Genomic DNA, 55,778 nt, shown 5'->3' on the forward strand with positions numbered 1-55,778 from the left:
GATCCCCGCCGCGTCGTCATACGGGTCCAGCACCCCGATCAGCGCCGCGCCCTTGGGGATCAGCGCCAGCTCATCCAGCTCGCCCTCGCCCGCGCGCAGCGGCCGCCGCACCTTCAAGACCACATCGGCCCCGGCCAGCGCACTCGCCGCATCCGGCGCCACCTCCGCCCCCGCCAACCGGTACGCCTCGTCCGGCACCGCGCTGCCGAGGCCGGCCCCGGCCTCCACCACCACCGCCGCCCCCAGACCCACCAGCTTCCTCACGCTGTCCGCCGTCGCCGCCACCCGGCGCTCACCCTCCCACCGCTCCCGCAACACCACTATCCGCATGGACAAGAACTCCCCCACGCGGCCCGCGGGGCGGCGCCGCATCGCGTTCGAGACGCCGCGGCGGCCGGTCGGGCCGCCACGGTTCTTCCCCTCAGATGGAAATCAGGCGTGGATCACCGCAGCCGCCGGCTCCTGCGGCACGGGCGTGGCCTGCTGCAGGAAATGCCGGATCAGGTCGCGGGCGCTGATCACGCCGACGAGGGTGTGATCCTCCATCACCGGCAGGTGCCGGATGTGGTTCTCGTCCATCAGCCGCAGCACCGTCTCGATGCCGTCGCGCGGCTCGCAGCTGATCACGGTGCGGCCGATGAAGGCCGAGACCGGCATGGTCAGCGCCGCCGCGCCATGGGTGGCGAGCGCCCGGGCGACGTCGCGCTCGGAGAACACCCCGACCACGACATTGCCCTCGGTGCGGCACACCTCCTTGACGAGAAGCGCACCGACATTCTCCCGCGTCATCAGCGCGACGGCGGTGGCCACCGTCTCGCCGACGCGGATCATGACGATGCGCGTGTCCTTCTGGCGGAGAATGTCTTCGGCTCTCATGGCTGGGTTCCTCCTCTGGAAAAGCGGCTCTTTCCGGCCGTTCGGGAATGGCTGTCAGGCCGGCACCAGGACCGGCGCGCGCTTCGCTTCGGCCGCCGCGGGCCGGCTGTAGAGACCGGCGATCTCGGCCCGTTGCTGCACCAGGGCCAGGACGGTGTCGACCGTCGGGGTCGGCACCCCGACCATGCGGCCGAGCTCCTGGATCACCGTGACCAGCGGGTCGATCTCCATCGGCCGGCCGCGCTCCAGGTCCTGCAGCATCGAGGTGCGGTGGGCGCCGACGGCGCCGGCGCCGTCCAGCCGCCGCTCGATGTCGACCCGGAAATGGACGCCGAGCCGGTTGCCGATCGCCTGCGCCTCGGCCATCATCCGCCGGGCCACGTCACGGGTGGAGGGGTCGCCGGTGATGACGTCGAGCGTCGCATGGGTCAGGGCGCTGATCGGGTTGAGGCAGAGATTGCCCCACAGCTTCAGCCAGATCTCGTCGCGGATGTTGTCGCGGACCGGCGCCTTCAGCCCCGCCGCCTCCATCGCCTCGCTCAATGCGGTGACGCGGGCTGACCGGCTGCCGTCCGGCTCGCCCAGCGGGAACTTGTCGCCGTAGTGATGCTCGACCACGCCGGGCGCCACCACCTCGGTGGCCGGATAGATGATGCAGCCAATGCCGCGCTCCGGCCCCAGCCGCTTCCACTGCAGCCCGCCGGGATCGACCGTCTCGATGGTCCGCCCCTCGAGCGCGCCGCCATGGCGGTGGAAATACCAGTAGGGCAGCCCGTTCACCGCGGTGACGACCGCCGTCTCCGGCCCCAGCAGCGGCTGCATCGCCTCCACCACCCCCGGCACCGAATGGGCCTTGAGGCAGATCACGACGTAGTCCTGCGGCCCCAGCTCGGCCGGGTTGTCGGTGCAGCGGATGCGGGCAGTGCGGACCTCGTCGTCGATCCGGAGCGTGAGCCCGTTCTGGCGCATCGCCTCGAGATGCAGGCCGCGGGCGACGAGGCTGACATCGCCCCCCGCCCGGTGGAGCTGGACGCCGAGATAGCCGCCGATGGCCCCGGCGCCGTAGATGCAGAGTTTCATGGCCGCGCCTTCCTCCCGTTGAATGGAGTCAAGGCCGCTGAGCAGCCGACGCGATCATGGTGGTATACAAAATACCTTATGTCAATCGATCCAAGGGAGGAAAGCTGCGCTGGACTCTCGTCCACGGTATACTTGTGACCGGCGGCGCCCGGGGTTATAGCCGAGGGGAACGCCGGCCGCAGGCGACAGATAGGGCCTTCGATGAGCTACCCGCAGATCGACGTGAAACCGCTCGACACCGAAACGAGCTTCCGGATCAAGGCCTACAAGGCTCTGAAGCAGGCCATCACCGAGATGGACATCTACGGCCATCCCGGCGAGATCAAGCTGGAGGAGCGGCAGCTGAGCGAGATGCTGGGCGTCAGCCGCACCCCGATCCGCGAGGCGATGACGCTGCTGGAGCAGGAGGGCTTCGTCCGCTCCGTCCCCCGCCGCGGCATCTTCGTGATCCGCAAGAGCAAGGCCGAGGTCCTGGAGATGATCACGGTCTGGGCGGCGCTGGAGAGCATGGCGGCGCGCCTGGCCACCCAGGTCGCGACCGACGCCCAGATCCGCAAGCTGCACGACTATGTCGACGTGTTCCGCGATCGCGACCCGGAGGAGCATGTCAGCGAGTACTCCGAGGCGAACATCGCCTTCCACAAGCAGATCATCCGGATCAGCGGCTGCCAGTTGATCGTCGACATCACCGACAATCTGTTCATCCACATGCGCGGCATCCGGCGGGTGACGATCGGCCAGGACCACCGGGCCCAGCGTTCGGTGGTCGACCACCAGAAGATCGTCGCCGCGCTGGAGGCCCGCGACGCCGATCTGGCGGAGAAACTGGTGCGCGAGCACACGCTGGGACTGGCCGAGCATGTGCGCAAGCACGGGGATTTTCTGGACTAAGTCAGTCCCCCGGCCCGGCGGTGTATGTGCCTTCCATCGGGACGGCGAGGAACCGCCGGTTGATCTCGGCCAGCGTCGCCTCGGGGTCGAGATCGCCGAACAGCTCCGGGTGGATCCATTTCGCCATCGCCTCCACCGCGACGACATGCGTGGGCGAATGGAAGAAGTTGAGCCACAGCGCATGAGCGCGCCCGGCGGCGATGGCCGGCAGGCTGCCGATGCCGGGCTCGCCGCGGATCGCGGCCAGCTGCTCGCGCACCGCCGCCCGCGGCACGCCCGGCCCGATCGAAAAATTCCCCGGGCCGGGGAGCTGCGGGCCGCCGGCGGCGATGTAGACCTCCGGATTCTGCGACAGCACGTATTCGAGCCCGAGCTGCCCGGTCGGGCCGGGCACGACCAACCTGGCGATGTTGTCGCCGCCGGCGAAGTCGATCAGCGTGCCCGGGCCGCTCGCGCCGGACGACCAGCAGCAATCCCAGCCGCCCGCGCGGGCGTGCAGCAGCACCTTCGGCCGGGCGCCGGGATGCGCGGCCAGCGTCCTGGCGATCCGGCCCATATGCTCCTGGTAGAAGCGGATGAAGGCCTCAGCCCGCTCCTCCCGCCCCACTGCCCGGCCGAGCGCCCGCAGGCTGGGCACCGTGTTGCGCAGCGGATCATTGAAGAAGTCGATATGGAGGACCGGTATGCCCGCCGCGCCGAGCTGCCGCTCCAGCTCCTCCGCAGGGCCGAACCAGAGCGGCAGGACGACGAGGTCCGGGCTCAGGCCGAGGACCTGTTCGATGGAGAAGCTGTCCGCGGTGGTGCCGCCCACCAGCGGCAGCCGGTCGATCGCCGGGAAGCGCGCCCGGTAGGCGGCGGCGGTGCCCGGGTCGAAGCGCACCAGGTTCTCGGCCCAGCCCACGACCAGCGACGCCGGCTCCGGGTCCAGCAGGGCCAGCACGGTGATCAGCCCGCCATCGCCCAGTACGACCCGCCGGGCCGGCTGCGGCAGTTCGACCTCATGGCCGGCAGCGTCGGTCAGTACGATCGGATCGGCCGCCGCCGGAGCCGCGAGCAGCCCGAGGCCCAGGAGGGCGAGCCGGCACGCCGCCCCGAGGCGGCGCAGCGTCACCACCGGAGCTTCAGCCCGGCGGTGATCGTGCGCCGGGTGCCGTAGAAGCAGGAGTGGTCGGCCCAGCAGGAGGCGACGTATTCGCGGTCGAACAGGTTGGCGACGTTGATCGAGACCTGCGTCCCCTCCAGCTCCGGCCGCAGCATGCCGAGATCGTAGCGGAGGCCGAGGTCGAACAGGGTCACGTCCGGCACCTTCAGCGTGTTCTCGGCATTGCCGTAGGACGAGCCGATGTAGCGGACGCCGGCGCCGAGCGCGAGGCCGTCCAGGGGCCCTTCGGTGAAGCTGTAATCGGCCCAGAGCGAGGCCAGCCGGTCGGGCACGCCGAAGGGCCGCTTGTCCTCGTAATCCGTGCTCTCGGTGTTGACGATGTCGAGCACCGTGAGGGAGCCGAGCAGGCTCAGATTGTCGGTCACCCTGGCATGGGCCTCGAGCTCGACCCCGCGCGACCGGATCTCGCCGGTCTGGATGCTGGCATAGGGGTGCGTCGGATCCGGGTCGGCGGTCTTGACGTTGGTCTGGGTGAGGCGGTAGAGCAGCGAGCCGTCCTCGGTCAGCGGGCCGCCGAAATCGAGCCCGGCCTGGAGGCGGTCGTAGCTGCCGTATTCCAGGTCGATCTCGTGCAGCGGCTCCGCCGTCGGCCGCTTGCTCCAGAGATTGACGACGCCGCCCGGGTTCACGCTGCCGTAGAGGATCGAGGACGGGCCGCGCAGGATCTCGACGCGCTCCAGCATGTAGGGGTCGACCGAGGGCGCGATGTAATAGACGCCGCGCGGCAGCCTGAGCCCGTCCATCAGCCCGACGAAATTGGCGTCGGCCCCGCCGGGCGAGCCGAAGCCGCGGATGTTCGGATAGTCGTAGCGGCCGGGGCGGGTCTCCGGCGCCACGCCGGCGGAGTAGCGCAGCGCCTGCGAGACCGACTGGACCTTCTGGTCGTCCATCTGCCGGCGGGTGACGACCGACACGGATTGCGGCGTCTCGATCAGCGGCGTGCCGGTCTTGGTCGCGGTGCGGGACTCCTCCGCGACATAGCCGTCGGTCGGGCCGAAGAAGCCGCCGCCCTGCACGACGATCGGGTCCAGCACCAGGCCGCCGCCGGCCGCTGCGTCGGCCGCGGGCGCCGGCGCGGGACGCTGGATCGAGACGGTGTTGGCGGCGGTCAGGCGCCAGGTCGCACCGGTCCCGGCCAGCAGCCGGGCCAGCGCCTCGGCGGCCGGCATGCTGCCGCGCACGCCGGGTGAGGTCAGCCCCTGCAGATCCGCCGAGGCGTAGGCCAGTTGCATCCCCGACTGGTCGGCGAACTGGCGCAGCGCCGTCGCCAGCGGCTGGCGGGGGATGTCGAAGCTCCACGCCGCCGCGGACGAGGCGGCCTGCGCCCAGGCCGGCTGCGCCGCGGCCAGGATCAAGGGGGAGCTTCCGATCAGCGCAGTCGCCGCCAGCAAGGATCGCAGCTTCCGATGCGACCGCCCCCGCGGCATCGCCTGCCGCCCCCGGACTTCAGACATTCTTCCCCCGCCCCGCTTGCAATTCAGAACCATACGCATCCGCAGCCCCTGCGGGGGCCGGTCGGCCGATCGCGGCCTGTCACTGGAGAGACGCGCGAGGCGGTCCCTTGCCTATAGAGGGCGCCGGAATTTTTCAGCCGATGACAATGACTACGCCTGGGATGCGCCGGAGCGGCAGCCCCTGGGTGTCGGCCAGCGCCGACAGCGCGGCCTGGGCCTCGCCGATGGAGAAGACGCCGCCGACGGGCTCCCCGGCGCGGCTGCGGTCGGCCAGGACGATCCGCTCCGGCACATAGCGGCCCAACTCGGCCACCGCCTCGCCGAAGGGCTTGCCGTCGAACACGATGCGGCCCGCCCGCCAGGCCAGGGCCGTGCCCAGATCGACCGGGGCGGCGCGGCCCGGCGCCGATCCCTCCCGGTACCGGGCCTGCTGGCCCGCAACCAGATCGACCGCGCCGGCCGGCGGGAACGGCGCCTCCGCGGCGGCCGGTCCGAAGACCCCGGCCCGCCCCTTCGCCAGAGTCACGGTGACGTCCTCCCCGATGGCCCGGACGGCGAAGGCCGCGCCACCGGTCTCGGTGTTGCCGCCCAGCGCCGCCACGCGGAACGGCGCCGCCGCGTCACGCCCGGCCTCGAACAGGGCCTCGCCCTGCAGCAGGGTGACGAGGCGCAGCCCCGGACGGAAGCCGAGCGCAATGGCGCTGTCGGTGTTCAGCAGGACGGTGGAGCCGTCCGGCAGGGAAACTCTCGCCTGCTCGCCGACGCCGGTCCGGTGGTCGGCCCGCCACAGCAGCGCCAGGCGCGGCGCGGCGACGATCCCCGCCGCGCCGGCGGCCAGCGCCGCGCCGCCGGCGAGAACGGCCCGGCGGCCGATCCCCTTCCGTCCCGGCCGCGGCGCGGCGAGCGGCGGCGCCTCCGGGGACAGGGCCTGCAGCTGCCGCCAGAACGCCCGTTCGCGGGCGAAGGCGCGCTCATGCTCGGGCGACGCGGCCCGCCACGCCCGGAACGCGGCGAGATCCTCCTCGGTCGCCGTGCCGGAGGCGAGCCGGACCACCCAGTCGCGCGCATCCTTGGCGATGCGGCCGTCGGTTTCCTGGGCGTTGCGGTCGGTTTCCATCGGCTCGCGGCGGCAGGCGGGACGGGGACGCTTCTTCGCCCCTTCTACTCCCTAGACGTGTCAAAGGGGGATTTGCCTCAACGGAACGGCGGCGGCTTCAGCCGGCCAGGCTGTCCCGCAGGTCCGACAGCCGTTCGAGGACGCGGCGGATATGGTAGTAGACGGTCGTCTCGGAGACGCCGAGCTCGCGCGCGATCTCGCGATGGGTCTTGCCCTCGAAGCGGTTCATCAGGAAGACGCGCCGGCTCTGCTCCGGGATCTCCGCCAGGGCCCGCTCCAGCGCCGCCACCGCCTCCCGGCCCATGGCGATCCGCTCCGGCGACAGGTCATCGGCGCTGTCCCACAGCAGCTCGTGCACCTCCTGGTCGATCGCGGCCCGCCGCCGTTCCTTGCGCAGATGGTCGGTCGCGGCGTTGCGGACCGTGCGGCGCACATAGGCCTGCGGGTTCTCCACCGCCCCGTCGGCGCCGAGCTCGGCCAGCTTGATCCAGGCGTCCTGCAGGATGTCGGCGGTGCGCGCGCGGCAGCGGACCCGGCCCTGCAGCCCGGCCTCCATCCGGGGCGCCTCGGCCCCGAACGCGTCCAGAATCCGCGTGAGAGACAGCTTCTTCACGACACCCCGCAGCGGCACGCATGAATGTTCCCGCCCCTGCTGCCATAGCGAAATCGGGCCTGGGACGACATTGCGAAGCGGCGAGAATGGCGCGACAGGCATGCATTCTCCGCGAATGTGTCGATAATGCAACACATTCTCATTTGCGCCGATTTCTACTGTCATTGCGAGGAGGCGAAGCCGACGAAGCAATCCATGCTTCCGCTCTTGCGGCCCTGGATTGCTTCGCTGCGCTCGCAATGACGTTGAGGCGTGCGAACAGCAGCATCGGCCACTCCGTCTCCACCCCGGCCTCACTGCCAGGGGAAGGAAGCTTTACCGTCTGGTAAAATTTTTTGGTCGGGATGTCGATTTCCGGCCGGCCCGTTCGTCTTCAGCATGAGAGCCGGCATTCCGGAGCGGGATGGGCCCCTCCGTGAAGGCGAGCCGGCACAGTGGTGAAGAGGCTTCTGATGTCGCAGCCACGGACGGACAGTGCCTACAAGTGGGTCATCATCGGTGTCGGCGCGCTCATGACCTGCGTCGGCATCGGCGCGATGTTCTCGCTGGCGATCTTCCTGCAGCCGATGTCGACCGACACCGGCTGGAGCCGCGCCGGGATCTCCAGCGCCATGACCCTCAACTTCCTGGTCATGGGGGCGGCCGGCTTCGGCTGGGGCACGCTCAGCGACCGGCTCGGCGCCCGGATCGTGGTGCTCTGCGGCGCGGCGCTGCTGGGCCTGGCGCTGGTCCTGGCGAGCCAGACGACCAGCCTCGCCTGGTTCCAGCTGATCTACGGCACGCTGGTCGGGCTGGCGGCCGGGGCCTTCTTCGCGCCGATGGTGGCGGCCGCGACCGCCTGGTTCGACACCAATCGCGGCCTGGCGGTCTCGCTGGTGTCGGCGGGCATCGGCGTGGCGCCGATGACCGTCTCGCCCTTCGCCGCCTGGCTGGTCGCGGCCTATGACTGGCGGACGGCGATGGCGGTGATCGGCGTCGCCTCCTGGGTGCTGCTGCTTCCGGCCGGGCTGCTGGTGCGCCGGCCGCCGGCCGCGGCCGGCCATGGCACCGAAGCCCCGGTGCCTGCCGGCGAGATCGGCAACCTGTCCGCCCGCGCCGCCTTCCGCACACCGCAATTCGCGATCCTGGCGGCGACCTTCTTCCTGTGCTGCGCCGCCCATTCCGGGCCGATCTTCCACATGGTCAGCTACGCGATGACCTGCGGCATCCCGGCGCTGGCGGCCGTCAGCATCTACAGCGTCGAAGGGCTGGCCGGGCTGGGCGGGCGCCTGCTGCTGGGCGTCCTCGCCGACCGGCTCGGGGTCAAGCGCGTGCTGGTGGCCGGTCTGGCGGTGCAGGCTGTCGTCATCGGCGCCTATCTGTTCGTCGCCAATCTCGGCGAGTTCTACCTGCTGGCCACGATCTTCGGCACCGCCTATGGCGGCGTGATGCCGCTCTACGCCGTGCTGGCGCGCGAGTATTTCGGCCAGGCCGCGATGGGCACCGTGTTCGGCGCTGCGACGATGACCTCCAGCATCGGCATGGCGCTGGGCCCCTGGGCCGGCGGCTGGGTGTTCGACACCTTCAGCGTCTACAACTGGATGTTCATCGGGTCCTTCGGCATCGGGCTGGCGGCGGTGGCCATCGCCCTCGCCTTCCCGCCGCTGCCGTCGCGGCAACGCCCGCAGCTGCAGCCGGCGTGACGGACCGATGTCCCGCGCCCGCCTGCGCGACGGCTGCACGAGCCGCGCGGCAGGCGGGTGCTTCGATGGTCACCCCAGCGCCCCCGCAGCGCGCAGGCCTTCGACCTCCGCGGCCGAGAAGCCGGCCCGGCGCAGCACATCCTCCGCATCGGCGCCCGGCGCCGGCGCCAGGCGGCGGATCGCGCCCGGCGTGGCCGACAGGCGCGGCAGCACGTTGTGTACCGGCAGGCTGCCGAGATCCGGGTCGGGGATCGACACCACCACCTCGCGCTCGATCACGTGCTCGTCCGCCATGAAATCGGCGATGTCGTGGACCGGGCCGACGGTGATGCCCTCGGCCCGGAAGACCGCCAGCGCCGTGTCGCGGTCGCGGGCGCCGATCCACTCGCCGATGATGGCGTCCAGCATCGCCCGGTTCCGCACCCGGTCGGCATTGGTGGCGAAGCGCGGGTCCTGCGCCAGCGCGTCGCCGCCGACCAGCTGCAGGATGCGCTTGGCCATCCGGTCGGTGGAGCCGGACATCGCGATCCAGCGGCCGTCGCGAGTCTTGTAGACGTTGCGCGGCGCGCTGTTGCCCGAGGCGCTTCCGGTGCGCTCCTTGACCTGGCCGGTGACGGCCCAGCTGCCGGCCTCCGGCCCCAGCACCGAATACATCGCCTCCAAGAGCGACAGGTCGATCACCTGGCCGCGGGCCATGCCGCGGTCGCGGGCCCGGAGCGCCGCCAGCACCGCCTTGGCGCCGTGCAGCCCGGCGATCATGTCGGCCAGCGCCAGCGGCGGCAGCACCGGCTCGCGGTCGGCGAAGCCGTTGCGCGAGGCGAAGCCCGACATCGCCTCGACCAGCGTGCCGAAGCCCGGCAGCCGGCTGGCCGGGCCGGTCTGGCCGAAGCCGGAGATGCGCACCAGGATCAGGTCCGGCGCCATGGCGAGGAGGCGATCGGGCGCCAGCCCCATCTCCTCCAGCACGCCGGGCCGGAAGTTCTCGATCATCACATCGGCGGTCGGGATCAGCCGCTCCAGCGCCGCCATCCCCTCCGGCTTGCGCAGGTCCAGCACGACCGACAGCTTGTTGCGCGACAGCTCCTTCCAATAGAGGCTGTGGCCCTTCACCTGCCAGTCGCGCAGGGGGTCGCCGCCCGGCGGCTCGACCTTGATCACCTCGGCGCCGAAATCCGCCAGTTCCAGCCCCAGCGCGTTGCCGGCGACGACGCGCGACAGGTCGAGCACGCGGATGCCGGAGAGCGGTCCCTCGCGCTCCGGCTCGATGCAAGCGGGCCGTGCCTCAGCCATTCGTCCCCTCGTGGATCTCGACCACGCCGGCCTGCATCCGCCCCGCCGAAGGCATGCGCAGCCCCGCCATGCCGTAGGCCAGCGTGCCGTCCCGGGCCTCCAGCAGCACCTGGCCGTCGACCGACAGGGTCAGCCGGTCGCCCACCGCTTCCAGCGCCAGGCTGTAGGCCCGGCCGAGCTCGCGCCGGAACGGCGCGCGGGCCAGAACGGTCTCGCCGAAGTCGCGGCGGATGATCGCGACCTCCTCGGCCGAGACGAAGCCGGCGGCGTAGCAGCGCTCATTGCCCTGGCCGCGGGCGCAGACCAGGTGCCCCTCGCCGGCCAGCGGCGTGATCTCGGCCGTCACGGTCTGATCGCGGGCGTAGAGATGGCCGGTCCACAGATCGGCGTCGGTCGCGGTGAGGGCGTGGATGCGGCCGTCCTCGATCCGCCAGACGCCGCGGTTCCAGGTGCAGCGGGTGATGCCGCCCCATTCATTGGCCTCGATCCGGGGGTCGAGCCGCGCCGAGCCGGGGCCGGAGACGGTGAACTCGTCGATGAGGATCCGGCCCAGGAACTTCAGCCGGCCGAAATACTCGACCCTGATGCCGATCTCGTCGACCGCCTCGCCGCCCGTTTCCGGCACGGTGAAGCGCAGCTCCTGCCATTCGCCGGCCTTCGGCTGGGTCCAGGCGCCGATCTCGTCGACCGTGCCGCTCATCGCCCGGCGGACATAGGGCACGATGCGAAGATGGCCGTCGCCCTCCCAGGGGTCGAGCCAGAGACGCAGTACCGCCTCCTGCCCCGTCGCCACCAAAGGCGAGAACATGGGCCGGTAGCGCTCGTCGTCGAAGTCGCGGCGTCGGTAGAAGGGCTTCCAGAAGATCCGGCCGCCATCGCCGCGCTCCAGCCGGTCCAGGAGGGCGCAGAGCGCGCCGCGGCCGGTGGCCTTCCGCTCGTCCGACCAGGAGAGCGCGATGCGGTTGTCGCCCTCGGTCCGGAAGCCGTGGGTCGATCCCGGCAGGTCGAAGTCGAAGCGGACGCCCCGCCGCTCCATGTCCGCCGCCCATTCCGCCGGCGGCTCCTCCCCGGCCAGGCGGTGGGCCAGCACCGCCAGCTCGCGGCAGAAGCTGGGGATGTCGACGATGTTGAGCGACCCGGTGATGCCCGAGGCGACGATGCAATCGTTGATCGGCTTGCGGTAGTGCGCCGCCACCCCGGCGATGCAGGCCAGCGTGCCGACGATGGCCCCGGCATTGCCGGCGTTGCAATCGGTGTCCCAGCCGCCCATGGTCGCGATCTCGACCGTGCGCGACAGGTCGCCCTGGCCGTAGAGCAGCGCCAGGATCAGCAGCCCGGCATTCGGAATGATATGGCAGACGCCGGGATAGCGGTCGTAGCCGAACTCGCTTTCCAGCATCCGACGGCAGGCGCGCCAGTCCTTCGGCTTCACCCGGTGCATGGCCTGCACCGCATGGGCGACGCGGGCGTATTCGCTGCCGGCCGGGATGGTGGCGAGGCCGGCCTCCACCACCTCCTCTATCGTCTCCGCCACGAAGGCCTTGGCGATGCAGGCGGCGACGAAGCGGGCTCCGTGCAGGCCGTTGCCGTCATGCGAGACGCTGGCGGCGCGGGCGGCCAGGTCGGCGGCGCAGGCCGGGTCGCCCGGGCACACCCAGCCCCAGGAATCGACGAAGATCTGGCCGCCGATCTGCTCCGCGATCACCGCGCCGTTGCGGGCGATCGAGCCGGACTCCGGCGCCGGGATGCCGGACTGGAGATTGGCGAAGGCGGTGTGCTCGGTGGAGATGCCGTAGCCGCCCCACCAGAACATGCCGTGCTGCTCCGCCGCGTAGTTCAGCCAGGTGCGGCCGACATCCTGGGGCGACGGGTCGAGGCTGAAATCGCGCAGCGCCCGGATGAAATAGACCGGCCCGTTGGTGTCGTCGTCGGCGGCGAAGTTCTTGAAGTCGCGCAGATAGCCGGTGATCTCGCCATAGGTCTTCTCGATCCGGTCCCAGGTCCAGATCGTCGGCTCCACCGGGGCGCCGAGGCGCACGCCGATGGCCTTGCCGAGAAAGCCGGCATAGATGCGGTCGAGGGTGTCGGTGGGCAGGGGCATTCCGGGGCCTTGGTCTTCGGGCGGGTCAGTGGACGGCCGCGGCACGGGCCGGTTCGGCGGAATCGGAGATCAGCGCCCGGCGCCGGGCGTCGCGGAGACGGGCGAGGCCGAGGTCCCCGGCCAGGATACCGGCGACGGCGTCATGGAAACGGTCGGCCTCGGCCGTCAGGTCGAAGCGGTTGGCGCGGTCCAGCAGGTCGCGCTCGGCCGGGTCGATCACGGCCTCGCCCTGCATCGCGCCCAGGATGGCGCCGGCCATGCAGCCGATGGAATCGGTGTCGCGGCCGGAATTGATGCCGTCCAGCACCGAGGCCCGGAAGTCGCCGTCATTGATCAGGCAGAAGCCGAGCGCCAGCGGCAGCTCCTCGATCGAGCGCAGCCGCGACGGGGTGTAGTCGTGCGTCGGCAGCCCGGCCCTTTCGGGATGGCGGTGCACGTCGTCGCCCATGCTGGAGTAGCGGCCGATGATCTCCTGGAACTCCGCCGTCACCCGGGCATGGTCGGCGCGGTGGGGCTTCAGCCTCCGCGCCGCCGCGGCGATGTCGGCGATCGCGGCGCGGGTGCCGTCCTTGGCCAGCGCGATGGCGGCCTCAACCACCGCCTCGATCGTGGTGCCCGGCACCATGGCGGCGGCGACGCAGGCGGCCATCACCCCGGCCGCCTCCAGCCCGTAGCTGTGCTGGTGCCCGGCGGCCAGGTCGATCGCCTCGTCATAGGCCGCCTTCGGGTCGCAGGCGTTCACCGCCCCGACCGGGGCGATGTACATGGCGGCGCCGCAATTGACCATGTTGCCGATGCCGCCTTCGCGCGGGTCGCAGCTGGCCAGCTGGTGGCGCTGGAAGATCCACTTCTCCGGGTAGAACAGCCGCTCGATCAGCATGGTCTCGCGCTGCATCTCCGGGATCCAGCGCGGCGTCCAGGCGATCTGGCGGACCATGGCGCCGGCCATGTCCCAGGCGTCGAGATGGCGGCCGGCCTCGCGGTAGACCGCCATCAGGCACAGCGTCATCAGCGTGTCGTCGGTGACGATGCCGTGGCCGCGGATCCGGCCGCCCCGCGCCGCCTCCGGCACGTCCGTGCGGTGCCAGTCGACCTCCAGCGAGGTCACCCGGCCGTAGCGCTGCCGGATCTCGGCCGCGGACAGCTTCTCGATCGTGGCGCCGATGGCGTCGCCGAACGCGACGCCATGCAGCATGCCCCGGATCCGGCCCTTCAGCGACGGCCCCGCCTCAGTTCGTTCCATTCAGCTTGGTCCTCGCATATTCGGTGATGTCGGCGCCGCCCTTGGCGTTCCACTCGGCGACGTACTCGTCCCACTTCTCGATCGGCAGCTCGCCGGAGATGAACTTCCAGGCGTAGCTGCGGTACACGTTCTCCGCCGCGTCGAGCTTGGCGGTGTACTCGCTGGGGAAGACGAAGGCGTTGTCCGGCGCGTAGTATTTCTGCGCCAGCGCGATCGACGCCTCGGCCTGCTGCGACAGCAGCGGCACCGGCGGCTTCCAGGCGTCCGGCTGGTCGATGATGAAGCGCGGATACCAGGTCGCCATCTTCTCGGTGACCTTGATGGTGCCGCCGTCCTTGACCCACTGCTCGCCCTCGAAGCCCATGCGGTCGATCGCCTGGCCCTCGGGGCTGGCCATGAAGTCCATCAGGGCGACCACGTCCTCCTTGTGCTCCGACAAGGTGGACATGGCGAAGCCGCGCATCTCGCGGCTGACGTCGACGGCGCGCAGCCCCTGCCCGCCCGGGCCCTTTGGCGGCTCCAGCGGCACCAGGGTCGCGCCCGGATGCACCTGGCGCATCTTGCCCTGGTAGATGTCCATGTTGACGCCGACCACGCCGAGGATCACCCCGGCCCGGCCGGAATAGAACTTGTCCTCGCGCGTGTCCCACTTGGTGGTGATGAAGTCGGGGTCCAGCAGCCCTTCCGCGAACAGCTTGCGGTAGTAGGCGATCTTGTCGCGCTCCTGCGGAGAGACGCGGGCGTGGATCCACTGGCCGGAGGCGTCCTTCAGCCAAGTGGCGCTGACGCCGAAGGCCTGGTTGAAGATCTCATCCAGCTCGTCGGTGGCGCCGGCCGGCGGGATGGTCGCCACCGTGATGCCGAAGGTGTCCTTCTTGCCGTTGCCGTCGAGGTCGGAGTCCACGATCTTGCGGAACAGGGCCTCCCAGTCCTCCAGCGTCTGCGGCGCCGGCAGGCCGGTCTTCCCCAGCCAGTCCTGGCGCATCACGCCGACCTTGGCGCGCACCGGAAAGGGGTAGATCAGATAGGGGTAGTTCTCGAGCCGCGGCTTGTTGTGCTCCCACAGTGCCTGCTTCAGGTTCGGCGCCTTGTCCAGCCAGGGCCGCCAGTCCTCGAGCAGCCCCTGCTCGACGATCTTCTGGTCGCCGCCCTGGAAGTAGATCAGGTCGGGGATGTCGCCCGACAGCAGCATCAGCGACAGCTTCTCGGCATAGCCGCCGGGCGGCACGTCGACCAGGTCGATCTTGACCGGATGGCCTTTGGCCGCCATGCCGGCCTCGATCGCCGCCACCAGCTTGACGTCGTCCGGGTTCGATTTGGTGAAGTCCTTGCTGACGACGCGGATCGTCACCGGGTCGGCGGCCTGCGCCGACATGCCCAGCGCCGCCGCGAACACCAGGGCCAGCGCCGGCCCCAGAAGCATCTTGCCCATTGCGTCTCCTCCTCGACTTTCTGATTGGGGGTCACGGCGGCGGCTCATCCTTTCACCGCCCCGCTCATGGTCCCCTTGGTGAAGAACTTCAGGATCAGTGGATAGATCGCCAGCACCGGGATCAGGGTCAGGATGATCATCCCGGCCTTCAGCGCGCGCAGGTCGATCTGGCTGCCGCCGGTGTACTGGTTCATGGCCTCGAGCCCGACCATCAGCGACTTGTCGCCCTCGACCACGAACTGCCGCAGCACCACCTGCAGCGGCCACATCCCGGGATCGTTCAGGTAGATCATCGCCCGGAAATATTCGTTCCAGTGCAGCACGGTGTAGAACAGGGTAATGGTGGCGATCGCCGGCAGCGCCAGCGGCGCCACCACGTACCAGAGGGTCTGCAGCGGCGAGGCGCCCTCCATCTCGGCCGCCTCCAGCAGCTCCTTCGGGATCTCCTCGAAGAAGCGGATCAGCACGATCAGGTACCAGGCGAAGACGCCGCGATAGAGGATCACCGACCAGTAGGAGTTGAGCAGGCCGAGCTGCTTCATCACCAGATAGTCCGGCACCACCCCGGGCTCGAACACCACGGTCACCAGGATGAAGACCAGGATCGCCCGGCGCCCCGGCAGGCCCTCGCGCGACAGGGCCCAGGCCATCAGCGTGGTGGCGACGACGTTGATCACCGTGCCGGCGACGGTGATCAGGAGGCTATTGGCCAGGCCGCTGAGCACCTGCGGATGGGTCAGCAGCACCCGCCAGACGTCGAGCGAGAAGCCGTGCGGCAGCACGGCCAGGCCGCTCATCCCCGGCACCTGGGCGCTGTCGGAGACCGACACCGCCACGAGGTTCAGGATCGGCTGGACCGTCACCACCACCATCAGCAGCAGGGCCGAGCAGATGACGGCGTATTCGATGCGCTCGAACGGCGTCCGGCGAATGCGGGAGGCAGCCATCACCACACCCCCTTGCCGGTCAGGCGCTTGGAGACGAAATGGGCGGCCAGGATCATCGCCATGCCGATCACCGCCTTGAACACGCCGGCGGCGGTGGCATAGGCGTATTCGCCACCGACGAGACCCATGCGGTAGACATAGGTGTCGAGGATGTCGATCCGATCGCGGATCGCATCGTTGGAGAAGTTGAACACCTGGTCGAAGCCGGCGCTCATGAAGGCGCCGAGATTGAGGATGAACACCGTCGCCATGGTCGGCACCAGGGCCGGCAGGGTGACGTGCCAGATCTTGCGCCAGCGGCCGGCGCCGTCGATCGTCGCGGCGTCGTAGAGCTGCGGGTCGATCGCCATCACGGCGGCGAGGAACAGCAGCGAATCCCAGCCGGCGCTGCGCCACATCTCGGAGAAGACCAGGACCCAGAGGATCGAGCCCTCCGAGGTCATGAACGGCACCGGCGCGAAGCCGAACAGGCCGAGGATGTCGTTGACCGTGCCGTCGGTCGGCGACAGCACGGCGATGAACACGCCGGCGATGACGATCCAGGACAGGAAATGCGGCAGGTAGATCACCGACTGCACGAAGCGGCGGTAGCGCCGGCCCTGCACCTCGTTGACCAACAGGGCCACGATCACCGGCACCGGGAACAGGAACACCAGCTTCATGGCGCTGATCAGCACCGTGTTCCACAGCACCTGGTAGAACACCGGGCTGTCGAACAGAGCCCGGAAGTGCTTCAGCCCGGCCCAGACGCTGGGGCCGATGATGCGGTAGTCCTGGAACGCCAGCTTGGCCTGCCAGATCGGCAGGTAGTGGAACACCACGAAGTACAGCAGGCCGGGCAGCAGCATCAGGTAATAGCCGCGCCAGCGCCAGACGCGCCGCAGGCTGGACTCGCGGGCGACCTTGGGAACGTTCCCACGAACAGCCGCAATGGGGGCGGAAGAGCTGTGATCGAGGCCGGTCATGTCAGGCGCTCTTCTTCCGGACGCTGCGCAAGGCCGAAGGCCGGACCCTGTCCAGGGCCGCCCGCGGCGGGGCGGCGACCGAGGCGCGCTCGACCACCCGGCAGGGGAGCACGGCGTGGACGATCTCGGCCTCGCCCTCGATCTCGGCCTGCAGCAGGCGCATCGCCTGCACGCCCATGTCGTAGCGCGGCTTGTCGACCGTGGTCAGGCCGGGATCGGTGAAGCCGCCGGCCTCGACCCCGTCCATACCGATGATCGAGACGTCGCGCGGGCAGGACAGGCCGGCGGCGCGGGCCGCCAGGATGGCGCCGACCGCCATCAGGTCGTTGGCGGCGAAGACCGCGGTCATCCGCCGGCCCTCCCGTTCGATCAGCCGGCGCATCGCCGCCTGGCCGGAATCCGCCGTGTAGTCGCCCTCGTCCATCGGCAGGGAGGCGCGGTCGAAGCCGTGGCGCTGCCAGTGCTCCTGCGCCTCGGTGACGAAGCGGGTGCGGGCGACGCGGCGGTCGCGGCCGTTGATCAGGCCGATATGGCGATGGCCGGCGGCGATCAGATAGTCGAGCGCCAGCCGCACGCCCTGGGCCACGTCGCTGCGCACGCTGGAGAATTCGGGGAAGCGCTCGCCGGAGGAGCCGATCACCACCACCGGCGCCTCGGTCTGGCGCAGCAAATCGCGGTCGTCGGTCGCCGGGTTCAGGATGATCCCGTCGACCCGGGCCTGGCGCAGCGCCTGCAGGTGCCGGCGCTCCCGCTCCGCATCCCAGTCGGAGCTGAAGATCAGCACCGACCGCTTCTCGGCTTCCGCCTGGTCCTGGGCGCCGCGGGCGAGATCGGCCCAGAACGGGTTGGAGATGTCGGGGATGACGAGGCCGAGCATGCGGCTGCGCCCGGTGCGCAGGCCGAAGGCCAGGTGGTTGCGCTCGTAGCCCGACTGGCGGACCGCCTCCTCCACCCGCCTGCGGGTCTCGGCATGCACCGCGCCGACGCCGGACAGGACGCGCGCCACGGTCGTCTTCGACACGCCGGACAGGCGGGCGACGTCGATGATCGTGGGCTGGCGCTTGCCGTTCAAGGGCATCTCCCCCGGTGAAGCCGCTGTCCCTCTCGGACAGGTTGTTGTGGGAACGTTACCAATTCCCCTCTCCACCCGTCAAGCGAGCATTGCCGGCGGCGATCATGCCGCAATCGTTCCGGATCTGGAAGGACTCTCTTCCCACCACGGAAAGAATCTGCAGCGGGACGGAACCGGAGCGCGCCGCCGCTATTGAGGCTGATGAGGTCGTGATGCGGGCGCTGTTCCGTCGCGATCGGCCTCGCCGGTTCCCGAAGGCCAGCGGACGCAGCCGCCTCGGTGCGCCCCGCCGTAGACAGGAAGAAATACTTCGGATGCAGGCGAAGCGATTTCTTTTGCCAGACAATAATTTGTGCACGAACGACGCGTGAATATCGGAGCCGGACAGGGAAGCAAGATCGTTTCAATTTACAAGACATTCACATTTGTTGGCCGAAATCACAGTGCAGGTCCCGACGAAAGAGGCATAATGGCTCTAATACTAAAGTCGGAGGTGGTGGAGGATGAGCGACCGAGAGGAACGGATCCGCCGGCGCGCCTACGAGATCTGGGAGGCGCTGGGCCGGCCCGAAGGCGGGCAGCAGGAGCACTGGGCCCGGGCCGAGGCCGAGATCCTGGCCGAGGAGAGCGAAGGCACCGACAGCGTGCCGGAAGGCGCCGAGGAGCTGAACCCGGATGTCCCAGCACCGAAGCGCCGCTAAGCGGCGGCGGCAGCCGCCGGTTCCGGCCGGGCACAGGATCCTGCCGGCCGGCCCTCGCCGCTGGGGCGCGGCGGAGTCCGCCCGGTCGCGCCACGCCATGCCCTTCGGCGCCGACCTGCGCCCGGACGGCAGCACGCGCTTCCGCCTGTGGGCCCCCGACGCCGGGGCCGTGACCCTGCTGCTCGGGCAGGACAACGCCCCCCTGCCGCTCGAGCGGCTGGACGACGGCTGGTTCGGCCGCACGGTGGCGGGGGTGCCGGCGGGCACGCCCTATCGCTACCGGCTGGCCGACGGCGCCGAGGTGCCGGACCCGGCCTCGCGCGCCCAGCAGGGCGGCCCCTTCGCCCCGTCCCTGGTCTGCGACCCGCACGCCTATGACTGGCAGGCGCAGAGCTGGCGCGGACGGCCCTGGCACGAGGCGGTGATCTACGAGCTGCATTGCGGCGCCATCGGCCGGCCCGGCGGCTTCGCGGCGGTGGAGCGGCGGCTCGACCATCTCGCCGGCCTCGGCGTCACCGCGGTCGAGCTGATGCCGGTCGCCGACTTCGCCGGGTCGCGCGGCTGGGGCTATGACGGGGTGCTGCCCTTCGCCCCCGCCTCCGTCTACGGCGCGCCGGACGACCTCAAGCGCCTGGTCGACGCGGCGCACCAGCGCGGGCTGATGATGCTGCTGGACGTCGTCTACAACCATTTCGGCCCGGCCGGGAACTTCCTGCCGCTCTACGCCTCCTCCTTCTTCGACCCCGCCCGGCCCACGCCCTGGGGCCCGGCGATCGACTTCCGCCGGCCGGAGGTGCGCGCCTTCTTCCGCCACAACGCGCTCTACTGGCTGGAGGAGTTCCGCTTCGACGGGCTGCGCCTCGACGCCGTGCACGCGATCCAGGATGGCAGCCGGCCGGACATCCTGACCGAGATCGCCGACGCCCTCCGCGCCGCCTTCCCCGATCGGCACGTCCATCTGGTGCTGGAGAACGACCTGAACGAGGCGCGGCGTCTCGCCGGCACGCCCGGCCCGCAGGGACGCTACGACGCGCAGTGGAACGACGACTTCCACCACGCCGCCCATGTCGCCCTCACCGGCGAGGACGACGGCTACTACGCCGACTATGCCGATGCCCCGGTGCCGCGCCTCGGCCGCGCCCTGTCCGAAGGCTTCGTCTACCAGGGCGACTGGTCGGAGCGGCGGAAGGCGACCCGCGGCGAGCCCTGTTCGCACCTGCCGCCGACCGCCTTCGTCAACTTCCTGCAGAACCACGACCAGATCGGCAACCGCGCCCTCGGCGACCGGCTGACCGCCCTGGCCGAGCCGGCGGCGGTCGAGGCGATGGCCGCGGTGCTGCTGCTGGCCCCGCAGATCCCGTTGCTGTTCATGGGCGAGGAATGGGGCAGCCGTCAGCCCTTCCCCTTCTTCTGCGACTTCGAGGGCGAGCTGGCGGATGCGGTGCGCCGCGGCCGGCGCGAGGAGTTCGCGCAGTTCGCCGGCTTCGCCGACGCCGCCGAGACCCTGCCCGACGCGCTCGACCCCGCCACCTTCGAGGCCGCCGTGCTGCAGCCGGAGGAGAGCGATCCCCTGGCCGCGCGGCGGCTCGGCCTGATGCGCCGGCTGCTGGAGATCCGCCACCGCGCGGTGGTGCCGCTGCTGGCGGCACGGCGGGTCGGCCCCGGCATCGACCGCAGCCGCGGCCGCATGCTGGACGTCGCCTGGATGCTGAACGGCGGCGGCTGGCTGCGCATCGTCGCCCATCTCGCGCCCGGCAAGGCCCCGGCCTGGGAGGCGCCGTCCGGCGAGATCCTGTTCGAGAGCGCGCCCGGCCTCGCCGCCGCCCTGGCCGAAGGCGCCGAGGGCTGGGGCGCGGTCGTGACGCTGGAGCCGGCGGCATGACGGCGATGGCCGGGCCGCCGCCCCGCGCCACCGCGCGGCTGCAGTTCCATTCCGGCTTCACGCTGGACGACGCCCGCGCCGTCCTGCCCTATCTCGCCCGGCTCGGCATCAGCCATGTCTACGCCTCGCCGCTGCTGGCCGCCCGGCCGGGCTCGGTCCACGGCTACGACGTGACCGACCCGACCCGGATCGACCCGGAGCGCGGCGGTGAGGACGGCTTCGCCCGCTTCGCCGAGGCGCTGCGGGCGCACGGGCTGGGGCTGATCCTCGACATCGTGCCGAACCACATGGCGGCCAGCCCGGACCACAACCTTTGGTGGCGCGACGTGCTGGAGCACGGCCGGGCCAGCCCGCACGCCGCCGTCTTCGACATCGACTGGGACGCGCCGGCCCATCCCGGCCGGGTGCTGCTGCCGATCCTCGGGCGCCCCTATCGCGAGGCGCTGCACGCCGGCGAGATCGGCCTGCGCTACGACGAGGCGACCGGCCGCTTTGCCGTGACGGTGCCCGGGCATACCCTGCCCATGGCCCCCGGCACCGTGGCGATCGGCGCCGCGATCGAGCACAGCGTGCCGGACGAGATGCACAACATGCTCGAGCAGCAGCATTACCGCCTGGCGCATTGGCGGGTCGCGGCGTCCGGGATCAACTACCGCCGCTTCTTCGACATCGACGACCTGGTGGCGGTGCGGGTCGAGGATCCGGCCGTGTTCGACGCCACCCATGGCCGCATCCTCGCCGCCGTCGCCGCCGGCCAGGTCCAGGGCCTGCGCATCGACCACATCGACGGGCTGGCCGACCCGGCCGGCTACCTGGCCCGGCTGCGCCGCGCGGTCGACGCCGTCCGCCCCGCCGGCACGCCCTTCGCCATCTGGGTCGAGAAGATCCTGGCCGAGGGCGAGGAGCTGCCCACCGGCTGGCCGGTCGACGGCACCACCGGCTACGAGGTCGCCAACCTCCTCCACGCGCTGCAGCTTGACCCCGCCGCCGCCGGGCCGGTCCGCGCCGCCTATGCCCGCTTCACCGGCGACCGCGGCACCATGGCGGACACCGTCCGGCACTGCCGCCGCGCCGTGATCGAGGCCAGCCTGGCCGCCCCCTTCGAGGCGCTGGTCGACGCCGTCGACCGGCTGGCCCGCTCCGGCTGGGTCGACGGCAACAACGCCCGCACCGCGATCCGCGTGACCCGACCCGCGATCCGCGAGGCGTTGGCCGCGGTGATCGAGCGCCTCCCGGCCTATCGCGGCTATCTCGGCGGCAGCGGCGACGGCACGGCCTTCGGCCTCGAGGCCGCGATCGGCGCCGCCCGCGCCGCCCTGCCGGCGACGAGCTGGCAGGCGCTGACGCTGGTGGCGGAGCTCGCCACCGGCCGCGTCCCATGCGAGGAGGCCGCCGGGATCCTCTGCCGCTTCCAGCAGCTGACCGGCGCCGTCGCGGCCAAGGCGGTGGAGGACACCGCCTTCTACCGCCACGTCCCGCTGGTTTCGCTGAACGAGGTCGGCGGCTGGCCCGAGCGCTTCGGGATCGACCCGGCGGAATTCCACGCCATCTTCGCCCGCCGCCGGCGCGACTGGCCAGACGCGCTGTCGGCGCTGTCGACCCACGACCACAAGCGCGGCGCCGATGTCCGCGCCCGCCTCGCGGCGCTGAGCGAGCTGCCGGCGGAGTGGGAGGCCGGCCTCGACGCCTGGTCCGCCCTGCTGGCCCCGCATCGCGGCGGCGGCGCCGACCGCCCGGTGCCCAGCCGCCGGCACGAGCACCTGTTCTACCAGACCGTGATCGGCACCTGGCCGGCCGGCGGCCCGGACGCGGCCTATGCCGGCCGGATCGCGGCCTACCTGCGGAAGGCGGCGCGCGAGGGCAAGGACGAGACCAGCTGGACCGATCCGGACGAGGCCTATGAGGCCGGGCTGGAGCGCTTCGTCCGCGCCGCCCTGGACCCGGCCGGCCCCTTCGTGGCCGCGGTCGCGCCCTTCGCCGAACGGGTCACCCGCATCGGCGCGGTCAATGGCCTGGCCCAGCTGGCCATGCAGATGACCCTGCCCGGCGTGCCCGACCTGTATCAGGGCACCGAGGGCTGGGACCTGTCGCTGGTTGACCCGGACAACCGCCGCCCGGTCGACTGGGCCTGGCTGACGGAGCGGTTCGACAGCGTGGCCGGGGCCGATCCCGCCGAGCTGGCGGCGTCCTGGCCGGATGGCCGGATCAAGCACTGGCTGACGGAGCGCCTGCTCCGCCTGCGCCGCGAGGACCCGGCCCTGTTCGCCCGCGGCGACTATGCCCCGGTGCCGGCGCAGGGCCCGGCGGCCGAGCATGTCGTGGCCTGGCGCCGGTCGCTGGACGGGCGGCACCTGGTCGTCGCCGTGCCGCGGCTCGTCGCCGGCAAGCTGAACGGGGCGCTGGGCCTGGCCGGCTTCGACGGCACGGCGCTGGCGCTGCCGGACGGAATGGATGCCGGGGGTGAAGTGCGAGGGGGTGTGGGCAGCCGGGTCGATCTCGGCCCCGTCTTCGGCCGGCTGCCGGTGTTGCTGCAACGTGGTGGAGGTCGCGATGGTCAATAGAGTGCTGCGCCTGATCTCGAACCCCGGCCTGGCGCGCGGTGGACATGGCCTCCCGCTGTCCCCCACCCACAGCCCCGACGAGCCGCAGCGGGAGCATTTCGAGCGGCTGGGCCTGTCGGTCACCGCCACCGGCCCCGACCGGGTCGAGCTGACCGGCTGCTTCGCCGAACGTGTCGACATCCGCGCCGTCGCCCGCCCGCCGCATGACGAGGAGGAGCCGGCCCCGGTGGTCTGGGACGTGCTGGGCCACTGGCGCAAGCGCCGGCGGCTCTGCCTGTGCCCGACCGATGTCGACGAATGGCTCGGCCTGCGCCCGGTCGACGCCTTCGCCCTTTTGCGCGGCCTGCGGAACGATGCGCTGGCCGAGGCGTTGGGACCGACGGCGGCCACCGACGTGTTCGACTGGCGCGGCCACCGCGTGCTGAACCCGTTCCGCGACCGCTTCGGCAACGAGACCAGCCCGGCCAGCGAATACGGGGCGGACTACCGGCTGTGGCGGGCCCGCTGGCGGGACGCGCTGTGACGGGCGGCGAAACCCGTCGGCTGCTTCGCCGGATCGGGCGATCGGCGCGGACGCCAGAGCAGATAGCCTCTCCCGCAAGCGGGAGAAGCAATTGAACCGTACCGGGGACATCCGTGAACAGGATTGGGGCGGAGCTGGAAGGGAAGCGGATGAGGAAACCGGTACGCCCCGCCGTGCGGGTGCTGGAGGGGCAGCCCTTCCCGCTCGGCGCCACCTGGGACGGGCTGGGCGTGAACTTCGCCCTGTTCTCGGCCAATGCGACCCGGGTCGAGCTGTGCCTGTTCGACGACGAGGGCAAGCGCGAGACCGCCCGGGTCGAGCTGCCGGAATACACCGACGAGGTCTGGCACGGCTACCTGCCCGACGCCCGCCCCGGCACGATCTACGGCTACCGCGTGCACGGCCCCTGGGAGCCGGCCGCCGGCCACCGCTTCAACCCGAACAAGCTGCTGCTCGACCCCTACGCCAAGCGCCTCCTCGGCCAGCTGGCCTGGGACGACGCCCTGTTCGGCTACACCATCGGCGCGCCGGAGGAGGACCTGTCCTTCGACACCCGCGACAGCGCCCCCTTCATGCCGAAATGCCGGGTGGTCGACCCCGCCTTCACCTGGGGCCGCTCGCGCCCGCCCGCGGTCGGCTGGGACCGAACCGTGGTCTACGAGCTGCATGTCCGCGGCTACACCATGCGCCACCCGGCGGTGCGGCGTCGGCACCGGGGCACCTTCGCCGGGCTGGGCCACCCGGAGGTGGTCGGCCATCTGCGCAGCCTCGGCGTCACCACGGTCGAGCTGATGCCGGTGCACGCCTTCATCCAGGACCGGCACCTGCTGGACCGCGGCCTGAGCAACTTCTGGGGCTACAACACCATCGGCTTCTTCGCGCCGCACCCGCTCTACTCCGCCACCGGCGAGACCGCGGAGTTCAAGGAGATGGTGGCACGGCTGCACGACGCCGGGCTCGAGGTCATTCTCGACGTCGTCTACAACCACACGGCCGAGGGCAACGAGCGCGGCCCCACCCTCTCCTTCAAGGGCATCGACAACGCTTCCTACTACCGGCTGATGCCGCAGGACGGCCGCCACTACATCAACGACACCGGCACCGGGAACACGCTGAACCTCAGCCACCAGCGGGTGCTGCAGATGGTGACCGACAGCCTGCGCTACTGGGTCACCGAGATGGGGGTGGACGGCTTCCGCTTCGATCTCGCCACCATCCTCGGCCGCGAGGCGCACGGCTTCGACGAGGGCGGCGGCTTCCTCGACACCTGCCGCCAGGACCCGGTGCTGGCCGGGGTGAAGCTGATCGCCGAGCCCTGGGATCTCGGCCCCGGCGGCTACCAGGTCGGCGGCTTCCCGCCGGGCTGGGCGGAGTGGAACGACCGCTTCCGCAACACCGTGCGCGGCTTCTGGAAGGGCGACGAGGGCAAGGTCGGCGACCTGGCCTCGCGCCTCGCCGCCTCCGGCGACCTGTTCAACCGCCGCGGCCGCAAGCCCTGGGCCAGCGTCAACTTCGTGACCGCCCATGACGGCTTCACCCTGCACGACCTCGTCTCCTACAACGACCGGCACAACGAGGCCAACGGCGAGGACAACCGCGACGGCCATTCCGACAACCTGTCCTGGAACCACGGCGCCGAGGGCCCGACCGACGACCCGGCGATCCGCGACCTACGCGAGCGGCAGAAGCGCAACCTCCTGGCCACCCTCCTCCTGGCCCAGGGCACGCCGATGATCCTGGGCGGCGACGAGTTCGGCCGCACCCAGAAGGGCAACAACAACGCCTATTGCCAGGACAACGAGATCGGCTGGGTGGATTGGGAGGCGATCGGCGAGGACGGCCGGAAGCTGACCCAGTTCGTGCGCCGGCTGATCGCGCTGCGCCAGCGCTTCCCGGTGCTGCGCCGCAGCCGCTTCCTGACCGGCCTCTACAACGAGGAGCTGGACGTCAAGGACGTGGCCTGGCTGCGCCCCGACGGGCGGGAGATGGAGAACGGCGACTGGTCCAACGGGCAGACAAGGTGCCTGGGCATGCTGATCGACGGCCGCGCCCAGCCCACCGGCATCCGCCGCCGCGGCTCCGAGGCGACGCTATTGCTCCTCCTGAACGCCCACCACGAGCCGGTGCCCTTCCTGCTGCCGGAGGTGCCGGATGGCGCCTTCTGGACGGCATTGGTGGATACTGCCGATCCGGAGGCCCCACCCCGCGGGCGCCTGCCGGCGGGGGAGACCTTCGAGCTGCAGGGCCGGGCGATGGTGCTGCTGTCGGCGCAGACGGGGGTGTGAGATCTTTCGCTACAGGGTCTCGGCTGCATCCGCGAGCTCTGGCATCTCGCCGGCTTGTCGATTGACTCGCAGCGCCTTGCCGATTGCCCGCCGTACGTTTTGCATAGCGTCAGCGAAATCGTCCGCTGCCATAGATAGACTTTCCGGAGACGAAGCGGTTTCGAGAGCCTTTTGATCCCATTCCTTATTCAATTGCTTAGCGAGCGCATAGACTACAGTTCGGCCAACGCGGAGCACCATCGTCCGTTCCGAATGCTCAAGCGCCAAGCGGCGCATTATCTCAGGGTCATTGGCGTCCGCGTACTCAGCTTCAAGTTGTGCCTTCATCTCCGAAATTGCTGGATAGGTTAGGTTCACAAAAAGTTGTCCGGCGTCCATGTAGAAGCGTGCTGCCCGCCCTCGAAGGCCTTTTTCTTCAATCTCAGTTTCGTCACGAAGCAGGACGATCTCTGGAGCACGCTCAGCATTCTTAAATATCTCGGCACGCTTCGCTCCAGTGGGGACAATAGAAAGATCAGTCGGACGCTCACGCGTGCCGGAGCCGCTGCCGCCGCTCTCACCGCGTTCCCTCTCGGCTCCCGGCCCATAGCCCACTTCCACAGGTTCCGATCCCTGGTGCATAACCCTTGGACTGATGCGCTTTACACGAAGCTGGTTCAAAAGCTTTTGAAGCTCGTTCCGAATCTCGTCACTCGATTGACTATCTGGTGCGAACGATGAAATCAGCTCGATCAACCAAGCAGGCCGATGTTCACGCACAAGCTCGGCAAAGTGCGTGGCCTCGACCTCGCTCTGGTCGCCCATCATGTATTGAAGTGAGGTTCGGTAGGCCTCGGGTACCACCGGGTAGTCTGGTGGCAATTCAATGTGAACCGAAATGTGCTTAGCGCCGAAAGTGATTCCGAAGATTGGCGCATCGAACATCCAGGTACGACTCTTTCGCACATCGTACATTTCGTCTCGATAGACGATCGCACACGTACTGACCGCGGAGGCCACAGCGCCACTGATGGATTTGTTATGCCCAGGTCCTGTCGTCTTTTCGTAAGGCGCGTCAAAGAGATAGTGAATCTTTATTCCGCCGGGGACATCGACAGTCTCATAGCGCTCAAAAAACTTCGGTACACGTTGGGGAATGGTTTCAAATTGTCTATTTCCATCTAGCTTGTTTGCCCCCTTCTTCAGAGTTACCGTCACTCCATCGGGCAGCCTATAAAAACGATGGTAAAGATAAGTAGCAAGCCATTGACTATCCTGCTCCGGGTCGCCGTTGTACGGATCCCGTACGGTGTCCTGTCCGGCATTGTTCCCGAGCAGAACGACTTCGGTCCACTCTTCATCGAGCGAACGGCCATCCTCGACTGCCAACTCAGTGGCATCAATCACCTCATAGTATTCGCCCGTCTCTGGATCAAGGCGACGGAGCCGTCCATAAACCCCCTCGCGTTTGCATAGAATGACCTCGTGAACGCGCCCATCCTTGCAGGACCGATAGCGCATCCCGAGTTGATTGGATGGAAGTGAGGCGACCTTTGCACCCATCCCAAAGTTGCCAGTAAGACTTTTCTCTTTCCCATGCGAAGCCGCGATATTGCAGATATGCATGAGCTTCGCCGCATCCATGCCGGGACCGGTGTTCCAAATTGCCAGTTTTGGCACTCCGCCCATATTGATAGCACTGACTTCGACAAGACGGCGGCCTTCAGGAGCCAGCTTGGCAGCCTCGAGAGCATTCTGCATCAGCTCGCGAAGCATCATCGTCTTCGGACAGCGCTCGATAAGGCTGCTCACCAAAAAAGGTTCGTCAGCAACTTCCAGAGCAGCGACAGCGTTGGTCATATTGCAGACTCCTAGAGTTTAAAACTCCCGCCGATCTTGCCTCGTGGGTTCTCAAAACGACTTTCGACTACAGAAATGGCATCCCTTAAAGCACGAATGATCTTACGGACTTCGGCACTCTCAAACTCGTAAATTTGTCGATTCGATAGATTCCCAATGCGGGAGATGGCCTCAATTGCCTTATTGGTCCTGCTCTCTGCCAGCTCCCGAAACTTAGCGTGCTTGGCTTCGATCTGAACGGGCTTTTCGGACTTCGCTGCGGCCATGGCATCCATATCCATCGAATTTCGCGCACATATTGCGCGACAGTGTGACGAAAGGATGGTGATTCGCTTGAGCTTCTGTCAATGATTCTCACACATATTTCTCAAAATATCGTTCCAATATGCGTTTTGGGAAGCGGCTCCGCCCTTGCGCCGAAGGCTGGGTGCAGGACCGAGGAGAACTGCGTCCCAGCCGCATTGGAGAGACTTTCCGCTGCGTCCACCCGCTCGATCCATGCTACCGTAAGATTAGTTCCAGCAGGACGGACCACCCCATGCCCGCCCTCCTCCCCGCCGAGCTCGCCTGGTATGTCACCGGCCGCTTCTACCAGGCCGAGCAGGATGGCCCGGTGGCGGATTACGGCTATTTCCTGCACCTGCCCTTCCTCGACGTGCCGCTGTTCGACGGCAAGCGCAGCGAGGCGACCGCCCATTTCACCTTCGCCGCCAGGCCGTTCCAGGCGCGGGGCGTCGGCAACGGCGCGCTGCAGCTCGGGGTCGATCCGGTCGGCGAGTTCTCGCTGTACCTGCAGCGCCGGCCGGCCGGGACCTTCGACGACCCGGCCTCTTTCGCCCAGGGCGAATGCATCGCCACCTTCCGCCGCACCAGCCTGGTGGTCGGCACCACGGTCACCGCGCCCGACGGCACGGCGGCGGCGGCGCTGGTCGGCACCAACGTGTTCTCCGCCCGCCTGGTCGCCAGCACGCCCTTCGACTTCGCCGGCGGCCGCCACGACGTCGCGGAGCATCTCGGCCGGGGCGTCACCCAGTTCGGCACCGCCGCGGGCGCGCCGATCCAGCCGGCGCCGCAGGGCTACGCGCTGGTGGTGCCCTTCACCGGCTCGGCCATCGCGCTGGGCCGGTAGCCCGATCACCCCCGGTCCTGCGGAGGTACGGATAGCCGCGGCAGGCCTGTTGCCTCTCCCGCTTGCGAGACCTTTTCAGAACACCCGCCCTCATCGTCATTGCGAGGAGGCGAAGCCGACGAAGCAATCCAGGGGCCGGTGCGAGCCGCCCTGGATTGCCTCGCAGCGCTCGCAATGACGGTGTTGGATATCTGAAAAGAACTCGCTTGCGGGAGAGGCAATCCGCTCTCGCATCCACGACTGTCCTGCCGATCCGCAGATGTGCGAATCCGGCAGCCGTTGCAGGAGGGGACGGGAAGGAAGTGAGGGCTGGCTTGATCCCGCAAGCAGAACGGCGCTTCCCGCTTCGCCGGGCGCCTCGCCACCGGGCCGCGGATGCGCTACCTCTTCACGGCCTGGCGATGGGGATGGAGCGCATGACCGCGGCGGAACACGACAACTGGGCCCGGATCCTCCGGCGCGTCGCCCCAGGCGCCCGCCTGCGGACCGTCCGCCCCTTGGCCGGTGGCGTCTCGGCCCAGGTGGTGGCGCTGGAGGTTGCGCATCCGGACGGGCGGGCCGAGACCCTGGTGCTGCGCCGGCACGGCGCCACCGATCTGGCGCGCGACCCGGACGTCGCGACGCACGAGTTCCGGCTGCTGCAGGCGCTGCAGGCGGCCGGCGTGCCCGCGCCGGCGCCGCTGCACCTGGACACGAGCGGCACGATCCTGCCCACGCCCTTCCTGCTGCAGGGCTTCGTCGAGGGCGACACGGAGGATGTGCCGGCCGATCCCGACGACCATATGCGCCGGCTGGCCGAGGCCCTGGCCGCGATCCACCGCGTGCCGGCCTCCGCCGTGCCGTTCCTGCCGCGGCAGGAGGATCAGGCGGCGGCGCTGATCGCCCGGCACCGGCCCGAGCCGGACGAGACCCTGGCCGAATCCCGCCTGCGCGCCGCCCTGGCCGCCGCCTGGCCCCCGCCCCGCCGCAGCCCGATTGCGCTGCTGCACGGCGACTTCTGGCCCGGCAACCTGCTGTGGCGCGGCGGCCGGCTGCAGGCGGTGGTGGACTGGGAGGACGCGGCCGTCGGCGCCCCGCTGGCCGACCTGGCCAACGCCCGGCTGGAGCTGTTCATCGCCCATGGCGAAGACGCCGTGGCCGCCCTCACCCGCCACTACCTCGCCCTCTCCGAAATCGACACCACCGCCCTCCCCCTCTGGGATCTATGGGCGGCGCTGCGCCCCATCGCCGGCCTGCCCGGCTGGGGCCTGGAGCCGGAGGAGGAGCGCCGTCTGCGGGAACGGCACCGCGCCTTCACCGGCCGGGCGCTGGCGGCGGTGGGCGGATAGGCACGAAGTCGCATCATCCGATTGACACGCCGGCTGGTCGATGATGGCATCGTCATAGAGCAGAATTGATTTGCATGAGAGATTTCCGACAGTGCGTGCCGCGCCGGCGTAGTGAGCGGGCGCCGTTGTCGCCTATATGAGATCAGGGTCGCCGCGGATGAGCACAGCCTCTCGTTCCAATCTGATCTTCTTTTGCGGAATGATCGCCTTAGCTGCGAACTGGATTTTCAACAGCTATCAAGATTTCAATCTTCCCGGATGGCTTCAGTTTGCCCAATCAACCTATGGAGTGTTTGCCGCCAATCTGATGGGCACACTTTCCATGCTGATATTCTTGTGCCTCATGCACGGAGAAAGCCAAGCGATCGAAGGGATATCGCCAAGGGCGAAGAGAATATTTAAACGGATTTCTTTGTGCCTTATTTTGCTTATTGGCCTGACGTCGGAATGTTCCTTCTAGAACTGCACTCAAACAGGTAGCTGCCTATGCCCCAAGATGAGCCGACGCCCTCGGCGTCCACACGATCGCAAGGAAGCCGCCGATGAGAATTCACCTTCGCTTCACACGATTCTGGTTCGGCGGAATTGCTGCGTTCCTTATGGCGATCCTTTTTACAAACTATAAAATTTTTAATCCCGACGAATGGTTTCCTTTTATCAAAACAACAGCAGGATCTCTTACAACTCATCTCGCATCTTTGATTTTTAGCTTCTTATTTTTACATTTTATGATGCGCCATGCTCAAGAATTAGGAGAGATACCGAGAAGATCAAGAACTATTCTAAAATCGACATTATATTTTTTTGCCGCCATCTTCGTCTTGACATTCTCACTACTCATGATCGTACTGGTCGCGGGCGGATAGCGGCCACGCCATACCATGACTAGCGAGCCCTCGAAGGCGACATAAGGCCGATGCAGGAAATCCCGATCCGAAGCTTCGCCGTCTCGGTCGTCGTCGTCCGGCATGTCGCATCGGGAGCCGAGGTGCTGCTGCTCCGCCGCACCCGCTCACTCGCGGGAGAATGGTGCCAGATCGCCGGGGCCATCGAGCCCGGCGAGACCGCCTGGCAGGCGGCGCTGCGCGAGACGCGGGAGGAGACCGGGCTGGTGCCGGATCGGCTGTACTCCGCCGATATCTGCGAGCAGTTCTACGAGGCGGACCGCGACGCCATCAGCCTGCTGCCGGTCTTCGTCGGCATTGCGCCGCCGGACGCCGCGGTGCGGCTGAACCCGGAGCACAGCGAGTTCCGCTGGGTCGGCTTCGACGAGGCGGCCGGGATGGTGCCCTTCGCCGGCCAGCGCCATGTCCTGCGTCATGTCGAGCGGGAGTTCGTGGAGCGGGAGCCGAGCCCCTGGCTCCTGATCCATCCGCGCGACTAGCCCGCCCGTGCCGCGAGCCCCGACAGGGCCGTGAGCCAGATCAGCAGCGTCGGCACCGACAGCAGCGTCGTGACCGAGACCGTCGCGGCCACCAGCGGCTCCTCCACCTTGTACTCGCCGGCCAGGATGTACATCGTCTTCGCGGTCGGCACGGCGGCGCAGACGACGGCGGCGATGGTGTAGAGCGGGTTCAGGCCCGACGCCACGCACAGGCCGTAGACGATCAGCGGCATGATCACCAGCTTCACGGCCGCGAGCATCACCGACATCCCGAGATTCGCGCGCAGCCCCGCGGCCGACAGGCCGAGCCCGATGGCGAAGAGCGCGCAGGGCGTCAGCGCCGCCGCGAAGATGTTGAGATAGGCCGCGACCGGCGCCGGGATCGGCAGCCCCGCGATCGCCCAGGCCAGGCCGATCAGGGTGGAGAGCACCATCGGGTTGAGCAGGATCTGCCGCGCCAGCGCCGCCGGGCGCACCGACCGCCCCGGCCGGCCGCGCCCGTCGCTCTCCAGCAGGATAACGGCCGCCGGGAACATCACCCCCGCCACGAACACGGTGGCGATGGCGGCGGGCAGCACGGCGGGCTGGCCGTAGATCGAGTGCAGGATCGGCAGCGCCACGAAGCCCGTGTTGGTCATCGCCGCGGCCATGCCGTGGATCGTGCTGCTGGCAAGGCCGAGCCCCTGCCCGGCCCGGACGGCCAGGAACACCAGCGCGAAGCACAGGGCGGAGCCGCCGCCGAAGGCCAGCAGGAAGCGCCATTCCAGCAGGTTGCGCGCCGGCTCCTGCGCGATGGTGACGATCAGCAGCGCCGGCATCGCGACGTTGTAGGCGAAATGCACCAGCCCGTCGGCCAGCGACCGCGGGACATAGCCGGACCAGCCGGCCAGCCAGCCGGTGACGATGATCGCGAACACGGGAAGAACCAGGTTGGCGACGTCCATCTCGGCTTGCTCCCATCGGGTGCGGCCTGCGCATGGCGAAGCATAGCGCACCGGGGGTGTCGCCGGGGCGAGCATGGATCCGTTGCGAAAGATCCCGTGCTGCGGCTCTCATTATCGGGCCGCATTGACGCCCGACAGGGAGGAAGAGATGTCCGACGCCGCACCGCACCCCGAGGCGCTGTTCGAACGCTACCAAGCGCGCTGGCAGGCCGGCGACATGCCCGGCTGGGCGGAGCTGTTCACCGAGGATGCCGATTTCGTCATCTGGCGCGGCCTCTGGTGGAAGGGCCGCGGCGAGATCCTGGCCGGCCACCAGGCGGTCGACGCCTTCATCCGCGGCCAGTTCGCCGCCTACCGGGTCGAGCCGCTGCGCATCCGCAGCCTGACCCCGGCGGTCGCGGTGGCGCATGCCGCCTGGCGCTGGCCCGGCTTCCGCGAGGACGCGCAGGCCCCGGCCGAGGACCGCACCGGCCTCGTCTCCATGGTGCTCAGCCGTGACGACGGCTGGCGGATCTCGGCCTCACACAACACCCGCACGGCGTGACGGGAGACCGAGGGCGCCGCCCGCGCGGCGAACATTGCTGACAGACCATTGTCAGGAGCCTTGTGCTAGAGCATCGCCGATGCCGGAGGAACGGCGATGCACCACGACAAAGGCATGGGGCTGGGCACGGGTCTCATCGTGGCGTCCGCCGTCGCCTACAGCCTGGCCGGATACTTCACCCGGCTGATCGAGCTGGATGTCTGGACCGTCCTGTTCTGGCGCGGGATCTTCGCCGGCGCCTTCATCGGCGCCGTCGCCGCCTGGATGCACCGGCGCGACATCGCCGGCATGATCCGCGCCATGGGCTGGCCGAGCGTGTGGGCCACGATCCTGTCCGCCATCGCCTCGATCAGCTACATCAGCGCGCTGCGCCTCATCCCGGTGGCGGAGGTGATGACGGTCCATGCGGCGCTGCCCTTCGTCGCCGCGCTCCTGGCGCTGGCGGTCACCGGCGAGCGCGAGGATTGGACCACCCTCGCCGCCTGCCTCGTGGCGCTGGCGGGTGTCGCGGTCATCTTCGATCCCCGCGCCTCCGCGGGGCATATGGCCGGCTACGGCTTCGCCGTCCTGATGGTGCTGTCCTACGGCGCGCTGATGGTGGTCATCCGGCGGCACCGGCACGTGTCGATGCTGCCGGCCGCCTGCTTGTCGGCCTTCCTCTGCGCGGCAATGGTGCTGCCCTTCGCCAGCCCCGGCAGGGTCTCGACGGCGGAGATGGCCGAGCTGGCCCTGTTCGGCACGGCCCAGTTCGGACTCGGGCTGCTGCTGATGACCGTCGGCACGCGGCTGATCACGGCGACCCGCTCGGCCCTGATCGGCAGCCTGGAAAACCCCCTGGCGCCGCTGTGGGTCTGGCTGGTTTTCAGCGAGGCGCCGTCCCCGTCGACCTGGATCGGCGGCGGCATCGTCATGGCCGCCGTGGTCGGCGATGTCCTGCTCAGATCCGCCCGCAGCCGACGCGCCCTCCGCGCGGCTTGACGGCATCGCCGATCCGCTTCGGTGGGCGCGTGACCCTGCGGATGGATCATCGCGAGTTCCTGGAGATCAGTGCGGAAGGACCACCTTCTGGGCCTGAACATCGATCACGGAGAACTCGTGGTCCGGAAACGAGCGCAGGCCCGCTTCCAACGCGGCGTCGGAATCCGCGTAGAAGCACATCACCTTGCCGCGCCGGACGAAGGCATAGTGTGACGGCGCCGACGTCCCCAGCTCCGCCAGGAACTTCGCCAGCGCATCGACATCTGCTTTGACGGCGTGTCTATGGCCAGCCATGGCTCCCCCTGCCGGACCAGGACGTCATGATAGGCCGCGGCTCGGCTGGCGGCCAGGGATCGATATTCCCAACCCGGGCGTCTCGACCGGTCCTTCGTCAGCAGGTGCCCCGCGGCAGTTACACCCGTGCCCAGGCGCAGAACTGGGCCGGGCCCACCACCTGGCTGCGCGCGGCCACCGCCGCATCGCGCAGGCGGTCCTCCAGCGTGTCGATGTCGGCCGGCACGGGCGCGCCGATCCGCGCGAGCTGCGGCCGCACGCTGCGCAGGGTCTGCACGAACCAGGCGTAGACCGGCGAATCCGGGCCGCCGCCGACCGGGGTCTCGCAGAACAGGGCCGGCGTCCCCAGCCCCGCGTGGTGGAAATGCTCGACCAGCCGGCTGGCGGCGTCCGGATGCGGCAGCACCGAGGCGAAGGCCGCCATGACCCCGTCCCAGATCTGGCTCACCAGCGGCACCGGCGGCCGCGTCGGGCTTTCGCCGCAGAGCACGAGTTCGTGGAAGGCGACGGCGCCGCCCGGCCGGACGCGCGCCGCCGCGGCCCGGATCATCGCCGCGGGGTCGGCCTGGTGGACCAGCACGTAGCGGCCGACCGCCAGGTCGAAGGGCGCGGGATGGTCGAAGGCCTCCGCCTCGGCCACATGGAAGGCGACGCCGCTGCGGCCGAGGGCCCCGGCCCGGCCGCGGGCGGCCGCGACGGCCTCGGCGCTGCGGTCGATCCCGACCACCGTGCCGGTGGGGCCGACCAGCTCCGCCGCCAGCAGCGACACGTCGCCGGTGCCGCAGCCGATGTCGAGCACCCGCATGCCCGGCCGGATCCCGGCCTCCAGCAGCAGGCGCCTCGTGATCGGCCGCAGGATCGCCGCCTGCAGCTTCAGGCGGCGCAGCTCGGCGCCGGAATGGCCGAGGATGTAGGGAACGTCGTCTGGCATCTCCGTTCGCCTTCGCTAGGGTTCGCGGCCGGCCCGGTCGGGCCGGCCATGTCCCCAGCGTGGCAGCGATGCGCGGAAGCGACGGTTACCCGGGTCACAGCGGAGCGGTCAGGCGACGGCCCGCTGCCGCAGCAGCCCCTTCTGCGGGGCGAACAGGAAGGCCAGGCCGAACAGCAGGGCCTGGACCACCACGATCGACGGGCCGGTGGCGCCGTCGAGCCAGAAGCTGGCGAGAGTGCCGATAACGCTCGACAGCACGGCGGAGCAGACCGCCACCGCCATCACCCGGCCGAAGCGGTCGGCCAGCAGCAGGCCGACGCAGCCCGGCGTCACCAGCATCGCCATCACCAGCACCACGCCCACCGCCTGCAGCGCCGCGACGATGGTGGCGGCGACCAGCAGCAGCAGGATCAGCTCCAGCCGCCGCGGCGAGATCCCGATCGACCGGGCCTGGCCGGGGTCGAAGCAGAACAGGATCAGATCCTTGCGCAGCAGCAGCACGGCCAGGAGGGTGACCGAGCCGACCGCGAGCGTCTGGATCCTGTCCGCCGGCTCGATGCCCAGCAGGTTGCCGAACAGCACATGCATGAAGTGGATGTCGCTCGGCGTCTCCACCAGCAGCACCAGGCCGAAGGCCAGGAATCCGGTGAAGACGATGCCGAGCACGGCGTCGCTCTTGACCCGGCAGCGCGCCTCGATCGCGCCGGCCGAGAGCACGCAGGCCATGCCGCTGGCGACGGCGCCGAGCGACATCGGCAGCCCGGCGACATAGGCCAGGATGATGCCGGGCAGCACCGCATGCGAGATGGCATCGCCGGCCAGCGCCCAGCCCTTCAGCACCACGAAGCAGGACAGCGCGGCGCAGACCGTGCCGACGAAGGCGGCGATCAGCATCGCCTCGACCATGAAGCCGTGGCGCAGCGGCTCGGCCGCGGCGTCAAGCAGGGACAGGAGTGTGTTCACGGCCCCGCCTCCTCCACCCTCGCCCGCCGCAGCAGCCCGTGCTTGGGCGCCAGGGCCAGGGCGACGAGGAACAGCCCGGTCTGGAACAGCACGATCAGCCCGCCGGTCGACCCGTCCAGGAAATAGCTGGCATAGGCGCCGGCCATCGCCGTCACCGTGCCCATCGCGGCGGCGAGCCCGAGCATGCGCGGGAAACGGTCGGTCAGCAGGTAGGCGGTGGCGCCGGGCGTGATCAGCATGGCGACGACCAGCAGCGCCCCCACCGCCTGCAGCGCCGACACCGCGGTCAGGGACAACAGGCCGAGCAGCAGCAGGTGCAGCCGCCCGGTCGGCAGGCCGATGGCGCGGGCGTGCTGCGCGTCGAAGCAGTACAGCAGCAGGTCCTTCCACGTCACCGCCACCACCAGGACGCAGCCGGCGCCGACGGCGAAGAGCTGCCACAGATCCGCATCGGCGATGCCCAGCAGGTTGCCGAACAGGATCGTGGTCAGCCTGAGATTGCTGGGGAACAGCGAGATCAGCAGCAGGCCGAGGGCGAAGAAGGCGGTGAAGACGACGCCGATCACCGCGTCGCCGCGCAGCCGCGTGGCGCGCTCGATCGCGCCGATCCCGACGACCGCGAGCATGCCGGCGATGACGGCGCCGAGGATGAAGGGCGCGCCCGCCAGATAGGCCAGCGCGACGCCCGGCACCACGGCGTGGGACAGCGCATCGCCCAGCAGGGACCAGCCCTTCAGCGTGACGAAGCAGGACAGTACGGCGCAGACCGCCCCGACCGCGCCGCCGCCCAGGATCGCCTTGACCATGAACTGGTAGCCGAACGGCTCGGCCAGCAGGTCCAGCAGCCCGGTCATCCCGCCGCCTGCAACCGCAGCTCGGCTTTGCCCAGGCCGGCCAGGCCGAAGGGCAGCTGGTGCAGCGCGCCGCCGAAGGTGTGGGCCAGGTTATCGGCGGTGAAGACCTCGTCGACCGGGCCGAAAGCGACGAGGCTGCGGTGGATCAGCGCCGCCTGGTCGCAGAATTCCGGCACGCTCGCCAGGTTGTGGGTCGACACCAGGATCAGGTGGCCGGCATCGCGCAGCCCGGCGAGGATCCCGGTGATGGCGCGCTCGGTCTTGACGTCGACCCCGGTGAAGGGCTCGTCCAGCAGGATGATCCGCGCCTCCTGCGCCAGCGCCCGGGCCAGGAACACCCGCTTGCGCTGGCCGCCGGACAGCTCGCCGATCTGGCGGCCGGCGAAGTCCTGCATCCCGACCCGCTCCAGGCTCCGGGCCACCGCGTCGCGGTCCGCGGCCGACGGGATGCGCAGGAAGCCCATGCGGCCCTGCCGGCCCATCATCACCACGTCGCGGACCGAGACCGGGAAGCTCCAGTCCACCTCCTCGGTCTGCGGCACATAGGCGACGATGTTGGCCTTCTGCGCCCAGGCCACAGGACGGCCGCAGATCTCGACCGAGCCCGCGGCCGGCGCGACGAAGCCCATGATCGCCTTGAACAGGGTCGACTTGCCGCTGCCGTTCATGCCGATCAGGGCGCAGATGCTGGGCCGGTCGAGGGTCAGCGAGACGTCGCTGAGCGCGACGTTGCCGGCGCGGTAGCGGACGGTGACGCCGGAGACGGCGATGGAGGGAGCCTCACTGCCCGACATCGAAGCCCTCCTGGATCAGCTTGGCGTTGTAGCGCAGCATGGCGAGATAGCTCGGCGCCGGCCCGTCCTCGGTGGTCAGGCTGTCGACATAGAGCGTGCCGCCGAAGCGGGCGCCGGTCTCCTGCGCCACCTGCTGCATCGCCTTGTCGTTGACCGTGCTCTCGCAGAACACCACCGGCACATGGCCGCTGCGCACCGTGTCGATCACCTTGCGGATCTGCTGCGGCGTGCCCTCCTCGTCGGCGTTGACGGCCCAGAGATAGCCCTCCTTCAGCCCGTAGTCGCGGGCGAGGTAGGAGAAGGCGCCCTCGCAGCTCACCAGCATCCGCTGGTCGGCCGGGATCTTCGCCAGCGCCTCGCGGATCGGGGCGTCCAGCGCCTTCAGCTCGGCGGTGTAGGCGGCCGCGTTGCGGTCGTAGGTGGCGGCGTTGGCGGGGTCGAGCGCGACCAGCGCCTTCCTGATGTTCTCGACATAGATCACCGCATTGGCCGGCGACATCCAGCTGTGCGGGTTCGGCTTGTCGGTGTAGGGGCCCTCGGTGATCGAGATCGGCTGGATGCCGTCGGTCACCACCACGCTCGGCACGTCCTCGACGCCCTGGAAGAACTTCTCGAACCAGCGCTCGAGGCCGAGGCCGTTCCACAGCACCAGGTCGGCGTCCTGCGCCTTGACGATGTCGAGCGGCGTCGGGTCGTAGTCGTGGATCTCCGCCCCCGGCTTGGTGATCGATTCGACGATCGCCGCGTCGCCGGCCACGGCCTGGGCCATGTCCTGCAGGATGGTGAAGGTGGTGACGATCCGCTTCGGCCGCGCCGTCTCGGCCGCAGCGCCCCCGGCCGACAGCACGCCCGCCAGCGCCAGCACCGCCGCCAGCGCGCCCAGAACCTTCGACCTCACCATGAGCCTCTTCCTTCGCATCGCCATCCCGATGCGAATCCCTCGCATCAATTCAAATGTAGCTCAAGCTAAATTTTGAGATGCGAGCTTAATAGAAGCTCATGAGCTTCGTCTTGATGCCCCGGCTGGCCTCACTTACCCGCGATCAGCCCGGCCCCCAGCAGCAGCCGCACCAGCGCGGCCTGGCGGTGCGTGCCGGTCTTCTCGAACACGCGCTGCAGATGGATGCGGACGGTGGAGACGGAGACCGACAGCTCCTCGGCGATCGGCCGCAGCCCGGCGCCGCGCAGGCTCAGCAGCGCCACCCGTGCCTCCGCCGTCGTCAGACCGTAGAGGCGCTGCAGCGTCGCGGGCGACGGCTCCGGCCCGGCTTCTGGGTCGAGGATCAGCAGCATCGCCGGCGCCGGGGCGCGGTCCGCCGGCCGCAGGGCGGAGCCCAGCGGCGCCGCCTGCACCGCATAGGGCCGCGCGCCTGAAGGGCGGCTGACGGCGAGGCAGCCGCCGGCCAAGCCGGACTCCGCCGGCGCGATCAGCCGCTGCAGGGCCGCATCCTCGGCCGGCCGCCACGCGCGCAGCACGCGGCCGAGGCCGATGGCCAGCCCGTCCCGGGCGGCGACGACGGCCGCGGCCGCCCGGTTCAGGAACAGCACCCGTCCGCCGGGCGCCACCAGCGCCATGCCGTGGGCCAGCCGGTCCAGCGCCGCCAGGGCGTCGTCCCGCTCCAGGGCCGGTTCGTCGAGCAAAGCCAGCATGTCGGTCCCTCCAGATCCCTGCCGCGATCGCGGCTGACAGGGATCCTGACCGGCACCGGCTTACGGATGGCTTACGCGCCCGTGCGGGGAACCGGATTCAAAGACGGCCGCCGACCTCGTCGATCTGCAGCAGCATCTGGGCCGGATCCTCGAACACCCGATAGGCGCCGGCGCGCTCCAGCTCGTCCTGGCCGTAGCCGCCGGACAGGAAGCCGATGCCCAGCGCCCGCGCCCGCTGCGCCGCCAGCATGTCCCAGACGCTGTCGCCGACGACCGTAGCGCGCTCGATCGGCACGCCCAGCTTCTCGGCCGCGGCCAGGAACAGATCGGGGTCCGGCTTGGCGTATTTCACCATGTCGCGGGTGACGACCGGCACCTTGTTGAAGTCGACGCCCAGATTCTCGATCACCGGCCGCGCCGTCTCCATCCGGCCGCTGGTGGCGATCGCCCAGGGGATGCCGGCCTCGGTCAACCAGGCCAGCAGCTCGCGCGCCCCGGGCAGCGGCACGCTCTGCTCCGAGTGGCGGTTGTAGGCCTCGGCGTGGCGGCGGCGCAGCCGCTCCACACGCTCCTCGCTGATGTCGAGGCCGGTCTCGCGCAGCAGCATGTTGGTGAACAGGCCGCCGCTCATGCCGATCTTGCGGTGGATGCGCCAGACCGACAGCTCGATGCCCTCGGCCTCCAGCGCCTCGCGCCAGGCCATGACGTGGTGATAGACGCTGTCGACCAGCGTGCCGTCGAGGTCGAACAGGAAGGAGGTCTGCTGGCGCATTGGCGGTCTCCGCACGTCTGGGAACAGGGCCTCGGGACAGATTTAGCCGATCCGGCCCGGAGGGAAACCCTACCTCACCGGGTCCGGATGGTGCGGCACGAACAGCCGGCCGCGCTCGGTCCACAACACGATCAGCAGCGCCAGCAGGCCGAGGCCGAAATAGCCGAAGCCGAGCGGCACCACCGTGCCGTCGAAGGCCTGGCCGACCACCGCGCCGAGGACCGCGCTGACGATCGTGGTGTAGCTGCCGAACACCGAGGAGGCGGTGCCGGCGATATCGCCCAGCGGCTCCATCGCCATGGCGTTGAAGTTCGGCACGGTCAGGCTGAACAGGAACATGTTGGCGGCCAACACCACGCCGAACAGGAACAGCGGCGGCTTGCCGGCGAAGGCGAAGGCCAGCGCCACCTGCAGCGCGCCGACGGCGACGAAGCCGCAGATTCCGGTGTGCGACATCCGCCGCATGCCGAGCCGGCGGACCAGCCGGGAATTGAGGAAGGAGGCGAAGCCCATGACCGCGGCGATCAGCCCGAAGGCCATCGGGAACATCGCGCCGAGGGCGTAGACATCAGTCTCGAAGATCGCCTGGGAAGAGCCGAGATAGGACATCAGCGCCCCCATCATCAGCCCCATGGCGGTGGCGTAGCCGATCGACACCCGGGTGGTGACGCAGCGCCGCGCGGCGCCGAGGATGGTCGGCAGCGAGAAGCGCTTGCGGTACTCGGGATGCAGCGTCTCCGGCATGCGCAGGTTGAACCAGACGATCTGCACCAGGGCCAGCGCCAGCATGCTGACGAAGATCGCGTGCCAGCCGCCGAGCACCAGGAAGACCTGGCCGATCGCCGGGGCGAAGATCGGCACGATGATGAAGACCATCATGGTCAGCGACATCACCCGCGCCATCTCGCGGCCGGAGTAGCGGTCGCGCACGATGGTGACGGTCAGGACGCGCGCCGCGGCGGCGCCCATGCCCTGCACCGCCCGGGCGATCAGCAGCCATTCGAAGCCGTGGGCGACGATCGCCAGGATGCTGCCGAAAGTGTAGACGGTCAGCCCGATCATCAGCGTCGGCCGCCGCCCGATCACGTCTGAGACCGGGCCGTAGATCAGCTGCATCACCCCGAACCCGGCCATGTAGGCGGTCAGCACATATTGCAGCGCATTGGCGTCGGCGATGCCGAGATCGGCCTGGATGGCGCCGAAGGCCGGCAGCAGGTTGTCGATCGACAGCGAGATCAGCGCCATCATGAAGGCGATCAGGCCGACGAATTCGGCGAAGCCCGGCGCCGGGGCGGCGCGGCCCGATACCCTGCTGACGAACGACATCAATTCCGGTCTCGCTCAAACGCGGCACGCCCCGGCCCGCACCACTGCCTGGGCGATGGTGCCGGTCGAGCGCTGCCCGCCCCCGCGGGGATGATGGAAACGAGGTGAGCTTCGGCCAGGACCGCAATCCGGGCAAGACCTTGTCGTGCAAGGCTGCTGCGCGCCCACAGGGCAAGTCTTCACATTTGGTCTGAGCTGCGGGTCAGATCCCGCTGTCCAGGGCGAATGCCAGCGACAGGCCGCCGACCAGGACCAGGCTGCCGGCCCAGACCGCGTCGAGGTTGAACCAGCTGCGCGACACGGCCTTCAGCCCCAGATACCGGTAGACCAGCCAGGCGAAGGCGCCGCCGGCCACGACCATGGCGACCGAATGGACGGCGGCGACCAGGACGCCCAGGCCGAGGTCGCCGCCGATCAGCGCCCCCGCCGCCGCATGGCCGCGGTCGAGCTCCCCGGTCCGGCACAGCCCCAGATAGATCGGCACCAGCATCAGCCCGGCGCCATGCGCGGTCGCCACCGCGAAGGACCAGAGGCCGAGCTGGGCCGGCCGGATCCGCGCCAGCGCCCGCGGGTGTCGCCGGTTGACGAAGCGGACGATTCCGAAGCCGATGACCAGCAGGCCGGCGCCGACCCGGATCGGCCGCTGCCATTCGACCAGCGCGACCAGCAGGGCGAAGGGCAGGATCATCGCCGCCATCGCCAGCAGATGGCCGACCGTCAACGGCCCGAGCGCCGCCAGCAGGGCGCGCGGGCTGCGTTCGATCAGCCCGGCCGAGACCGCGAGCGGCCAGCCCATGCCGGGGTTGGCGCCGTGATAGAGACCGCTCGCCACCACCGCCAGCCACAGGCCGGCCGCAGTCCAGCCCGCCTCCTGCATCCTCAGGCCGAGGGATAGCAGAAGGAATCGGTCGAGCAGTCGCCGCCTTCGAGCCGGGTCTGATGCGCGCGATAGCCGTCCGGGAACTCGACCCAGTAATCCTTTGCCAGCTCCAGCCCGCCATCGGGGCCGACACGGGTCATGACCTGGGCGCCCGGCACGCCGTCGGGGTAGAACTGGTCGTCCCAGGTCGAATAGAGCGAATTGGTCCAATACACCCGCTTGCCGTCGCGGCTGATCTCGACCATCTGCGGCCCGCCGGCGAAGGCCTTGCCGTTCGGGTGGCGCGTGCGCCGGGCGATGCCGCCGATCCGGACCGAGCCGGAGAGCTTCGGCTTGCGCGGGTCGCTGACGTCGTATTGCCGCATCTCGCCGGTGCCCCAGCAGGAGACGTAGAGGAACCGGTCATCCAGCGACAGGTCGATGTCGGTCACCAGCGGCGGCACCGCGGCGAAGCCCTGCAGCAGCGGGGGCAGGCTGTCGCCCTCCGCCGGCTCGGGCGGGATCGTCGCCGTCTTCTCGATGTGGAAACGGCCATCCTCGCGCCACCAGGTCCAGATCGAGCCCTCCAGATTGGTGGTGTCGACCACGACGCCGAGGAAGCCGTATTCGCGCACCGGGTCGTGCGCCGGCCGCACTTCCAGCGCCATCTGGTGGTTGGCGCCGAGATCGATGGTCTGGACGTTGCGCCGGGCCCGCAGGTCCCAGAAATGGACCCGGTGGCCGTATTTGTTCGCCAGCAGGTCCTCCGGAACGATGCCGTTCTCGAACTGCGGCGGCAGCGCCCATTCGCTGGTCACCATGTAGTCGCGCGGCAGGTTCCACCAGAAGTCGTAGTGCAGCTCCTGCGGCCCGCGGTCGATCTCCCAGCGGCCCAGCACCTCGAAGGTCTCGCAATCCATGATGAAGATGCCGGGCGGGCCGTCGGTGCCGTCCGGGCCACCGCCGCCCAACGTGCTGACATAGATGCCGTCCGGGCCGCAATGGACGGTGTGGGGCCGGGAATAGCCGGTTTTCCGGAACACCTCCTCCGGCTCGATGATCTTGTGGATCTTCGCCTGGGCCGGGTCGGGCTTCGTGTCCACGACATAGAGGCGGGAGGATCGCATCCCGGGGATGATCAGGTAACGCCGCTCGAGAAAGGCGTGGCCGGTCAGCGGCGACAGGGCCGAGGAGCAGGCGTTCCAGCCGAAATGATGGAACTCGTCGCCCGTGTTCGGCATCGCCACGGTGTGAACCACCCGGCTGTAGCTGGGCGAGCCGGGCTTGACGTCGATCACCGCCAGCGCGTCGGGCTGCGAGGCGTCCGGGCTGAGCAGCACGGTGTAGGCGAAGCTCTCGGGCGGGGCTTCCATCGCCAGCTTCGGCGAGGCGTGGAATGTCGGATCGGGCCTCATGGCCATGGGCGGTCTCCCTGTCTCTTGGAGAGGCGCGCGGCGTCCTCTCGTCATGTGGGTTCGACACCCTGTCCGCTCCAGCCGAGACTATCACGGACGTGGCGGCTCGATCCCCGGGATTGCGCCGATCCGCTCGGCGAGGAAGTCGACCAGCAGGCGCACCCGGGCGATGCCGGCGCGTTCCGGCACGATCAGCAGGCTCAGGGGCACGGAGGGCGGCTCATACTCCGGCAGGATCGCCTCGAGCCGGCCATCCGACAGGAGGTCGTCGACCAGCCAGCGATGCGTGGGTGCGATGCCCCTGCCGGCGACGAGGGCCTCGCGCGCGGCGAGCCCGTGATCGACCCGGAGCCGCCCTCCGAAGGGGACCACATGGCGCTCGCCGTCCGGCCCCATCAGGACCAGCGTGTCGCTTCCGGCGACGTTCGACATGCGGACGCCCTCATGGCCGGACAGTTCCTGCGGAGCGGCCGGACGGCCGCGCGCCGCCAGATAGGAGGGCGCCGCCACCAGCAGCCGCCGGGACCGGCCGAGCGCCCGCAGCTTCATCGAGCTGTCGGTGAGCGGCCCCAGGCGCAATGCGATGTCGACGCCCTCTCGCACCAAGTCGATGCGCTCGTCGGTCAGGCTGAGGTCGACTCCGATCTCGGGATAGCGGTCCTGGAAGGAGAAGATCAGCCGGCTGACATGCAGCACCCCGAAGGCCGCCGTGCAGGAGATCCGGATGGTGCCGGCCGGCGCGCCGCGCGCCCCTCGCGCCTCGTCGCCGGCTTGCTCCACGAGGCGCAGGATCTGGACGCAATCGGCGTAGTAGCGGCTGCCCTCGTCGGTCATCGTGACCCGCCGGGTGGTCCGGCTGAGCAGCGGCACGCCGACGGCCTCCTCCAACTCCCGCAGATGCCGTGTCACCGTCGACTGGCCGATCCCGAGCTCGCGCGCCACCGCCGACAGGCTGCCGCGCTCGGCGACGCGGACGAAGCTGCGCATGCGCTCCAGCGTGACGTCCGGCTTATCCATCTTTCGGCACAATCATATCCATTACCGACATGTAGCGATGGTATTGGCAGTGGCTACCTGAAGGGCGGTTTTCCCGACAATGGATCTGCCGACCATGAAGGTTCTGCTCGTCTTCGCCCATCCCGAACCGCGCTCGCTCAATGCCGCGCTCCGTGACGTCGCCGTCCGCGAGCTCGAGGCCCAGGGTCATGAGGTGCGGGTCTCGGATCTCTATGCCCAGGGCTGGAAATCCGAGGTCGACCGCTCCGATTCCCCCCGCTGGCGCCGGACGCGCGGCTGAAGGTGGCCGCGGCCTCCGGAGAGGCCTTTGCTGCCGGCGCGCTGACCGCCGACGTCAGGGCCGAGCACGAGAAGCTGCTATGGGCCGACGTCCTGATCCTGCAGTTCCCGCTCTGGTGGTACACGATGCCGGCAATCCTCAAGGGCTGGGTCGACCGGGTCTATGCCTACGGCTTCGCCTATGGCGTCGGCGAGCACAGCGACCGGCATTGGGGCGACCGCTTCGGCGAAGGGACCTTCGCCGGCAAGCGCGCCATGCTGATCGTGACCACCGGTGGCTGGGAGGAGCACTATTCCGGCCGCGGGGTGAACGGGCCGATCGACGACCTGCTGTTCCCGATCAACCACGGCATCCTCTACTATCCGGGCTACGACGTGCTGCCGCCCTTCGTGACCTATCGGGTGGACCGCCTCGACGAGGCCGGCTTCGAGGCCGTGGCCGAGCGCCTGCGCGAGCGGATGCGGACGATCGCGACCACGCCGCCCATCCCCTACCGCCGGCAGAACGGCGGCGACTATCTGATTCCGAGCCTGCAGCTTCGCCCCGGCCTGGGCGATCCGGGCGCGGCCGGATTCGCGCTGCACCTGAACGGCGCCGAGGCGGCCGAGTAGGCTCCGCGGCGCGGATCAGGCGCCATGCGCCTCCCGCGCCGCGTCGCGCACCATGGCCATGAAGATCCGGCCGGCATCGGTGGGCGGCACCTCGGCCCGCATGGTCAGGCCGACCGGCCCGGTGGAGTCGCTGGATTCGAGCGGCAGCTCGGCCAGCACGCCTTCCTCCAGGTCCTGGACCAAGGCGCCGCGCGAGATGATCCAGACCGCGTCGGTGCGGCGGACGAAGGAGCGGCCGAAGGTGGCCGACACGCTCTCGATCCGGTCCGGCAGCGCCTCGATCCCGGCGGCGATCAGCAGACGGTCGACGGTCGGCCGGATCACCGCCCCCGGCGGCGGCGCGATCACCGGATAGCCGCGGATGTCACGCACGGCGACCACGGGGCGGGACAGCAGCGGATGGCCGGGCCGAACCGCGAAGGCGATGCGCTCGGAATAGAGGTGCTCGAAGGACAGGCCGGTCATCTGCTCCGGCTCCGCCAGCCGGCCGAGCACGAGGTCGAGCTCGCCCACGCGCAGCTGCCCGAGCAGCATCTGGTTCGGCCCGTCGACCACCCGCACCACCACGCCGGGACAGGCCCGCCGGAAGCGCTGCAGCGCTTCCGGCATCATCTGCGCCGCCACGGTCGGCAGCACGCCGACACGCAGCAGCTCCTCCCCTACCGCGCGCGCCCGCACCACGCTTTCGATGCCCTGGCGCAGCGCCGTGACGCTGGTGCCTGCGTGATGCAGGAAGGTGCGGCCGAAGGGGGTCAGCACCACGCCCTTGCGGCTGCGGTCGAACAGGGGCGCGCCCAGCGCCTCCTCCAGCTCCCGTAGGGTCTTCGACACGGCCGGCTGGCTGATCGCCAGCGCGTCGGCCGCGGCCACCACGCTGCGCAGCCGCACCGCCTCGAGGAAGCATTGCAGGTGGCGGAGCTTGATCCGCCGCTCGATCGCCGCCGCGCTGTCGCGTTCCACGATAATCTACCGGTTATGTTTTCTGGCCAATTCGTCATTTTACATAACCTTCCCGACCACGCACAGTGCATCGCGGAAGCGGGACGAACCCGGAAAAGGCGAGCCAGGGCAAGGGATGGACGCGGTCAAGGCGAACGGCATCGTGCTGCATGTCGAGGACAGGGGCCCGCGGAACGCGCCCGCCCTGGTCCTCATCAACTCCGTCGGCACCGATTTCCGCATCTGGGATGCGGTGGTGCCGCATTTCCCCGAACACCGGATCCTGCGCTACGACAAGCGCGGCCACGGCCTGTCCGGCAGCGAGGGCGGCGACAGCATCGACATCCACGCCGCCGATCTCGCCGCCCTGCTGGACGCGCGGGGCATCGGCCGGGCCACCGTGGTCGGGCTGTCGATCGGCGGCATGATCGCGCTCGGCCTCACTCGGCTGCGGCCGGACCTGGTCGAGCGGCTGGTGCTGTGCGACACCGCCCACCGCATCGGCACGGCCGAGGCCTGGCAGGCACGGATCGAGGCGGTGCGGGCCGGCGGCGTCGCCGGCATCGCCGAGGCGACGATGGAGCGCTGGTTCTCCGCCGAATTCCGGGCGCGGCAGCCGGATCTGGTCGCGGTCGCACGGACCATGCTAAGCCGCACCCCGGCCGACGGCTACATCGCCGCCTGCGCCGCGCTGCGCGACGGCGACCTGACCGCGGCGGCGCAAGCCGTGGCGGTGCCGACGCTGTGCCTGTGCGGCACTGAGGATCCGGCCACGCCGCCGGCGCTGGTGCGGTCGCTCGCCGCCCTGATCCCGGGCGCGCGCTATGAAGACATCGCCGGCGCAGGCCACATCCCCTGCATCGAGGCGCCGGAGATCCTGGCCGGGCTGATCCGCGGCTTCATCGAGGAGAGCCGCCGTGACTGATGCGCAGTACGACCAAGGCATGGCGGTGCGCCGGAAGGTGCTGGGCGACGTCCATGTCGACCGCGCCCAGGCCCGGACCACCGAATTCGACGCGCCGTTCCAGGAGTTCATCACCCGCGGCGCCTGGGGCGGGGTGTGGAGCCGGCCGCAGCTGACCCATCGCGAGCGGTCGATGCTGACCATCGCCCTTCTCGCCGCTCTGGGTCATCATGAGGAACTGGCGATGCATATCCGCGCCACCGCCAACACCGGCGCCACGGCGGAGGACATCCGCGAAGCGCTGCTGCATGTCGCGGTCTATGCCGGGGTGCCGGCGGCCAACGCCGCCTTCGCCATCGCCAAGACGGTGTTCGCCGAACGGGACGGCGACCGGGAGGAACAGAAGTGAGCTTCCAGCCGCGCGACTGGCGGATCCATCCGCCCCATCTCTACGAAGGCTATCGTTCGACCGTGCTGCGGGCGCCGTCACAGCCGCTGGTGCCCCTCACCGGCGCGCTGTCCGAGCACCAGGGTCCGGCCTTCACCGCCGCCCCGCGGGAGGAGGCCGACCTGACCCGCAACGGCCGGGTCAATGGCGAGCCGCTGGGCGAGCGCATCATCGTCACCGGCCGGGTGCTGGACGAGGATGCGCGGCCGGTCGCCGGCACGCTGGTCGAGCTGTGGCAGGCCAACGCCGCCGGCCGCTACATCCACAAGGCCGACCAGCACGACGCGCCGCTGGACCCGAACTTCCTGGGAGCAGGACGCTGCGTCACCGATGCCGAGGGCCGCTACCGTTTCCTGACCATCAAGCCGGGCGCCTATCCCTGGCGCAACCACCCGAACGCCTGGCGGCCGCAGCACATCCATTTCTCGCTGTTCGGCCCGGCCTTCGCCACAAGGCTGGTGACGCAGATGTACTTCCCCGGCGATCCGCTGCACGGGCTGGACCCGATGTTCAACAGCGTCCCCGACCCGGCGGCGCGCGAACGGCTGATCGCGCGCTTCAGCCTCGACATCACCGAGCCGGAAGTCGCCCTCGGCTACGAATTCGACATCGTCCTGCGCGGGCGCCTGGCGACGCCGATGGAGGGCTGAGGCGTGGCGAAGCTTCCCCAGACCGGGTCGCAGACCGTCGGCCCCTTCTTCGCCTATGGCCTGACGCCGCGGCAATATGGCTACGACTTCCCGCAGATCGCCGACGGCACCATCGCCGGCGACGCGTTGCCGGGCGAGCGCATCCGCATCACCGGCCGGGTGCTGGACGGCGCCGGCCAGCCGATCGAGGACGCGCTGGTCGAGATCTGGCAGGCGGATTCCACGGGCGTGTTCCCGGGGCCGCAGCGGACGGCCAATGACGGCTTCACCGGCTTCGGCCGCTGCGGCACCGGCACGGATCCGGAGCGGCGCTTCGTCTTCGACACGATCAAGCCCGGCGCGCCGGGTCCGGGCCAGGCGCCACATCTCAGCGTCATCGTCTTCATGCGCGGCATGCTGGTGCATTGCTACACCCGCATCTATTTCCCGGACGAGCCGGCCAATGCCGAGGATCCGGTTCTGAACGCGGTTCCCCAAGCACGCCAAAGCACCCTGATCGCGCAGAGCGAGGGCCCCGGCCGCTACCGCTTCGATATCCGCATGCAGGGCGACGGCGAGACCGTCTTCTTCGAGATCTGACCGATGGCGAAATTCCAGACCCTGGCCGAGGCTGTCGCCGAGAACCTGCGCGACGGCGACACCGCGGCCTTCGAGGGCTTCACTCATCTGATCCCGCATGCCGCGGCGCATGAGGCGATCCGCCAGGGCCGGCGCGGCCTGACCCTGATCCGGATGACGCCGGACCTGGTCTACGACCAGATGATCGGCATGGGCTGCGCCCGCAAGCTGGTCTTCTCCTATGCCGGCAACCCCGGCGTCGGCCTGCTGCGTCGGTTGCGCGACGCGGTCGAGAAGGGCTGGCCGAACCCGGTCGAGATCGAGGAGCATTCCCACGCCGCCATGGCCAACGCCTATGAGGCCGGGGCGGCCGGCCTGCCCTGCGCCGTGTTCCGCGGCTATCGCGGCGCCGACCTGGCCAAGGTCAACCCGAACATCAAGTCGGTCACCTGCCCCTTCACCGGCGAGGCGCTGGCGGCGGTGCCGGCGATCCGCCCGGACGTGACCTTCATCCACGCCCAGAAGGCGAACCGCCGCGGCGACGTGCTGATCGAGGGCATCGTCGGCGTGCAGAAGGAGGCGGTGCTGGCGGCGAAAAGGTCCGTGGTGACGGTGGAGGAGATCGTCGAGGATTTCGCCGGCATCCACCCCAATGCCTGCGTGCTGCCGCGCTGGACCGTGACCTCCATCGTCCATGTCCCGGGCGGCGCCCATCCGTCCTACGCCCATGGCTATTACCCGCGCGACAACGCCTTCTACCTGGCCTGGGACAGGATCGCCGCCGACCGCGAGGCTTTCCTCGCCTGGATGAAGGCCCATGTGATCGAGAGCGGCCCCGACGCCTTCGCCGGCCGGGTCGCGCCGCTGAGCGGGAGGGCCTGAGGGTGATGGGAGGGCTTTCCCCCTTATTGTCATCGCCGGGCTTGACCCGGCGATCCAGGGGCCACCCAGAGCGGCATCGGCATTTCCTGGAAGCCCGGGTCAAGCCCGGGCATGACAGTTGTAGCGTGTTCAAGGACTTGGCGGTGTGAGATGCCCGAACCGACTTTCACCCCCGACGAGATGATGACCATCGCGGCCGCCCGGGCGCTGCGCAACGAGGATGTCTGCTTCGTCGGCATCGGCGCGCCGTCCGCCGCCTGCAACGTGGCGCGGCTGACCCACGCCCCGGACATCACCCTGATCTACGAGAGCGGCACCATCGGCACCGCGCCCGACGTGCTGCCGCTGTCGATCGGCGACGGCGAGCTGTGCGACACCGCCGTCACCACCGTCTCGGTGCCGGAGATGTTCCGTTACTGGCTGCAGGGCGGGCGGATCACGGTCGGGTTTCTCGGCGCCGCCCAGCTCGACCGTTTCGGCAATATCAACACCACGGTGATCGGCGACTACCACAAGCCCACCGTCCGCCTGCCGGGCGGCGGCGGCGCGCCGGAGATCGCGACCTCCTGCGGCGAGGTCTTCATCACCATGAAGCAGAACAAGCGCGGCATGGTCGAGACCATCGACTTCTTCACCTCACTCGGCCACGGCACGGGCGGCGACGACCGCGCCCGCCACGGCGTCAGCACCAAGGGCCCGACCCTTCTGGTCACCGACCTCGCGGTGTGGCGGCCCCACCCGGTGACGAAGGAGTTCACCGTGGTCTCGCTGCATCCGGGCGTGACCCGCGAGCAGGTGCAGGAGACCTGCGGCTGGACCGTCCGCTTCGCCGACAATCTCGAGGAGACGCCGCCGCCCTCGGCCCTCGAGCTGAAGACGCTGCGCGACCTGAAGGAGCGCACCCGCATCGCCCATGGAGAGGCCGCATGAGTCGCGACGCCTATATCTGCGCCTATCTGCGCACCCCGATCGGCCGCTATGCCGGCGCGCTCTCCGCCGTACGCGCCGACGATCTGGCCGCGATCCCGCTGAAGGCGTTGGTCGAGCGCCATCCGAAGGTGGACTGGGAGGCGGTCGACGACGTCATCCTCGGCTGCGCCAACCAGGCCGGCGAGGACAACCGCAACCTGGCCCGCATGGCGCTGCTGCTGGCCGGGCTGCCGGCCGCGATCCCCGGCTCGACCATCAACCGCCTCTGCGGCTCCGGCCTCGACGCCGTGACCATCGCCGCCCGCGCGATCAAGGCCGGCGAGGCCGAGCTGATGCTGGCCGGCGGGGCGGAGAGCATGTCGCGCGCTCCGTTTGTCATGCCGAAGGCCGAAACGGCCTTCGCTCGCGCGGCCGCGGTCTACGACACCACCATCGGCTGGCGCTTCGTCAACCCGCGGATGGAGGAGCTGTACGGCACGGATTCCATGCCGGAGACCGGCGAGACCGTGGCCGAGGAGTTCCGGATCTCCCGCCCCGACCAGGACGCCTTCGCCCTGCGCAGCCAGGAGAAGGCGCTGGCAGCCCAGGCGAATGGCCGGCTGGCACGCGAGATCGTGCCGGTGACCATCCCGCAGAGGAAGGCCGAGCCGGTGGCGGTCGACCGCGACGAGCATCCGCGCCAGACCTCGCTGGAGAAGCTGGCGGCGCTGCCCACCCCGTTCCGCAAGGGCGGCACCGTCACCGCCGGCAATGCCTCCGGCGTCAATGACGGCGCCGCGGCGCTGATCGTGGCGTCGGAGACGGCGGCGGCGCGGCACGGCCTGACTCCGATCGCCCGCGTCCTCGGCGGCGCCGTGGCCGGGGTGCCGCCGCGGATCATGGGCTTCGGCCCCTCCCCCGCCAGCCGCCGGCTGATGGCGCGGCTGGACCTCACGATCGAGGATTTCGACGTGATCGAGCTGAACGAGGCCTTCGCCAGCCAGGCCCTGGCGGTGACCCGCGACCTCGGCCTGCCGGACGACGCGCCGCAGGTGAACCCGAATGGCGGCGCCATCGCCCTCGGCCACCCGCTCGGCATGTCCGGCGCCCGCATCGCCGGCACCGCGGCCCTGCAGCTGAACCTGACCGGCGGCAAGCGGGCGCTGGTCACCATGTGCATCGGCGTCGGCCAGGGGATCGCGCTGGCGCTGGAGGCGGTCTAACCTCCCGTCATGACCGTCTCGCCCCTCGATTCCGCCCTCTATGCCCCGCTGCTCTCCGACGCGGAGACCGCTGCCCTGTTCACCGACCGGGCGGCGCTGCGGGCGATGCTGCGGGTCGAGGCGGCGCTGGCCGAGGCCGAGGCGCGCTGCGGCGTGATCCCCGCCGCGGCCGCCAGCGCCATCGCCGCGGCGGCCGGCGCGCTCGACCCCGACCCGGCGGCGCTGGCCGCGAAAACGGCGGAGGACGGCGTGCCGGTTCCGGCCCTGGTGGCGGCGCTGCGCCAGGCGGTGGCCGCGTCGGCGGGGGACGGGGCGGCCCAGGCGGTGCATTGGGGCGCCACCAGCCAGGACATCCTCGACACCGGGCTGGTGCTGCGGCTGCGCAAGGTGATCGCGATCCTCGAGGGCCGGCTGGCGGCCCTGATCCAGGCTCTCGCCGCGCTGGCCGACGCCCACCGAGCCACGGTGATGCCCGGCCGCACCCGGTCGCAGCAGGCGACGCCGGTCTCCTTCGGCCTCAAGGCCGCCGGCTGGCTGGCGCCGCTGCTGCGAGACCACGACCGGCTCAGCGAGCTGAGGCCGCGCCTGCTGCTCCTCTCCTTCGGCGGAGCGAACGGTACGCTGGGCGCGCTGGGTGAAGACGGCGGGAAGGTCGAGGCGGCGCTGGCGGAGGTCCTGGATCTCGCCGTGCCGCCGATGCCCTGGCACAGCCAGCGCGACGGCATCGCCGAATTCGCCAGCTGGCTGGCGCTGGTCACCGGCACGCTGGGCAAGATGGGCCGCGACCTGATCCTCCTGGCCCAGACCGAGGTGGCGGAGGTGCGGCCGGGCGCCGGCGGCGGGTCCTCGACCATGCCGCAGAAATCGAACCCGGTGGGGCCGGAGACGCTGGTCGCCCTCGCCCGCTTCAATGCCGGCCTCGTCGGGCAGCTGCAGCAGGCGATGCTGCACGAGCATGAGCGCGATGGCGCCGCCTGGCCGGTCGAATGGCTGGCCCTGCCGCAGATGGCCGTCGCCGCCGGCGCGGCGCTGAACCATGCCCTGGCCGTGGCCGGCAGCCTGCAGATCGACGCGGCCCGGATGGCGCAGCAGTTCGAGGCCTCGCACGGCCTGCTGCTGGCCGAGGCGGCGAGCTTCGCCCTCGCCGCCCACATGCCGCGCCCGGAGGCCCAGCGCCTGGTGAAGGAGGCGGCGGCGAAGGCCACCGCCACCGGGCGCCACCTGTTCGACCTGCTGGCCGAAACCTCCCAGGCGCCGGTCGACTGGCCCGCCCTGCGCGACCCCGCCCGCCACCTGGGCGCGGCCGAGGCCTTCATCGACCGGGTGCTGGTCGCGGCGAAGGGGGCCTGAGGCATTCGGGCGGCCGGTCTCCGCCCTCCTGGCCCGGCCAGCCATCCCGTCCTATCATCAAGCCTCCACGACCGATCGGAGAGGCCTCTGATGGATCGCCGGACCTTTCTCGCGACGGGGCTTGCGACGGCCGCATTCGGAGCCGAAGCCCTCGCCCAGCACACGGATCACCCGCCGCCGCTGAAGGAAGCCCCGCCTCCGCCTGCGCCCTATTCGCGGCTGAAGGATGGAAGCTTCGTGCACCACCTCGAGCCCGAGCAGGAAGCCCAGCGCGTGTTCGACAGCCCGGCGCCGAAAGGGCCGCAGGGCCGCTGGATCGCGCGGGCGCCGCTGCCGATCCCGCGCAGCGAGATGGCCTGGGCGACGGCCTGGGCGGGCCGGATGCACATCGTCGGCGGCTACGGCGAGGGCCGGGTCGACCGCGCCTATCACCATGTCTACGATCCCGAGGCGGACCGTTGGTTCGACGCGGCACCGCTGCCGCGCGGCGCCAACCATGTGGCCGTGGCCGCCGATGCCGGGCGGGTCTACGCGCTGGGCGGCTTCATCCAGCAGAACCGCGACCCCGACACCAAGGCCTATGCCTATGACGTCGCGGCGGATCGGTGGACCACCATCGCGCCCCTGCCGCGTCCCCGCGGCGCCGCCGCGGCCGTGGTGCTGGACGGCAAGGTCCACCTGATCGGCGGCGGCGGCGCGCCGGTCCAGGAGCGGGCGAGCGTCGGCTGGCACGAGGTCTACGACCCGCAGGCGGACCGGTGGGAGATGCGCAAGGCCCTGCCCGGCGCGCGCGACCATGTCGGCTGCGTCGCCTATGACGGGGTGATCCACGTCATCGGCGGGCGCTTCAACACCTTCGAGTACAACACCGACCTGCATCACGTGTACCTGCCCGACCGCGACACCTGGGAGGTACGCGCCCCGCTACCGACGGCGCGGTCCGGGCACGGGCTCGTGGTCTATCGCGACCGCCTGTTCGCGATGGGGGGCGAGGCGGGCGTCCTGCAGCAGGGCGTGCCGCGGCAGGCCAAGGTGTTCGGGCAGATGGAGAGCTACGATCCGAAGACGGATTCCTGGCAGCAGCACGCGCCGATGCTGACCCCGCGCCACGCCGTCGGCGCGACCGTGCTGGGCGACCGCATCTATGTGGCGGGCGGCGGTGCCGTGCTCGGCGGCTCGCTGCAGTCGGCCGTGCACGAGGCCTTCGCGCTGGGCTGAACGGCCTCAGCCCTCGTCGACGGGAACCAGGGCGGCGACGTCGTCCTTGCCCTCGCCGCGCAGCCCCTCGGCCACGCCCCGGCGGTCGGCCGCGGGGCGGTTCTGGCTCATCTTCCACTTGCCCTCCAGCCGGGCGATCGGCAGGGCGAAGCCGACGATGCCCTTGAGCTGGGCGCGGATGAACTCCTCCGGCGCGTCGGATACGGCCCAGGGCACGGCCCGGCCGCCCTCGTGCCGCCGGGTCAGGCGGGTGACGAGGTCGAGCAGCCGGTCGGCGTCGTCGAACATCTCCAGCGGCCCGCTTGCGTGGATCGCGACGTAGTTCCAGGTCGGCACCACCTTGCCGGTCTGCCGCTTGGTCTCGTACCAGGACGGGGTGATGTAGGCCTCGGGGCCATGGAAGATCGCCAGCGCCTCCACCCCCGGCGCGCCGCCGGCGGCGTGAGGGTTGGCCTTGGCGAGATGGCCGTACAGCGTGCCGTTCGGCCCGGCCTTCTCATCCAGCAGCATCGGCACGTGGCTGGCGACGAGGCCGTCGGCGCCGAGGCTGACCAGCGTGGCCAGGCCGGCCTCGCGCATGGCGGCGTGCAGGATCTCGATCCGGTCTTCCCGGAAGGCGGGCGGGACATACATGGCATTGGCCTGGACAGCAGGGCGGATGCCGGACAGATGGCCATGAATCGGACTGATCGCCAGAGCCAATCCGGCAGGCGTCGGCAGTCCAATTCCGATCGGCGCAGCGGCGGCATGCGCCCGCGGCACGGCCGCGCGCTTCCGCCGCGCCGGCCCTTGCTGCTATACCCGCCCCAGCCCTTCCCGCCTGCATCTGGACCACGCCGATGATCCCCCGCTACAGCCGCCCCGAGATGACCCGGATCTGGGAGCCGGAGAACAAGTACCGGATCTGG

56 protein-coding genes and 1 pseudogene (1 of these 57 running past the window's edge) are annotated in these 55,778 nt (G+C 70.0%); 26 read left to right on the plus strand and 31 right to left on the minus strand.

Annotation, left to right across the window (positions count from 1 at the left end; all coding sequences use genetic code 11):
- The 3 genes and pseudogenes from G537_RS40175 to G537_RS0127145 all read right to left on the minus strand — a co-directional run.
- Positions 1-330, minus strand: a pseudogene (locus G537_RS40175) (NAD(P)(+) transhydrogenase (Re/Si-specific) subunit alpha); the annotation flags it as partial.
- Positions 331-432: 102 nt separating this feature from the next.
- The gene (locus G537_RS0127140; RefSeq protein ID WP_026872772.1) at positions 433-876 is read right to left on the minus strand and encodes a CBS domain-containing protein; all 444 of its coding nucleotides are present in this window, start codon (positions 874-876) and stop codon (positions 433-435) included.
- Between the two features lie 54 nt (positions 877-930).
- A complete protein-coding gene (locus tag G537_RS0127145) occupies positions 931-1,956 on the minus strand; it encodes a 2-dehydropantoate 2-reductase (protein WP_026872773.1) in 1,026 nt (341 codons plus the stop codon).
- A 201-nt stretch (positions 1,957-2,157) separates the two neighbouring features.
- On the opposite strand from G537_RS0127145, the gene G537_RS0127150 reads away from it, so the two are divergent.
- Positions 2,158-2,847, plus strand: a complete 690-nt coding sequence (locus G537_RS0127150; protein WP_026872774.1) for a GntR family transcriptional regulator — start codon at positions 2,158-2,160, stop codon at positions 2,845-2,847.
- 1 nt (position 2,848) lies between these two features.
- Here the strand turns inward: G537_RS0127150 and G537_RS0127155 are convergent, their stop codons facing one another.
- From G537_RS0127155 to G537_RS40180, 4 genes are all read right to left on the minus strand, one after another.
- Entirely contained in the window at positions 2,849-3,958 is a 1,110-nt protein-coding gene (locus G537_RS0127155) for an ABC transporter substrate-binding protein (protein ID WP_211230523.1), read from the minus strand.
- Positions 3,955-5,400: a TonB-dependent receptor domain-containing protein gene (locus G537_RS0127160; protein WP_211230524.1), complete on the minus strand. Its 1,446-nt coding sequence runs from the start codon at positions 5,398-5,400 to the stop codon at positions 3,955-3,957. Before G537_RS0127160 ends, G537_RS0127155 begins: the two co-directional genes overlap by 4 nt.
- 196 nt (positions 5,401-5,596) lie before the next feature.
- Positions 5,597-6,580 carry a FecR family protein gene (locus tag G537_RS0127165; protein ID WP_026872777.1) on the minus strand — a complete coding sequence of 328 codons (984 nt, stop codon included), beginning with the start codon at positions 6,578-6,580 and terminating at the stop codon, positions 5,597-5,599.
- A gap of 97 nt (positions 6,581-6,677) precedes the next feature.
- Positions 6,678-7,211, minus strand: a complete 534-nt coding sequence (locus G537_RS40180) for an RNA polymerase sigma factor (protein ID WP_034853200.1) — start codon at positions 7,209-7,211, stop codon at positions 6,678-6,680.
- Between the two features lie 434 nt (positions 7,212-7,645).
- Here G537_RS40180 and G537_RS0127175 point away from each other — a divergent pair, with 434 nt between their 5' ends.
- Positions 7,646-8,875, plus strand: a complete 1,230-nt coding sequence (locus tag G537_RS0127175; RefSeq protein ID WP_026872778.1) for an MFS transporter — start codon at positions 7,646-7,648, stop codon at positions 8,873-8,875.
- Between the two features lie 69 nt (positions 8,876-8,944).
- Here the strand turns inward: G537_RS0127175 and G537_RS0127180 are convergent, their stop codons facing one another.
- From G537_RS0127180 to G537_RS40190, 7 genes are read right to left on the minus strand one after another with little or no spacing between them, the layout of a single operon-like run.
- Entirely contained in the window at positions 8,945-10,165 is a 1,221-nt protein-coding gene (locus tag G537_RS0127180) for a CaiB/BaiF CoA transferase family protein (protein ID WP_034853201.1), read from the minus strand.
- Positions 10,158-12,266: an ADP-ribosylglycohydrolase family protein gene (locus G537_RS0127185; protein ID WP_026872780.1), complete on the minus strand. Its 2,109-nt coding sequence runs from the start codon at positions 12,264-12,266 to the stop codon at positions 10,158-10,160. Before G537_RS0127185 ends, G537_RS0127180 begins: the two co-directional genes overlap by 8 nt.
- A gap of 25 nt (positions 12,267-12,291) precedes the next feature.
- A complete protein-coding gene (locus G537_RS40185; RefSeq protein WP_051249197.1) occupies positions 12,292-13,509 on the minus strand; it encodes an ADP-ribosylglycohydrolase family protein in 1,218 nt (405 codons plus the stop codon).
- Positions 13,496-14,941: an extracellular solute-binding protein gene (locus G537_RS0127195; RefSeq protein ID WP_026872781.1), complete on the minus strand. Its 1,446-nt coding sequence runs from the start codon at positions 14,939-14,941 to the stop codon at positions 13,496-13,498. Before G537_RS0127195 ends, G537_RS40185 begins: the two co-directional genes overlap by 14 nt.
- Before the next feature lie 44 nt (positions 14,942-14,985).
- Positions 14,986-15,888, minus strand: coding sequence for a carbohydrate ABC transporter permease (locus G537_RS0127200; RefSeq protein WP_051249204.1), 903 nt, complete (start codon positions 15,886-15,888; stop codon positions 14,986-14,988).
- Positions 15,888-16,853 carry an ABC transporter permease gene (locus G537_RS0127205; RefSeq protein WP_081689078.1) on the minus strand — a complete coding sequence of 322 codons (966 nt, stop codon included), beginning with the start codon at positions 16,851-16,853 and terminating at the stop codon, positions 15,888-15,890. The genes G537_RS0127200 and G537_RS0127205 overlap by 1 nt, the downstream gene beginning before the upstream one ends.
- Position 16,854: 1 nt before the next feature.
- Positions 16,855-17,925, minus strand: coding sequence for a LacI family DNA-binding transcriptional regulator (locus G537_RS40190; protein ID WP_064742223.1), 1,071 nt, complete (start codon positions 17,923-17,925; stop codon positions 16,855-16,857).
- A gap of 14 nt (positions 17,926-17,939) precedes the next feature.
- On the opposite strand from G537_RS40190, the gene G537_RS43970 reads away from it, so the two are divergent.
- The 6 genes from G537_RS43970 to glgX all read left to right on the plus strand — a co-directional run bounded on the left by G537_RS43970 (position 17,940) and on the right by glgX (position 25,877).
- The gene (locus tag G537_RS43970; RefSeq protein WP_155888801.1) at positions 17,940-18,296 is read left to right on the plus strand and encodes a hypothetical protein; all 357 of its coding nucleotides are present in this window, start codon (positions 17,940-17,942) and stop codon (positions 18,294-18,296) included.
- A 132-nt stretch (positions 18,297-18,428) separates the two neighbouring features.
- Complete coding sequence (locus G537_RS40195; protein ID WP_034853202.1) at positions 18,429-18,626, plus strand: DUF2934 domain-containing protein; 198 nt, start codon at positions 18,429-18,431, stop codon at positions 18,624-18,626.
- A complete protein-coding gene (gene treZ / locus G537_RS40200) occupies positions 18,601-20,508 on the plus strand; it encodes a malto-oligosyltrehalose trehalohydrolase (protein WP_155888802.1) in 1,908 nt (635 codons plus the stop codon). The genes G537_RS40195 and treZ overlap by 26 nt, the downstream gene beginning before the upstream one ends.
- Positions 20,505-23,069: a malto-oligosyltrehalose synthase gene (gene treY / locus G537_RS0127225; protein ID WP_026872784.1), complete on the plus strand. Its 2,565-nt coding sequence runs from the start codon at positions 20,505-20,507 to the stop codon at positions 23,067-23,069. Before treZ ends, treY begins: the two co-directional genes overlap by 4 nt.
- Positions 23,059-23,592, plus strand: a complete 534-nt coding sequence (locus tag G537_RS0127230; RefSeq protein ID WP_155888803.1) for a hypothetical protein — start codon at positions 23,059-23,061, stop codon at positions 23,590-23,592. Before treY ends, G537_RS0127230 begins: the two co-directional genes overlap by 11 nt.
- Positions 23,593-23,741: 149 nt before the next feature.
- A complete protein-coding gene (gene glgX / locus G537_RS40205; protein WP_034853203.1) occupies positions 23,742-25,877 on the plus strand; it encodes a glycogen debranching protein GlgX in 2,136 nt (711 codons plus the stop codon).
- A 9-nt stretch (positions 25,878-25,886) separates the two neighbouring features.
- Here the strand turns inward: glgX and G537_RS43975 are convergent, their stop codons facing one another.
- Together G537_RS43975 and G537_RS43185 are read right to left on the minus strand one after the other, a co-directional pair.
- A complete protein-coding gene (locus G537_RS43975; RefSeq protein ID WP_155888804.1) occupies positions 25,887-27,716 on the minus strand; it encodes an ATP-binding protein in 1,830 nt (609 codons plus the stop codon).
- An 11-nt stretch (positions 27,717-27,727) separates the two neighbouring features.
- Positions 27,728-27,982, minus strand: a complete 255-nt coding sequence (locus G537_RS43185) for a hypothetical protein (RefSeq protein WP_081689082.1) — start codon at positions 27,980-27,982, stop codon at positions 27,728-27,730.
- A 272-nt stretch (positions 27,983-28,254) separates the two neighbouring features.
- Here G537_RS43185 and G537_RS0127245 point away from each other — a divergent pair, with 272 nt between their 5' ends.
- From G537_RS0127245 to G537_RS0127255, 4 genes are all read left to right on the plus strand, one after another.
- Entirely contained in the window at positions 28,255-28,845 is a 591-nt protein-coding gene (locus G537_RS0127245) for a hypothetical protein (protein ID WP_026872787.1), read from the plus strand.
- A gap of 416 nt (positions 28,846-29,261) precedes the next feature.
- Complete coding sequence (locus tag G537_RS0127250) at positions 29,262-30,173, plus strand: phosphotransferase family protein (RefSeq protein ID WP_026872788.1); 912 nt, start codon at positions 29,262-29,264, stop codon at positions 30,171-30,173.
- Positions 30,174-30,330: 157 nt separating this feature from the next.
- On the plus strand, positions 30,331-30,633 hold the full coding sequence (locus tag G537_RS43980) for a hypothetical protein (protein WP_155888805.1): 303 nt from the start codon (positions 30,331-30,333) through the stop codon (positions 30,631-30,633).
- Positions 30,634-31,089: 456 nt separating this feature from the next.
- Positions 31,090-31,557, plus strand: a complete 468-nt coding sequence (locus G537_RS0127255; RefSeq protein ID WP_026872789.1) for an NUDIX hydrolase — start codon at positions 31,090-31,092, stop codon at positions 31,555-31,557.
- On the opposite strand, the gene G537_RS0127260 is transcribed toward G537_RS0127255, so the two are convergent.
- A complete protein-coding gene (locus G537_RS0127260; protein WP_026872790.1) occupies positions 31,554-32,501 on the minus strand; it encodes an AEC family transporter in 948 nt (315 codons plus the stop codon). The two genes, G537_RS0127255 and G537_RS0127260, sit on opposite strands and share 4 nt — an antisense overlap.
- A 148-nt stretch (positions 32,502-32,649) precedes the next feature.
- Between G537_RS0127260 and G537_RS0127265 the strand changes: the two genes are divergently transcribed.
- Positions 32,650-33,045 carry an SgcJ/EcaC family oxidoreductase gene (locus G537_RS0127265; RefSeq protein ID WP_051249199.1) on the plus strand — a complete coding sequence of 132 codons (396 nt, stop codon included), beginning with the start codon at positions 32,650-32,652 and terminating at the stop codon, positions 33,043-33,045.
- Between the two features lie 96 nt (positions 33,046-33,141).
- Positions 33,142-34,023: a DMT family transporter gene (locus G537_RS0127270; protein WP_051249200.1), complete on the plus strand. Its 882-nt coding sequence runs from the start codon at positions 33,142-33,144 to the stop codon at positions 34,021-34,023.
- Positions 34,024-34,089: 66 nt separating this feature from the next.
- Here the strand turns inward: G537_RS0127270 and G537_RS0127275 are convergent, their stop codons facing one another.
- The 12 genes from G537_RS0127275 to G537_RS0127330 all read right to left on the minus strand — a co-directional run bounded on the left by G537_RS0127275 (position 34,090) and on the right by G537_RS0127330 (position 44,898).
- The gene (locus tag G537_RS0127275; RefSeq protein ID WP_026872793.1) at positions 34,090-34,317 is read right to left on the minus strand and encodes a hypothetical protein; all 228 of its coding nucleotides are present in this window, start codon (positions 34,315-34,317) and stop codon (positions 34,090-34,092) included.
- A gap of 118 nt (positions 34,318-34,435) precedes the next feature.
- Entirely contained in the window at positions 34,436-35,248 is an 813-nt protein-coding gene (locus G537_RS40210) for a methyltransferase domain-containing protein (RefSeq protein ID WP_034853204.1), read from the minus strand.
- A 108-nt stretch (positions 35,249-35,356) separates the two neighbouring features.
- A complete protein-coding gene (locus tag G537_RS0127285) occupies positions 35,357-36,211 on the minus strand; it encodes a metal ABC transporter permease (protein WP_211230525.1) in 855 nt (284 codons plus the stop codon).
- Positions 36,208-37,065 carry a metal ABC transporter permease gene (locus G537_RS0127290; RefSeq protein WP_034853206.1) on the minus strand — a complete coding sequence of 286 codons (858 nt, stop codon included), beginning with the start codon at positions 37,063-37,065 and terminating at the stop codon, positions 36,208-36,210. Before G537_RS0127290 ends, G537_RS0127285 begins: the two co-directional genes overlap by 4 nt.
- Positions 37,062-37,859, minus strand: a complete 798-nt coding sequence (locus tag G537_RS40215; protein WP_064742224.1) for a metal ABC transporter ATP-binding protein — start codon at positions 37,857-37,859, stop codon at positions 37,062-37,064. The genes G537_RS0127290 and G537_RS40215 overlap by 4 nt, the downstream gene beginning before the upstream one ends.
- On the minus strand, positions 37,846-38,760 hold the full coding sequence (locus tag G537_RS0127300; protein WP_211230526.1) for a metal ABC transporter substrate-binding protein: 915 nt from the start codon (positions 38,758-38,760) through the stop codon (positions 37,846-37,848). Before G537_RS0127300 ends, G537_RS40215 begins: the two co-directional genes overlap by 14 nt.
- Before the next feature lie 128 nt (positions 38,761-38,888).
- The gene (locus G537_RS40220; protein WP_051249201.1) at positions 38,889-39,509 is read right to left on the minus strand and encodes a helix-turn-helix transcriptional regulator; all 621 of its coding nucleotides are present in this window, start codon (positions 39,507-39,509) and stop codon (positions 38,889-38,891) included.
- A 97-nt stretch (positions 39,510-39,606) separates the two neighbouring features.
- Entirely contained in the window at positions 39,607-40,281 is a 675-nt protein-coding gene (locus tag G537_RS0127310) for an HAD family hydrolase (protein WP_026872797.1), read from the minus strand.
- Positions 40,282-40,350: 69 nt separating this feature from the next.
- A complete protein-coding gene (locus G537_RS0127315) occupies positions 40,351-41,607 on the minus strand; it encodes a multidrug effflux MFS transporter (RefSeq protein ID WP_026872798.1) in 1,257 nt (418 codons plus the stop codon).
- A 202-nt stretch (positions 41,608-41,809) separates the two neighbouring features.
- Positions 41,810-42,484 carry a hypothetical protein gene (locus G537_RS0127320; protein WP_026872799.1) on the minus strand — a complete coding sequence of 225 codons (675 nt, stop codon included), beginning with the start codon at positions 42,482-42,484 and terminating at the stop codon, positions 41,810-41,812.
- A gap of 2 nt (positions 42,485-42,486) precedes the next feature.
- Positions 42,487-43,887 carry a selenium-binding protein SBP56-related protein gene (locus G537_RS0127325; RefSeq protein WP_026872800.1) on the minus strand — a complete coding sequence of 467 codons (1,401 nt, stop codon included), beginning with the start codon at positions 43,885-43,887 and terminating at the stop codon, positions 42,487-42,489.
- Positions 43,888-43,971: 84 nt separating this feature from the next.
- Complete coding sequence (locus tag G537_RS0127330) at positions 43,972-44,898, minus strand: LysR family transcriptional regulator (RefSeq protein WP_026872801.1); 927 nt, start codon at positions 44,896-44,898, stop codon at positions 43,972-43,974.
- A 94-nt stretch (positions 44,899-44,992) separates the two neighbouring features.
- Between G537_RS0127330 and G537_RS45665 the strand changes: the two genes are divergently transcribed.
- Positions 44,993-45,178, plus strand: a complete 186-nt coding sequence (locus tag G537_RS45665) for an NAD(P)H-dependent oxidoreductase (protein WP_425402308.1) — start codon at positions 44,993-44,995, stop codon at positions 45,176-45,178.
- Between the two features lie 2 nt (positions 45,179-45,180).
- Positions 45,181-45,789, plus strand: a complete 609-nt coding sequence (locus tag G537_RS40225) for an NAD(P)H-dependent oxidoreductase (protein ID WP_425402309.1) — start codon at positions 45,181-45,183, stop codon at positions 45,787-45,789.
- Between the two features lie 15 nt (positions 45,790-45,804).
- Here the strand turns inward: G537_RS40225 and pcaQ are convergent, their stop codons facing one another.
- A complete protein-coding gene (pcaQ, locus tag G537_RS0127340) occupies positions 45,805-46,749 on the minus strand; it encodes a pca operon transcription factor PcaQ (RefSeq protein ID WP_026872802.1) in 945 nt (314 codons plus the stop codon).
- A gap of 115 nt (positions 46,750-46,864) precedes the next feature.
- Between pcaQ and pcaD the strand changes: the two genes are divergently transcribed.
- From pcaD to G537_RS0127385, 9 genes are all read left to right on the plus strand, one after another.
- Positions 46,865-47,653 (plus strand): 3-oxoadipate enol-lactonase, encoded by a 789-nt coding sequence (pcaD, locus tag G537_RS0127345; protein WP_026872803.1) that lies wholly within the window; start codon positions 46,865-46,867, stop codon positions 47,651-47,653.
- On the plus strand, positions 47,646-48,041 hold the full coding sequence (gene pcaC / locus G537_RS0127350; protein ID WP_026872804.1) for a 4-carboxymuconolactone decarboxylase: 396 nt from the start codon (positions 47,646-47,648) through the stop codon (positions 48,039-48,041). Before pcaD ends, pcaC begins: the two co-directional genes overlap by 8 nt.
- Positions 48,038-48,730 carry a protocatechuate 3,4-dioxygenase subunit beta gene (pcaH, locus tag G537_RS0127355; RefSeq protein WP_026872805.1) on the plus strand — a complete coding sequence of 231 codons (693 nt, stop codon included), beginning with the start codon at positions 48,038-48,040 and terminating at the stop codon, positions 48,728-48,730. The genes pcaC and pcaH overlap by 4 nt, the downstream gene beginning before the upstream one ends.
- 3 nt (positions 48,731-48,733) lie before the next feature.
- Positions 48,734-49,309, plus strand: coding sequence for a protocatechuate 3,4-dioxygenase subunit alpha (pcaG, locus tag G537_RS0127360; protein ID WP_026872806.1), 576 nt, complete (start codon positions 48,734-48,736; stop codon positions 49,307-49,309).
- A gap of 3 nt (positions 49,310-49,312) precedes the next feature.
- Positions 49,313-50,170, plus strand: a complete 858-nt coding sequence (locus G537_RS0127365; RefSeq protein WP_026872807.1) for a CoA transferase subunit A — start codon at positions 49,313-49,315, stop codon at positions 50,168-50,170.
- A 150-nt stretch (positions 50,171-50,320) separates the two neighbouring features.
- Positions 50,321-51,100 carry a CoA-transferase subunit beta gene (locus tag G537_RS0127370; protein WP_026872808.1) on the plus strand — a complete coding sequence of 260 codons (780 nt, stop codon included), beginning with the start codon at positions 50,321-50,323 and terminating at the stop codon, positions 51,098-51,100.
- Positions 51,097-52,302 carry a 3-oxoadipyl-CoA thiolase gene (pcaF, locus tag G537_RS0127375; protein WP_026872809.1) on the plus strand — a complete coding sequence of 402 codons (1,206 nt, stop codon included), beginning with the start codon at positions 51,097-51,099 and terminating at the stop codon, positions 52,300-52,302. Before G537_RS0127370 ends, pcaF begins: the two co-directional genes overlap by 4 nt.
- 9 nt (positions 52,303-52,311) lie before the next feature.
- Positions 52,312-53,652 (plus strand): 3-carboxy-cis,cis-muconate cycloisomerase, encoded by a 1,341-nt coding sequence (gene pcaB, locus G537_RS0127380; protein ID WP_026872810.1) that lies wholly within the window; start codon positions 52,312-52,314, stop codon positions 53,650-53,652.
- 237 nt (positions 53,653-53,889) lie between these two features.
- On the plus strand, positions 53,890-54,870 hold the full coding sequence (locus G537_RS0127385) for a Kelch repeat-containing protein (RefSeq protein ID WP_245579147.1): 981 nt from the start codon (positions 53,890-53,892) through the stop codon (positions 54,868-54,870).
- A 6-nt stretch (positions 54,871-54,876) separates the two neighbouring features.
- Here G537_RS0127385 and G537_RS0127390 read toward each other — a convergent pair whose 3' ends face one another.
- Entirely contained in the window at positions 54,877-55,503 is a 627-nt protein-coding gene (locus G537_RS0127390; protein WP_026872812.1) for an FMN-binding negative transcriptional regulator, read from the minus strand.
- A 206-nt stretch (positions 55,504-55,709) separates the two neighbouring features.
- On the opposite strand from G537_RS0127390, the gene purB reads away from it, so the two are divergent.
- Positions 55,710-55,778, plus strand: the 5' end (the start) of a protein-coding gene (purB, locus tag G537_RS0127395) for an adenylosuccinate lyase (RefSeq protein WP_026872813.1). The gene runs 1,227 nt beyond the window's last position; 69 of the gene's 1,296 nt are visible here — the first part of the coding sequence; its start codon is at positions 55,710-55,712; the stop codon falls past the right edge of the window.

It is taken from the genome of Inquilinus limosus DSM 16000, from assembly GCF_000423185.1.
In the GTDB taxonomy this organism is placed as follows: Bacteria; Pseudomonadota; Alphaproteobacteria; order DSM-16000; family Inquilinaceae; genus Inquilinus; species Inquilinus limosus.

Excerpts from the sequence above, each read along its gene's own strand:
- G537_RS0127140 (WP_026872772.1), bottom strand. The coding sequence starts at position 876 with ATGAGAGCCGAAGACATTCTCCGCCAGAAGGACACGCGCATCGTCATG.
- G537_RS0127145 (WP_026872773.1), bottom strand. The coding sequence starts at position 1,956 with ATGAAACTCTGCATCTACGGCGCCGGGGCCATCGGCGGCTATCTCGGC.
- G537_RS0127150 (WP_026872774.1), top strand. The coding sequence starts at position 2,158 with ATGAGCTACCCGCAGATCGACGTGAAACCGCTCGACACCGAAACGAGC.
- G537_RS0127165 (WP_026872777.1), bottom strand. The coding sequence starts at position 6,580 with ATGGAAACCGACCGCAACGCCCAGGAAACCGACGGCCGCATCGCCAAG.
- G537_RS0127175 (WP_026872778.1), top strand. The coding sequence starts at position 7,646 with ATGTCGCAGCCACGGACGGACAGTGCCTACAAGTGGGTCATCATCGGT.
- G537_RS0127180 (WP_034853201.1), bottom strand. The coding sequence starts at position 10,165 with ATGGCTGAGGCACGGCCCGCTTGCATCGAGCCGGAGCGCGAGGGACCG.
- G537_RS0127185 (WP_026872780.1), bottom strand. The coding sequence starts at position 12,266 with ATGCCCCTGCCCACCGACACCCTCGACCGCATCTATGCCGGCTTTCTC.
- G537_RS40185 (WP_051249197.1), bottom strand. The coding sequence starts at position 13,509 with ATGGAACGAACTGAGGCGGGGCCGTCGCTGAAGGGCCGGATCCGGGGC.
- G537_RS0127195 (WP_026872781.1), bottom strand. The coding sequence starts at position 14,941 with ATGGGCAAGATGCTTCTGGGGCCGGCGCTGGCCCTGGTGTTCGCGGCG.
- G537_RS0127200 (WP_051249204.1), bottom strand. The coding sequence starts at position 15,888 with ATGGCTGCCTCCCGCATTCGCCGGACGCCGTTCGAGCGCATCGAATAC.
- G537_RS0127205 (WP_081689078.1), bottom strand. The coding sequence starts at position 16,853 with ATGACCGGCCTCGATCACAGCTCTTCCGCCCCCATTGCGGCTGTTCGT.
- G537_RS40195 (WP_034853202.1), top strand. The coding sequence starts at position 18,429 with ATGAGCGACCGAGAGGAACGGATCCGCCGGCGCGCCTACGAGATCTGG.
- treZ (WP_155888802.1), top strand. The coding sequence starts at position 18,601 with ATGTCCCAGCACCGAAGCGCCGCTAAGCGGCGGCGGCAGCCGCCGGTT.
- treY (WP_026872784.1), top strand. The coding sequence starts at position 20,505 with ATGACGGCGATGGCCGGGCCGCCGCCCCGCGCCACCGCGCGGCTGCAG.
- G537_RS0127230 (WP_155888803.1), top strand. The coding sequence starts at position 23,059 with ATGGTCAATAGAGTGCTGCGCCTGATCTCGAACCCCGGCCTGGCGCGC.
- glgX (WP_034853203.1), top strand. The coding sequence starts at position 23,742 with ATGAGGAAACCGGTACGCCCCGCCGTGCGGGTGCTGGAGGGGCAGCCC.
- G537_RS43975 (WP_155888804.1), bottom strand. The coding sequence starts at position 27,716 with ATGACCAACGCTGTCGCTGCTCTGGAAGTTGCTGACGAACCTTTTTTG.
- G537_RS43185 (WP_081689082.1), bottom strand. The coding sequence starts at position 27,982 with ATGGCCGCAGCGAAGTCCGAAAAGCCCGTTCAGATCGAAGCCAAGCAC.
- G537_RS0127245 (WP_026872787.1), top strand. The coding sequence starts at position 28,255 with ATGCCCGCCCTCCTCCCCGCCGAGCTCGCCTGGTATGTCACCGGCCGC.
- G537_RS0127250 (WP_026872788.1), top strand. The coding sequence starts at position 29,262 with ATGACCGCGGCGGAACACGACAACTGGGCCCGGATCCTCCGGCGCGTC.
- G537_RS43980 (WP_155888805.1), top strand. The coding sequence starts at position 30,331 with ATGAGCACAGCCTCTCGTTCCAATCTGATCTTCTTTTGCGGAATGATC.
- G537_RS0127255 (WP_026872789.1), top strand. The coding sequence starts at position 31,090 with ATGCAGGAAATCCCGATCCGAAGCTTCGCCGTCTCGGTCGTCGTCGTC.
- G537_RS0127260 (WP_026872790.1), bottom strand. The coding sequence starts at position 32,501 with ATGGACGTCGCCAACCTGGTTCTTCCCGTGTTCGCGATCATCGTCACC.
- G537_RS0127265 (WP_051249199.1), top strand. The coding sequence starts at position 32,650 with ATGTCCGACGCCGCACCGCACCCCGAGGCGCTGTTCGAACGCTACCAA.
- G537_RS0127270 (WP_051249200.1), top strand. The coding sequence starts at position 33,142 with ATGCACCACGACAAAGGCATGGGGCTGGGCACGGGTCTCATCGTGGCG.
- G537_RS0127275 (WP_026872793.1), bottom strand. The coding sequence starts at position 34,317 with ATGGCTGGCCATAGACACGCCGTCAAAGCAGATGTCGATGCGCTGGCG.
- G537_RS40210 (WP_034853204.1), bottom strand. The coding sequence starts at position 35,248 with ATGCCAGACGACGTTCCCTACATCCTCGGCCATTCCGGCGCCGAGCTG.
- G537_RS0127290 (WP_034853206.1), bottom strand. The coding sequence starts at position 37,065 with ATGACCGGGCTGCTGGACCTGCTGGCCGAGCCGTTCGGCTACCAGTTC.
- G537_RS40215 (WP_064742224.1), bottom strand. The coding sequence starts at position 37,859 with ATGTCGGGCAGTGAGGCTCCCTCCATCGCCGTCTCCGGCGTCACCGTC.
- G537_RS0127300 (WP_211230526.1), bottom strand. The coding sequence starts at position 38,760 with ATGGTGAGGTCGAAGGTTCTGGGCGCGCTGGCGGCGGTGCTGGCGCTG.
- G537_RS40220 (WP_051249201.1), bottom strand. The coding sequence starts at position 39,509 with ATGCTGGCTTTGCTCGACGAACCGGCCCTGGAGCGGGACGACGCCCTG.
- G537_RS0127310 (WP_026872797.1), bottom strand. The coding sequence starts at position 40,281 with ATGCGCCAGCAGACCTCCTTCCTGTTCGACCTCGACGGCACGCTGGTC.
- G537_RS0127315 (WP_026872798.1), bottom strand. The coding sequence starts at position 41,607 with ATGTCGTTCGTCAGCAGGGTATCGGGCCGCGCCGCCCCGGCGCCGGGC.
- G537_RS0127320 (WP_026872799.1), bottom strand. The coding sequence starts at position 42,484 with ATGCAGGAGGCGGGCTGGACTGCGGCCGGCCTGTGGCTGGCGGTGGTG.
- G537_RS0127325 (WP_026872800.1), bottom strand. The coding sequence starts at position 43,887 with ATGGCCATGAGGCCCGATCCGACATTCCACGCCTCGCCGAAGCTGGCG.
- G537_RS0127330 (WP_026872801.1), bottom strand. The coding sequence starts at position 44,898 with ATGGATAAGCCGGACGTCACGCTGGAGCGCATGCGCAGCTTCGTCCGC.
- G537_RS45665 (WP_425402308.1), top strand. The coding sequence starts at position 44,993 with ATGAAGGTTCTGCTCGTCTTCGCCCATCCCGAACCGCGCTCGCTCAAT.
- pcaD (WP_026872803.1), top strand. The coding sequence starts at position 46,865 with ATGGACGCGGTCAAGGCGAACGGCATCGTGCTGCATGTCGAGGACAGG.
- G537_RS0127365 (WP_026872807.1), top strand. The coding sequence starts at position 49,313 with ATGGCGAAATTCCAGACCCTGGCCGAGGCTGTCGCCGAGAACCTGCGC.
- G537_RS0127370 (WP_026872808.1), top strand. The coding sequence starts at position 50,321 with ATGCCCGAACCGACTTTCACCCCCGACGAGATGATGACCATCGCGGCC.
- pcaF (WP_026872809.1), top strand. The coding sequence starts at position 51,097 with ATGAGTCGCGACGCCTATATCTGCGCCTATCTGCGCACCCCGATCGGC.
- pcaB (WP_026872810.1), top strand. The coding sequence starts at position 52,312 with ATGACCGTCTCGCCCCTCGATTCCGCCCTCTATGCCCCGCTGCTCTCC.
- G537_RS0127390 (WP_026872812.1), bottom strand. The coding sequence starts at position 55,503 with ATGTATGTCCCGCCCGCCTTCCGGGAAGACCGGATCGAGATCCTGCAC.